Source organism: Paraburkholderia monticola, assembly GCF_001580545.1.
Lineage (GTDB): Bacteria > Pseudomonadota > Gammaproteobacteria > Burkholderiales > Burkholderiaceae > Paraburkholderia > Paraburkholderia monticola.
In genome coordinates, this window is sequence record NZ_LRBG01000004.1 from 515638 (window position 1) to 572005 (window position 56368).

The 56368-nt window shown below is 64.7% G+C and carries 52 protein-coding genes and 1 pseudogene (2 of these 53 running past the window's edge); 12 read left to right on the plus strand and 41 right to left on the minus strand.

Annotated features, from left to right (window positions below):
- The 8 genes from CI15_RS07185 to CI15_RS07220 all read right to left on the minus strand — a co-directional run.
- Positions 1 to 2165: the 5' portion of an indolepyruvate ferredoxin oxidoreductase family protein gene (locus CI15_RS07185; protein WP_062125608.1), read on the minus strand. The gene continues 1423 nt to the left of window position 1, outside the view; only the first 2165 of its 3588 coding nucleotides appear in the window; its start codon is at positions 2163 to 2165; the stop codon falls past the left edge of the window.
- A 244-nt stretch (positions 2166 to 2409) separates the two neighbouring features.
- Positions 2410 to 3393, minus strand: coding sequence for an ion channel (locus tag CI15_RS07190; RefSeq protein WP_062125610.1), 984 nt, complete (start codon positions 3391 to 3393; stop codon positions 2410 to 2412).
- A gap of 106 nt (positions 3394 to 3499) precedes the next feature.
- Entirely contained in the window at positions 3500 to 3745 is a 246-nt protein-coding gene (locus tag CI15_RS07195; protein ID WP_062125612.1) for a hypothetical protein, read from the minus strand.
- A gap of 74 nt (positions 3746 to 3819) precedes the next feature.
- Positions 3820 to 4050 (minus strand): hypothetical protein, encoded by a 231-nt coding sequence (locus CI15_RS07200; protein ID WP_062125614.1) that lies wholly within the window; start codon positions 4048 to 4050, stop codon positions 3820 to 3822.
- 154 nt (positions 4051 to 4204) lie between these two features.
- Positions 4205 to 5113, minus strand: a complete 909-nt coding sequence (locus CI15_RS07205) for a carbohydrate kinase family protein (RefSeq protein WP_062125616.1) — start codon at positions 5111 to 5113, stop codon at positions 4205 to 4207.
- Positions 5110 to 6411 (minus strand): AGE family epimerase/isomerase, encoded by a 1302-nt coding sequence (locus CI15_RS07210; RefSeq protein WP_062125618.1) that lies wholly within the window; start codon positions 6409 to 6411, stop codon positions 5110 to 5112. The genes CI15_RS07205 and CI15_RS07210 overlap by 4 nt, the downstream gene beginning before the upstream one ends.
- Complete coding sequence (locus CI15_RS07215; RefSeq protein WP_062126165.1) at positions 6408 to 7394, minus strand: LacI family DNA-binding transcriptional regulator; 987 nt, start codon at positions 7392 to 7394, stop codon at positions 6408 to 6410. The genes CI15_RS07210 and CI15_RS07215 overlap by 4 nt, the downstream gene beginning before the upstream one ends.
- A gap of 371 nt (positions 7395 to 7765) precedes the next feature.
- The gene (locus tag CI15_RS07220; RefSeq protein ID WP_062125620.1) at positions 7766 to 8791 is read right to left on the minus strand and encodes a bile acid:sodium symporter family protein; all 1026 of its coding nucleotides are present in this window, start codon (positions 8789 to 8791) and stop codon (positions 7766 to 7768) included.
- Positions 8792 to 9341: 550 nt separating this feature from the next.
- Here CI15_RS07220 and CI15_RS07225 point away from each other — a divergent pair.
- From CI15_RS07225 to icmF, 4 genes are all read left to right on the plus strand, one after another.
- Positions 9342 to 9872 carry a hypothetical protein gene (locus CI15_RS07225; protein ID WP_062125622.1) on the plus strand — a complete coding sequence of 177 codons (531 nt, stop codon included), beginning with the start codon at positions 9342 to 9344 and terminating at the stop codon, positions 9870 to 9872.
- A gap of 583 nt (positions 9873 to 10455) precedes the next feature.
- Positions 10456 to 11541, plus strand: coding sequence for a porin (locus tag CI15_RS07230; protein ID WP_062125624.1), 1086 nt, complete (start codon positions 10456 to 10458; stop codon positions 11539 to 11541).
- A 153-nt stretch (positions 11542 to 11694) separates the two neighbouring features.
- Complete coding sequence (locus CI15_RS07235) at positions 11695 to 12627, plus strand: LysR family transcriptional regulator (RefSeq protein WP_062125626.1); 933 nt, start codon at positions 11695 to 11697, stop codon at positions 12625 to 12627.
- A 121-nt stretch (positions 12628 to 12748) separates the two neighbouring features.
- On the plus strand, positions 12749 to 16126 hold the full coding sequence (icmF, locus tag CI15_RS07240; protein ID WP_062125628.1) for a fused isobutyryl-CoA mutase/GTPase IcmF: 3378 nt from the start codon (positions 12749 to 12751) through the stop codon (positions 16124 to 16126).
- 52 nt (positions 16127 to 16178) lie between these two features.
- On the opposite strand, the gene CI15_RS07245 is transcribed toward icmF, so the two are convergent.
- Positions 16179 to 17138, minus strand: coding sequence for an NAD(P)H-dependent flavin oxidoreductase (locus CI15_RS07245; RefSeq protein WP_062125630.1), 960 nt, complete (start codon positions 17136 to 17138; stop codon positions 16179 to 16181).
- Between the two features lie 308 nt (positions 17139 to 17446).
- Between CI15_RS07245 and CI15_RS07250 the strand changes: the two genes are divergently transcribed.
- Positions 17447 to 18337 carry an alpha/beta fold hydrolase gene (locus CI15_RS07250; protein WP_062125632.1) on the plus strand — a complete coding sequence of 297 codons (891 nt, stop codon included), beginning with the start codon at positions 17447 to 17449 and terminating at the stop codon, positions 18335 to 18337.
- Here the strand turns inward: CI15_RS07250 and CI15_RS07255 are convergent.
- On the minus strand, positions 18334 to 18804 hold the full coding sequence (locus CI15_RS07255) for an Lrp/AsnC family transcriptional regulator (RefSeq protein WP_062125633.1): 471 nt from the start codon (positions 18802 to 18804) through the stop codon (positions 18334 to 18336). The two genes, CI15_RS07250 and CI15_RS07255, sit on opposite strands and share 4 nt — an antisense overlap.
- Here CI15_RS07255 and CI15_RS37605 point away from each other — a divergent pair.
- A complete protein-coding gene (locus tag CI15_RS37605) occupies positions 18803 to 19063 on the plus strand; it encodes a hypothetical protein (protein ID WP_241495806.1) in 261 nt (86 codons plus the stop codon). The two genes, CI15_RS07255 and CI15_RS37605, sit on opposite strands and share 2 nt — an antisense overlap.
- On the plus strand, positions 18993 to 19859 hold the full coding sequence (locus CI15_RS07260) for a DMT family transporter (RefSeq protein WP_241495807.1): 867 nt from the start codon (positions 18993 to 18995) through the stop codon (positions 19857 to 19859). Before CI15_RS37605 ends, CI15_RS07260 begins: the two co-directional genes overlap by 71 nt.
- 269 nt (positions 19860 to 20128) lie before the next feature.
- On the opposite strand, the gene CI15_RS07265 is transcribed toward CI15_RS07260, so the two are convergent.
- The 6 genes from CI15_RS07265 to CI15_RS07290 all read right to left on the minus strand — a co-directional run bounded on the left by CI15_RS07265 (position 20129) and on the right by CI15_RS07290 (position 24279).
- The gene (locus tag CI15_RS07265) at positions 20129 to 21046 is read right to left on the minus strand and encodes an MBL fold metallo-hydrolase (RefSeq protein WP_062125637.1); all 918 of its coding nucleotides are present in this window, start codon (positions 21044 to 21046) and stop codon (positions 20129 to 20131) included.
- Positions 21043 to 21516 (minus strand): MaoC family dehydratase, encoded by a 474-nt coding sequence (locus CI15_RS07270; RefSeq protein ID WP_062125639.1) that lies wholly within the window; start codon positions 21514 to 21516, stop codon positions 21043 to 21045. Before CI15_RS07270 ends, CI15_RS07265 begins: the two co-directional genes overlap by 4 nt.
- Positions 21513 to 21758 (minus strand): DUF1289 domain-containing protein, encoded by a 246-nt coding sequence (locus tag CI15_RS07275; RefSeq protein WP_062125641.1) that lies wholly within the window; start codon positions 21756 to 21758, stop codon positions 21513 to 21515. Before CI15_RS07275 ends, CI15_RS07270 begins: the two co-directional genes overlap by 4 nt.
- A gap of 5 nt (positions 21759 to 21763) precedes the next feature.
- Positions 21764 to 22285: a YbaK/EbsC family protein gene (locus tag CI15_RS07280; RefSeq protein ID WP_062125643.1), complete on the minus strand. Its 522-nt coding sequence runs from the start codon at positions 22283 to 22285 to the stop codon at positions 21764 to 21766.
- Between the two features lie 34 nt (positions 22286 to 22319).
- Positions 22320 to 23258, minus strand: a complete 939-nt coding sequence (locus CI15_RS07285; protein ID WP_062125644.1) for a hydroxymethylglutaryl-CoA lyase — start codon at positions 23256 to 23258, stop codon at positions 22320 to 22322.
- 79 nt (positions 23259 to 23337) lie between these two features.
- A complete protein-coding gene (locus CI15_RS07290; protein WP_062125646.1) occupies positions 23338 to 24279 on the minus strand; it encodes a 2-hydroxyacid dehydrogenase in 942 nt (313 codons plus the stop codon).
- Positions 24280 to 24545: 266 nt separating this feature from the next.
- Here CI15_RS07290 and CI15_RS07295 point away from each other — a divergent pair, with 266 nt between their 5' ends.
- Positions 24546 to 25148 (plus strand): RBBP9/YdeN family alpha/beta hydrolase, encoded by a 603-nt coding sequence (locus tag CI15_RS07295; RefSeq protein WP_062125648.1) that lies wholly within the window; start codon positions 24546 to 24548, stop codon positions 25146 to 25148.
- A gap of 130 nt (positions 25149 to 25278) precedes the next feature.
- Here CI15_RS07295 and bioB read toward each other — a convergent pair whose 3' ends face one another.
- The 11 genes from bioB to CI15_RS07350 all read right to left on the minus strand — a co-directional run bounded on the left by bioB (position 25279) and on the right by CI15_RS07350 (position 37944).
- Positions 25279 to 26349 carry a biotin synthase BioB gene (bioB, locus tag CI15_RS07300; RefSeq protein WP_062125650.1) on the minus strand — a complete coding sequence of 357 codons (1071 nt, stop codon included), beginning with the start codon at positions 26347 to 26349 and terminating at the stop codon, positions 25279 to 25281.
- 52 nt (positions 26350 to 26401) lie between these two features.
- Entirely contained in the window at positions 26402 to 27142 is a 741-nt protein-coding gene (bioD, locus tag CI15_RS07305) for a dethiobiotin synthase (protein WP_062125652.1), read from the minus strand.
- A complete protein-coding gene (bioF, locus tag CI15_RS07310; RefSeq protein ID WP_062125654.1) occupies positions 27139 to 28323 on the minus strand; it encodes an 8-amino-7-oxononanoate synthase in 1185 nt (394 codons plus the stop codon). The genes bioD and bioF overlap by 4 nt, the downstream gene beginning before the upstream one ends.
- The gene (gene bioA / locus CI15_RS07315; RefSeq protein ID WP_062125656.1) at positions 28323 to 29684 is read right to left on the minus strand and encodes an adenosylmethionine--8-amino-7-oxononanoate transaminase; all 1362 of its coding nucleotides are present in this window, start codon (positions 29682 to 29684) and stop codon (positions 28323 to 28325) included. Before bioA ends, bioF begins: the two co-directional genes overlap by 1 nt.
- A 457-nt stretch (positions 29685 to 30141) precedes the next feature.
- Entirely contained in the window at positions 30142 to 31449 is a 1308-nt protein-coding gene (locus tag CI15_RS07320) for a dienelactone hydrolase family protein (protein WP_062125658.1), read from the minus strand.
- 623 nt (positions 31450 to 32072) lie between these two features.
- Positions 32073 to 32528, minus strand: coding sequence for a YchJ family protein (locus CI15_RS07325; protein ID WP_062125664.1), 456 nt, complete (start codon positions 32526 to 32528; stop codon positions 32073 to 32075).
- A gap of 7 nt (positions 32529 to 32535) precedes the next feature.
- A complete protein-coding gene (locus CI15_RS07330; protein WP_062125666.1) occupies positions 32536 to 33666 on the minus strand; it encodes an acyl-CoA dehydrogenase family protein in 1131 nt (376 codons plus the stop codon).
- A 29-nt stretch (positions 33667 to 33695) separates the two neighbouring features.
- A complete protein-coding gene (locus CI15_RS07335; RefSeq protein WP_062126168.1) occupies positions 33696 to 34373 on the minus strand; it encodes an SDR family oxidoreductase in 678 nt (225 codons plus the stop codon).
- A gap of 28 nt (positions 34374 to 34401) precedes the next feature.
- Positions 34402 to 35610 carry an acetyl-CoA C-acetyltransferase gene (locus CI15_RS07340; RefSeq protein ID WP_062125668.1) on the minus strand — a complete coding sequence of 403 codons (1209 nt, stop codon included), beginning with the start codon at positions 35608 to 35610 and terminating at the stop codon, positions 34402 to 34404.
- 72 nt (positions 35611 to 35682) lie between these two features.
- Complete coding sequence (aceK, locus tag CI15_RS07345; protein WP_062125670.1) at positions 35683 to 37500, minus strand: bifunctional isocitrate dehydrogenase kinase/phosphatase; 1818 nt, start codon at positions 37498 to 37500, stop codon at positions 35683 to 35685.
- A 39-nt stretch (positions 37501 to 37539) separates the two neighbouring features.
- The gene (locus CI15_RS07350; RefSeq protein ID WP_062125672.1) at positions 37540 to 37944 is read right to left on the minus strand and encodes a MerR family transcriptional regulator; all 405 of its coding nucleotides are present in this window, start codon (positions 37942 to 37944) and stop codon (positions 37540 to 37542) included.
- A 155-nt stretch (positions 37945 to 38099) separates the two neighbouring features.
- Here CI15_RS07350 and CI15_RS07355 point away from each other — a divergent pair, with 155 nt between their 5' ends.
- Positions 38100 to 39173 (plus strand): MBL fold metallo-hydrolase, encoded by a 1074-nt coding sequence (locus CI15_RS07355; RefSeq protein ID WP_062125674.1) that lies wholly within the window; start codon positions 38100 to 38102, stop codon positions 39171 to 39173.
- A 60-nt stretch (positions 39174 to 39233) separates the two neighbouring features.
- Here the strand turns inward: CI15_RS07355 and CI15_RS07360 are convergent, their stop codons facing one another.
- Positions 39234 to 39677, minus strand: coding sequence for a lysozyme inhibitor LprI family protein (locus tag CI15_RS07360; RefSeq protein WP_062125676.1), 444 nt, complete (start codon positions 39675 to 39677; stop codon positions 39234 to 39236).
- Complete coding sequence (locus CI15_RS07365; protein WP_420915849.1) at positions 39665 to 40480, minus strand: LysM peptidoglycan-binding domain-containing protein; 816 nt, start codon at positions 40478 to 40480, stop codon at positions 39665 to 39667. The genes CI15_RS07360 and CI15_RS07365 overlap by 13 nt, the downstream gene beginning before the upstream one ends.
- A 357-nt stretch (positions 40481 to 40837) precedes the next feature.
- On the opposite strand from CI15_RS07365, the gene CI15_RS38175 reads away from it, so the two are divergent.
- Together CI15_RS38175 and CI15_RS38180 are read left to right on the plus strand one after the other, a co-directional pair.
- Positions 40838 to 41098, plus strand: coding sequence for a hypothetical protein (locus tag CI15_RS38175; protein WP_338152537.1), 261 nt, complete (start codon positions 40838 to 40840; stop codon positions 41096 to 41098).
- On the plus strand, positions 41095 to 41316 hold the full coding sequence (locus tag CI15_RS38180; protein ID WP_338152538.1) for a hypothetical protein: 222 nt from the start codon (positions 41095 to 41097) through the stop codon (positions 41314 to 41316). Before CI15_RS38175 ends, CI15_RS38180 begins: the two co-directional genes overlap by 4 nt.
- Before the next feature lie 116 nt (positions 41317 to 41432).
- Here the strand turns inward: CI15_RS38180 and CI15_RS07375 are convergent, their stop codons facing one another.
- The 6 genes from CI15_RS07375 to argS all read right to left on the minus strand — a co-directional run bounded on the left by CI15_RS07375 (position 41433) and on the right by argS (position 48296).
- The gene (locus CI15_RS07375; protein ID WP_062125678.1) at positions 41433 to 43019 is read right to left on the minus strand and encodes an ABC transporter substrate-binding protein; all 1587 of its coding nucleotides are present in this window, start codon (positions 43017 to 43019) and stop codon (positions 41433 to 41435) included.
- Positions 43020 to 43204: 185 nt separating this feature from the next.
- Positions 43205 to 44023 carry a helical backbone metal receptor gene (locus tag CI15_RS07380; protein WP_062125680.1) on the minus strand — a complete coding sequence of 273 codons (819 nt, stop codon included), beginning with the start codon at positions 44021 to 44023 and terminating at the stop codon, positions 43205 to 43207.
- Positions 44024 to 44026: 3 nt separating this feature from the next.
- On the minus strand, positions 44027 to 44800 hold the full coding sequence (locus CI15_RS07385; RefSeq protein ID WP_062125682.1) for an SDR family oxidoreductase: 774 nt from the start codon (positions 44798 to 44800) through the stop codon (positions 44027 to 44029).
- 15 nt (positions 44801 to 44815) lie between these two features.
- On the minus strand, positions 44816 to 45454 hold the full coding sequence (locus tag CI15_RS07390; RefSeq protein WP_062126173.1) for a thiol:disulfide interchange protein DsbA/DsbL: 639 nt from the start codon (positions 45452 to 45454) through the stop codon (positions 44816 to 44818).
- A 177-nt stretch (positions 45455 to 45631) separates the two neighbouring features.
- Complete coding sequence (locus CI15_RS07395) at positions 45632 to 46444, minus strand: SPOR domain-containing protein (RefSeq protein WP_075643669.1); 813 nt, start codon at positions 46442 to 46444, stop codon at positions 45632 to 45634.
- 61 nt (positions 46445 to 46505) lie between these two features.
- Positions 46506 to 48296, minus strand: coding sequence for an arginine--tRNA ligase (gene argS, locus CI15_RS07400; RefSeq protein ID WP_062125686.1), 1791 nt, complete (start codon positions 48294 to 48296; stop codon positions 46506 to 46508).
- Between the two features lie 461 nt (positions 48297 to 48757).
- Here argS and CI15_RS07405 point away from each other — a divergent pair, with 461 nt between their 5' ends.
- Positions 48758 to 49084, plus strand: a complete 327-nt coding sequence (locus CI15_RS07405; RefSeq protein ID WP_062125688.1) for a DUF1840 domain-containing protein — start codon at positions 48758 to 48760, stop codon at positions 49082 to 49084.
- Positions 49085 to 49208: 124 nt separating this feature from the next.
- Here CI15_RS07405 and CI15_RS07410 read toward each other — a convergent pair whose 3' ends face one another.
- From CI15_RS07410 to CI15_RS07435, 6 genes and pseudogenes are all read right to left on the minus strand, one after another.
- Positions 49209 to 49406: a hypothetical protein gene (locus CI15_RS07410; protein ID WP_062125690.1), complete on the minus strand. Its 198-nt coding sequence runs from the start codon at positions 49404 to 49406 to the stop codon at positions 49209 to 49211.
- A gap of 150 nt (positions 49407 to 49556) precedes the next feature.
- Positions 49557 to 52286: pseudogene (gene metH / locus CI15_RS07415) on the minus strand (methionine synthase); the annotation flags it as partial.
- Between the two features lie 77 nt (positions 52287 to 52363).
- Positions 52364 to 53434 (minus strand): homocysteine S-methyltransferase family protein, encoded by a 1071-nt coding sequence (locus CI15_RS07420; protein WP_062125692.1) that lies wholly within the window; start codon positions 53432 to 53434, stop codon positions 52364 to 52366.
- Between the two features lie 314 nt (positions 53435 to 53748).
- Positions 53749 to 54006 (minus strand): BTH_I0359 family protein, encoded by a 258-nt coding sequence (locus tag CI15_RS07425; protein WP_062125693.1) that lies wholly within the window; start codon positions 54004 to 54006, stop codon positions 53749 to 53751.
- Between the two features lie 119 nt (positions 54007 to 54125).
- Positions 54126 to 54914 carry an alpha/beta fold hydrolase gene (locus tag CI15_RS07430; RefSeq protein WP_062125694.1) on the minus strand — a complete coding sequence of 263 codons (789 nt, stop codon included), beginning with the start codon at positions 54912 to 54914 and terminating at the stop codon, positions 54126 to 54128.
- A gap of 151 nt (positions 54915 to 55065) precedes the next feature.
- Positions 55066 to 56368, minus strand: partial view of a DUF3108 domain-containing protein gene (locus CI15_RS07435; RefSeq protein WP_062125695.1) — the 3' portion only. Its footprint extends 53 nt past the window's final position; 1303 of the gene's 1356 nt are visible here — the last part of the coding sequence; the start codon falls outside the window, past its right edge; its stop codon occupies positions 55066 to 55068.

Below are 56368 nucleotides of genomic sequence, written 5' to 3' on the forward strand. Positions count from 1 at the left end.
GGAATCGGCAACGCGTCGACGTGCTTGACGAGCGCTTGCGGATCGAATGCGACGCCCGCGGCTTTCTTCAGCGTGCCGTTTTCGACGGTGACGAAGCTCGGGCAGAAGCCGTTCACGCACGAGTAGTCCTTGTTGCACGACGACTGATCGATACGGCGTTTGCGACCGAGCGCGGTTTCCAGCGGTTCGACCGACAGGCAGTTCGATTGCACGCCGCAATCGCCACAGCCTTCGCAGACTTCCTCGTTGATAAAGAGCCGCTTGTTCGGGTCGGGGAACTCGCCTTTCTTGCGGCGCCGGCGTTTTTCGGCCGCGCAGGTCTGGTCGTAGATCAGCACGGTCACGCCGTCGGTATCGCGCAACTGGCGCTGCACCGCGTCCATTTCGCTGCGATGGTGAAACGTCGTGCCTTGCGGAAACTGGCCGTGGTGGCCGTCGTATTTCTCGGGCTCGTCGCTGACCACGACGAAGCGCGACACGCCCTCGGCTTCGACCTGGCGCGCGATCTGCGGCACCGAGATGCTGCCGTCCACGGGCTGGCCGCCGGTCATCGCGACCGCGTCGTTATAGAGGATCTTGTAGGTGATCGTGGCTTTCGCGGCGACCGCCTGGCGGATCGCGAGAATGCCCGAGTGAAAGTAGGTGCCGTCGCCGAGATTCTGGAACACGTGGCGCGTTTTCGTGAACATCGAGTGGGCGGCCCAGTCGACGCCTTCGCCGCCCATCTGAATGAGCCCGGTCGTATCGCGCTCCATCCACGAAGCCATGAAGTGACAGCCGATGCCGGCCTGCGCGATCGAGCCGTCCGGCACTTTCGTCGACGTGTTGTGCGGGCAGCCCGAGCAGAAGTACGGCGTGCGCTTCACGCTGTCGGCCGCGTTCGAGAGGATCTGCGGCGCGACCAGATCGACGACGCGTTCGCGCCGATCGAGCGCGGGCTTGTGCTTCGCGAGCCAATTTGCGAACACCGGCAGGATGCGCGAGGGCCGCAATTCGCCGAGCGACGACAGCAGCAACGTGCCATCTTCGGCGTGCTTGCCGATCACGACCGGCCGCGTGCCCTGCGTGCGGTTGTACAGGTAGTCCTTGATCTGCTGCTCGATGACGGGGCCCTTCTCCTCGATCACGAGCACTTCGGACAGACCCGACACGAACGCGTCGATGCGCGTCATCTCCAGCGGAAACGACAACCCCACCTTGTAGATGCGCACACCGGCCGCGTCGAGATCGGCGACGGTCAGATCGAGCCGGCGCAACGCTTCCATCAGATCGAGATGCGCCTTGCCGCAGGTGACGATGCCGACGTTCGCGTGCGGGCTCGGCGCGACCCATTTGTCGATACTGTTCATGCGCGCGAACTGGCGCACCGCGTCGAGCTTCGCGTGCAGACGCGCTTCGATCGTCAGGCTCGGCAGATCGGGCCAGCGGTTGTGCAGACCACCCGCCGGTGCTTCGAATTCCTGAGGGAACGTCCATTCGGTTTGCAGCGCGTCGAGATCGACGGTCGAGCCCGATTCGACGGTCTCCGAGATCGCCTTGTAGCCGACCCACGCGCCCGAGAAGCGCGACAACGCCCAGCCGTACAGGCCGAATTCGAGCATGTCCGCAATGTTCGACGGATTCACGACCGGCATGTGCCACGCCATCATCGCGAAGTCGCTCTGATGCGGCATCGACGAGGACACGCAGCCGTGATCGTCGCCCGCGACCACCAGCACGCCGCCGTGCTGCGACGAACCGTACGCATTGCCGTGCTTCAGCGCGTCGCCGGCGCGGTCGACACCGGGGCCTTTGCCGTACCACATCGCGAAGACGCCATCGACGGTGCGCTCCGGATCGGCTTCGACGCGCTGCGTGCCGAGCACGGCGGTGCCGCCGAGTTCTTCGTTGATCGCGGGCAGGAAGCGGATATCGCTCGCGGCGAGCAGTTTTTTCGCCTTCCACAACTGCTGATCGACCATGCCGAGCGGCGAGCCGCGATAGCCGCTGATGAAGCCGGCCGTGTTCATGCCGCGGGTTTTGTCGAGTTCGCGCTGCATCAGCGCGAGGCGCACGAGCGCCTGGGTGCCGGTCAGAAAGATCCGGCCGCGCGTCGCGGTGAGATTGTCGGACAGCTTGTAGTCGGCGAGGGCGGGCGTGCCGTCGATGGGCAGGCGGGCGGTCATGGGCGAGTCTCCAGTGTTCAGGCTTCGCGCGCGATGGTGGGGGCGCGGATGCGGCGCAGCGAAAGAGACTCTATTTTTTAGCGCCTGGGCGAGTGAATTATTGCTTCTTTAATCGGGCGTTCGCGAATGGGCGCGAAGAGTCGCGCGTTTTGACCGGCTTTTGAGCCGGATTTGCCACGTGGCGGCGCGCTTCGGGTATGCCCTGGGGCTGGACGGGTAGGGCGGCGCAGGCGCTTTCGAAAAACTATTGCGCCGTGTTGGCCGCGATGTCCGGGGCGAGCGGCGCGGCATCGAGCGGCACGATCTCGTCGAAGTGCGCGTAGTCGATATGGCTCACGCCGTCGCGCTCGCTCATGATGTCGACGAACCGGTGCTGCCAGAAGATCTGGTCACAGGTCCACATGTGGCGCGCCTGCATGGTTTGCGACGTCGATTCGTCGATCCCTTCGAGCGTGAGCAGCAGCGACGCGTCGCGGCCCTTCATCGATTCGGCGTTTTCGCCGAACAGCGGACTCGCTTCGTCGATGATGTGCATCAGCGTCCAGCCGAGCTTGAACACCGGATGCTGGTCGCGCACCAGCGCGAGGTCGTAGAGCTTGCGCAGCGTATAGCCTTCGACCGACGTCTCCTGACGCAGGATGCGCAGCCGCGCGCGCGCCTCGGCGATCACGTTCTGGCGCGCGTTGGCCGAACGCACCATCAACGTCATGCGGCCGTCGATCGGCCGGATCACCGCGTAGCGCGCGAACATGATCTTCGCGTGCGGCCGCGAAAAGCGCGCAAAGATCAGCCCGGTCGCCAACGCGATGCTCGACATGCCGACGAAGATTTCGAACGTTGCGACCCAGTGGGCGTAGACGGTTTGCGGATGCATGTCGCCGTAGCCGACTGTCGCGAGCGTTTCGACGCTGAAGAAGAACGCGCCGCCGAAGCCCTTCGGAAACTGATTCGCGATCGACGCGCCGCCGAGCATGTAGAGCGTGGCGAACACGGTGTTGAGCAGCAGGAACAGCAGCGCGAGCGACACGAAGAACACCGGCCAGCGCACCTCGAGCGCGCGGTGATACAGGTCCTGCCACAGCGGTGTCGGCATGCCGTGCGCGATCACTACGCGATCGTCCAGGCGCAATTCGCGGCTGCCACGCGCGCGGCGCTTCGATGGGCTCGCGTCGGTATCGGTGTCGGTATCGCCGAGCGTGGAAAAACGGTCTGACGGTTCGCTTGCCATCACGCGCTCGTGGGATGAAAACGGGCACAGCGTAGCATGGCGCGTTGTGCGCGCTGGGGGATTTTCCGCGCGAGTTTTCAGGCTGGGTCGGTTTGCTTCGCGCGCGTCACGGAAACACGTGCGGCTTCGGAATTCCCGCGCCGTGGTCGATATCGTCGACCGCCTGGCGATGCGCGCTATCCACTGCTTCGGCCTGATCGGCATAGCCCGCGTCGCCGCCGACCGTGGTCCACGGCTTGACGGCCTTCTCGCGATGACGGATTTCGTACTCCGCATCCCAGCGCGCACCGCTGAGTTCGAGCGGACGAACGTGAATCGAATACACGCCGTATTGGAACAGCTGTTCAGCCATGATCGCCTCCAGCCGGTCGACCCGGCGGCGCCGCGCCTGCGCCACGGCGCGCGGCGCGTCGCCCCGGGTTCGGCCTACAGTTCGATTTCCCCGAGGATACGATGGGCGAGCGCTTTGGCTTCTTCGAGCGCCTCTAGCGGTGTCGACGATGTCGAGTCGACTTCATAGACCGTGGTTTCCTGTTCGTCGCTGGGTTCGCCTTCGTCGCGCGCGAGGGTGACGGTACCTTGCCAGGCGTCCCGGCCCACTTCTCTTATCGACGCAGTGGCCGTGTAGATGCCCTTGGTGTAGGTGACGTCCTCCATGGCCTCGCTCCTTTTCGCAAAGGTTTCGATGTTTTCATCCTAGCACGGCGTGGCGGGATCGGTTCCCGGCCCTGGGCGGCTTGACCCGGCGCGATGTGCTCGACATCCGTGACGCTATGCGCACCCCAGGGCAGCCAAATTACAGCGACGTGTTCTACAGCAGCGCGACCACCTCGTCGAGCGTCGGCGCATGCGCGCCGGCGTGGCCGCAGGCCGCCGCGCCGGCCGCGAGCGCGAACGCGAGATGCTCCGGCCAGGCGCGTTGCGGCGCGCTCATCAGGCTGAACAACAGGCCGCCGATCGACGCATCGCCCGCGCCGACCGTGTCGACCACGGCGACGCGCGGCGGCTTCGCCTCGATCACCGCGGCGCCATCGAGCAGCATCGCCGAATCGGGCCCGCGCGTGACGAGCACGGTCGCGGCCGGATTCATCGCGCGCAATTGCGCGAGCGCGGCGGCTTCGTCGCTGGTTTTGAAGATCATGCGCAGGTCTTCGTCCGAGACCTTGATCAGATCCGCGAGCGCGGCCATCTTGCGCAGCGTCGGCTCGTAGCCGTGCTCCATCAGGTTGCGATAGTTCGGATCGAAGCTGATCTTCACGCCCTGCGAACGCAGCTGAGCGGCGAGCCCCGCGAGCGTGTTGCCGAGCGGCTGACGCACGAGGCTGATGCAGCCGAAGTGCGCCCACTTCACCCCGCTCATCCAGCCGGCCGGCAGCTTCGCCGGATCGAATGCGAGATCGGCGCCGTTCTCGCCCATGAAGAAGTACGCGGGCGGATGCGTCTGATGCACGATCGCGAGCAGCGGCGGGCGCTCGACGCGCTGCAGAAAGCGCATGTCGAGACCCGCGGCGACGCTCGCGTCCCATAGCTCGTCGGAAAAGTTATCGACGCCGAGCGAGCCCGCGCACGCGGTGGGCAGACCGAGCCGCGCGACGCAGCGCGCGACGTTCCAGCCCGCGCCGCCCGGACGCGACAGCCAGTTCGATGCGCCGGTGCGGACGAGATCGGTGAGGATGTCGCCGGCGGACACGAAAACGGGGAGTTCGGTGCTCGCGCTCATTGTGCTTTCTCCGTGGAAGCCGCTGCGGCGGCCGGGGTCGATGCTGCCGACGCCTCGTCGCCGAGCGCATGGGCGAGCACTTCGTAGCACGCGCCCATCGTGTGATAGTCGGTCTTGCCGGCCGGGCTCTTTTCGTCGCTGTACTTGCGGTTGTCGCACGTGAGGATGCGATACCACGCGCCGTACTGATGGTCGACGAAATGCGCCCAGCTGTAGCGCCAGATCTCGTCGTACCAGTCCCAGAAGCGCTCGTTGCCGGTGCGCTTGCCGAGCAGCGCGGCGGTCGCGAACGTTTCGGCCTGCACCCAGAAGTACTTGTCGTGATCGCACACGGTGCCGTCGGGGCCGAAGCCGTAGTAGAGGCCGCCGTGGTCTTCGTCCCATGCGTGGGTCATCGCGGCGTCGAACAGTTCGATCGCGCGCGGCAGCAGCCACGGCAACGGACGGAAGCGTTCGAGAATCAGCAGCAGCTTCGCCCATTCGGTCTGATGGCCGGGCTGGAAGCCCCACGGACGGAAGATGTTCGAGCTGTCTTCCTCGTTGTAGTGCCAGTCGACCGACCAGTCCGCGTGAAAGTGCTCCCACACGAGCCCTTGCGACAGCTTCGCCTGGCGCAGCGTGATATTCGACGCGACGCGCTCGGCCCGATCGAGGTAGACCAGATGACCGGTCGCCTCGTGCGCGGCGAGCAGCGCCTCGGTGGTGTGCATGTTCGCGTTCTGCCCGCGGTAGGAGCTGACGTGCCAGTCGGGCGAGGCTTCGTCGGCGTAGAGGCCGGCGGCGGCGTCCCAGAAGCGGTGCTCCATCAGATCGAAGGTCGCGCCGATCATCGGCTTCGCCTCCTCGATGCCGGCCATCGCCGCATGCGAATACGCCAGTAGCACGAACGCGAGGCCGTAGCAGTGGCGCGTCGCGTCGAGCGTGCGCTTTCTGCCGTCGCGCCATTCGATTTCCCAGTCGTAGCCCGCGTGCTGCGAGTCCCAGTGCGCGTCGCGCAGAAAGCTCAGGCCGTGGCGCGCGTATTCGAGGTGCTTCGGGTCGCCGAATTGCCGATACGCCATCGCGTAGTTGAACACGTAGCGGCAAGTGCTGACCAGGTGGCGTGTGGTGCGGTCGTAGATCGAACCGTCGTCGCGGAAGAAATGGTAGAAGCCGCCGCTCGGGTCGAGCACGTTCGGCGCGTAGAAGCGCAGCGTGTCCTCGACGTGCGCGAGCAGGAACTCGCGGTTGCGGAAGCTGGCGATGGGCGGCACCTGCGCGGCGTCGGCGGAAGGGCGAAGCGGATTGGTTGGCGTCATGGCGTTTTCACCAAAGTACTGGCACGGGCAACGAGTTGAACGGGCAAGCGGACTTCGAGTTCGGCTGGCGAGTCTTCGAGCAGCAGTTCGACGCCGCGTCGGCCGAGCGCTTCCTTGTCGACTGAGATCGTCGACAGCGGCGGCGTGGCGTGCGCGGCGGCGGGAATGTCGTCGAAACCGATGATCGCGATGTCGTCGGGTACGGTGAGGCCGCGCGCGAGGCACACGCGTAGCGCGGCCAGCGCGGCGGCGTCGTTGAACGCGAACACGGCGTCGGGGCGCGGGCCCGGCGCGTCGAGCAGACGCTGCATCGCGCGCGCGGCGCCGGTGTCGGGATCGAGCCCGGCGTCGATGTTCACTTCGAGCGAGGGGTCGAACAGCAGACCCGCTTCGAAGAACGCGCGCCGGTAGCCGAGCGCGCGTTCGGCGATGCTGAAATGCGCGAGCGAGCCGCCGATGAAAGCGACGCGCTTGCGTTGCTGCGCGAACAGATGGCGCATCGCGAGCGTCGCGCCGGCGGCGTTGTCGAGATTGACCGAGCGCAGGCCCGGCGACCACAGATCGATCAGCACCAGCGGGCGTTGCATCGCGACCAGCGTCGCGAGCGTTTCGGGCTCGACGAAGCCGGCGATCGCGACGGCGTCGGGCGCGTGCAGGCGCATCTGGTGAATCACGTCCTCGGTCGGCCCGGCGGTCAGCACCGACGGCACGATGCCGCGCTCGCGGCAGGCGTCTTCAACGCCGTGCAGCACGTGCGAGAAAAACGGGCTCGCGGCGAAGTTGTTGTGCTGACGATGCAGCAGGAAGGTCAGGCGGCGGATGCGCGGGCGCAGTTGCGCCGCATCGTAGCCGAGCTGGCGCGCCGCTTCGACGACGCGTTCGCGCGTGGCCTCGGACAGGCCCGGCTGATTTTTGAGCGCGCGCGACACGGTGCCGATCGAAACGCTGGCCGCGCGGGCGACGTCGCGGATGGTTGTGGCCATCGAATGAAGCTGCCGCGCGAGGCGTGGCAGCACGGGTTCAGGTCGGGCGATTGTATAGTAAAACGCCGCTAAAACGACTCGTAAAACGATGACTCGGTACCGGTAAATACCCGTATTTTATGGGCTTGCTGGCAATTAAGTTGTTTAGTAAAAACGACTAAACAATAGCTGGACGGCCGTATTCGAGACTTATCCGGAATCTTCCTATGCCTTCCGGCCGAGGCGACAGCGCGAGCATTTGCGCGTGAAATAACGAACACACCAATCGCAAGCCAAAAAGAAAAAGCCGCCCAAAGGCGGCTTTCCTCACACGATCCAAACGACGCTCAGGGAGGGCGCTTATGAATGTCCTGTTTGCATTGCGCGTGTTCTCAACGACGCGCGACGGCGGCGGCGGGTTGCCGCGCCGCGGCTGCGCTCTCGCCGCTGAGGTCGCGGGCGCCCCAGCGCTGCGCGAGCGCGGCGCAGACCATCAGCTGGATCTGGTGGAACAGCATCAGCGGCAGCACCACGGCGCCGACCGCGTGCGAGGCGAAGATCACCTTGGCCATCGGCACGCCGGCGGCGAGGCTCTTCTTCGAGCCGCAGAAGATGATCGTGATCTGGTCCGCGCGGTTGAAGCCGAGCCGCTTGCTCGCGAAGATCGTCACAGCCAGCGCGAGCGCGAGCAACACGGCGCTCACCACGACGAGGCCGCCGAGCGCGGACAGCGGAATCGTGTGCCACAGGCCTTCGGTGACGGCCTCGCTGAACGCGCCGTAGACGACAAGCAGGATCGAGCCCTGGTCGACGAACTTCAGCACACCGCGGTTCTTCTCGATCCACTTGCCGATCAGCGGACGCAGCAACTGGCCGGCGACGAACGGCACGAGCAGTTGCAGCACGATGTTGCCGACCGTATGCCACGGCGAGGCGCCGCCGCTCGCGGCCTGATTCGTGACGATCACGCTGACGAGTGCTGGGGTGACGAAGATGCCGAGCAGGCTCGACGCGGACGCGCTGCATACCGCGGCCGGTACGTTCCCCTTGGCAATGGACGTGAACGCAATCGACGACTGGACCGTCGATGGCAGCGTGCAGAGGAACAGGACGCCGGCATAGAGCGCCGGGGTGACGAGCGGCGCAAGGATCGGTTTAAGCGCGAGGCCGAGCAGCGGAAACAGCGCGAACGTGCTCAGCAGCACCACGATGTGAAGACGCCAGTGCGTCGCGCCCGCAATGATCGCCTCGCGTGAGAGCTTGGCGCCGTGCAGGAAGAACAGCAGGCCGACCGCGATGTTCGTCACCCAGTTGAACCCTGCGGCGGCTTGCCCGTGAACGGGCAGGAGGCTGGCGAGGATCACGGTGCCCACGAGGCACAGGGTGAAGTTATCGGGCAGGAATTTCGGGCGGGCCATGTCGGAATCTCGATTCGATGACGCGAAGTAAGCACGAATGCGCCTGTCTCGGCGCGTCTGTGCCAATGGAAAGCGGCTATTGTTGTCGAAACTGGATTAAAAACGCAAATTCATTTGCCGAATCGATTAATGAGGTTTGTGCATTGGCCCGCCTGTCGCCCCTTCAGGTCACGCGGCACATTTCAGTATTGGCGACCCGCTTGTTCGCGACAAACCGTTTAAACATTGACGGTCCAGGCGCTGCTTATTTGCAACAAACGCAGCTTGCACGGCGTGGCTGAAAACGCCTGCCAGCGAACTCTCCTGCCGCGCTCGCACAGGGGCTCGCCCGCAGAAAAACGCCAGCGTAACAAGGTGTTACATCCACCGACGAGACCTAACACTTTTTGGCTCGACACCCTCTGCCGCCGACCATAAATTACCCGTTCAAAGGCCGTAGGGATGCCTGCGCCGCGACGGAAACGCGGTGCTTATTCTTCCTCCCGCAACAGGTCCATCGCAGCTCGAACGGTGGATTTCAGGCAAGTCTTCGGGCGTGAGAGTCACAAAGGTGGACGGGTTGTCGAGAACGAGGCACTGGGCGTGGGGCGCGGTCATCGCCGCGCTATGTTCGTTCGCCTATGCAAAAGGGCCGGGTGTGCCGCATGGTCCCGCTGCGGGCGCCGCGTATTCGCACGGCGGTGCCGAGCGTGCGCCGCGCATGGAGATGCGCGGCGGCGGCCGTTATGCCGGTGCAGGCAACATGGCTGCTCCTCGTACCTCGCATAACGCGATGGCTTTGCGTGACCCGCGCGCGCAGCGCGGCAACCCGAATATCGCGGACGCCAACTTCAGCTATGGTGCCGGCGCCTACAAGTCCGGCATGCGCCGTGTCGGCGATCCGTCCGGTTATGCCGGTGCGATCACGCCGGTCAGCGCGGAGTCCCGTCCGGTGCCGCATCCGCCGTCCAACATGCCGATGCGCAGCGGCTCGATTCGCGCCGACGTCGCCCGCTACAACGAAGAGCGCGGCGCAACGCGCCCCATGCAACGTCCCACCGACGATCAGCGGCCGCCGGAAGCTTCGCCGTACCGGAATTAGCTCAACGCGATTTACCTCAGCGTTTCGCGTCATGCGGAGCACTTCAGGCGCGACCTGAGAGGGTGAGCGCACCGCCCACTTCACTCCAACGCGAACTACCGCATCGCCGAAATCGCGATCGCGAGACGCGTTCTTCAGTTCCCCTTCCACGCTCGATCGCGCAGCTTCGCGCGTTCTGCTCTCCGTCCGTGTCCCGAATCTGACGTTTCGACGCCACACTTTTTTGAAAACACCCGGCATCGAAGTTTCGGTCGGCGTCAAATCTTGGCATTCTCCCGCGTCGCGTCATCGGCACGTCATTCGAGGCGTTCAAGCGCGCTGTGGCGCGCGATGCGCCGCATGACGCATTGCGTTCGCGCGGCTGGCGGCCGTCCATTCAAAGGACCGTTATCGAGCCGCCGGCCGACCAAACTACTCAGACCGATATACCGGCAATAAGCAGCGATATTTTTGTTCATAAAAATGATCCGCAAAGATGGTCCGGCCCAGATTGACTCGACGGTCGAACGGATAACAACAACGGTTCGCGCGAGCGCCCCCCTTTCGCACAGCCACACCCTTTGACAGAGATTTTGGAGAATCCATGAACACAAGCCTCAGCAGCGTGCTGAAGACGACTCTCAAGGCCACTGCATGCGTCGCCGTGCTGGCGAGCGCATCATCGGCGTTCGCGCAATCGAGCGTGCAGCTCTATGGCCAGGTCGACGAATGGGTCGGCTCGCAGAAGTTTCCGGGTGGCCAGGCCGCAGCGGTCGTGTCGGGCGGCGGCATGTCGACGTCGTACTGGGGCTTCAAGGGGACCGAGGATCTGGGCAACGGCTACAAGGCGATCTTCACGGTCGAAGGCTTCTTCCGTGCGCAGACCGGTGAATCCGGCCGCTTCACCGGCGACACGATGTTCTCGCGCAACGCCTACGTCGGCATCGAGTCGCCGTACGGCACCGTGACCGCCGGCCGTCTGACCACGCCGCTGTTCGTCTCGACGATCCTGTTCAACCCGTTCGTCGATTCGTACGTGTTCTCGCCGATGGTCGCTCACGTGTACCTCGGCCTCGGCACGTTCCCGACCTACACGACCGACCAGGGCGTGACCGGCGACTCGGGCTGGAACAACGCGGTGTCGTACTCGTCGCCGAACTTCAACGGCCTGTCGGCGACGGCGATGTACGCGCTCGGCAATACGACCCAGAACGGCGCGAAGAAGTGGAGCGGCCAGGTCCTGTACTTCCACGGCCCGTTCGCGGCGACCCTCGTGTACCAGTACGTGAACTTCAACAACGTGCCGGGCGATCTCGGCAGCTTCGAAACCTCGGGCGTGCCGGGCCTGCGCAGCCAGAGCGTCGCGCAGGCGGGCGTGACGTACGACCTGAAGTTCGTGAAGCTGTACGGCCAATACATGTACACGTACAACGACCAGCAGGTGACGAGCTGGCACGTGAACACCGGACAGGGCGGCGTCACGGTGCCGTTCGGACCGGGCTCGGTGATGGCGTCGTTTGCGTATTCGCGTAACGGCGGCGGCTTGAACCAGGCGCGCCAGACGGCGGCGATCGGCTACGACTATCCGCTGTCCAAGCGCACCGACCTCTATGCCGCGTACCTGTACGACCATATCAACGGGCAGTCGAGCGGCAACACGTACGGCGCCGGGTTGCGCGCGAAGTTCTGATCGATTCGTCCCAAGTCTCATAGCAAAGCCCGCGTTCCGTCCGGAACGCGGGCTTTGTCGCTTTCGGACACCGTCGAATGCGGGCCTTTGCTGCCATGCTTTTGATAAACCCGGCAAAATGGCGTCGATTGATTCCTGAAGCGAGCGATTGAGATGGACACCCTCGTCAGCATGAAAGTGTTTCGCCACGTGGTCGAAGCCGGTAGCTTCGTCGGCGCGGCGGAGAAGATGGAGATGTCGGCGGCGATGGCGAGCAAGCACGTGATGCACCTGGAGCAGCAGCTCGGCGCGCGCTTGCTGAACCGCACCACGCGCCGCGTCGCGCCGACCGAGGCCGGCCGCGAATACTACGAGCGGCTGAGCCAGGCGCTCACCGAGCTCGACGAGGCCGGTCAGGCGGTCGGCGCGGCGAGCGTCGTGCCGCACGGGCGGCTGCGGGTGTCGTCGCTGTCGGCGTTCGGCCTGAATCACGTGATGGCCGCCGTCGCCGACTACGCCGCGCAGTATCCGCAAGTGACCGTCGATATGACGCTGTCCGACCGCGTCGTCGAGCTGATCGACGAAGGCTTCGACGTCGCGATCCGCGCGTCGCCGGGCGGCCTCAAGTCGTCCTCGCTGATCGCGCGGCAGATCGCGACCGCGCATCTGGTGCTGTGCGCGTCGCCCGCCTATCTGCGCAAGCACGGCACGCCGAAAAGCGTCGCCGATCTCGCGCGGCACAACTATCTGCAGTACGCGGGCGTCTCGGCGCTCGAAGTCGCGACCGGCGACGCGGGCTCGCGCGTGCGTCTGTCGGGCAACCTGATCGTCAATCAGCTCGAGGCGCAGCGCGTGGTCGTGCTGCATGGCGCGGGTATCGCGATGCTGGGCACCGAGGTGATCGGCAGCGATCTCGCCGAGGGGCGGCTCGTGCCGCTGCTCGTCGACGAAGTGCCGCCGCGCGAGTTGCCGATCCACGTCGTCTACACGAGCCGGCGGCATCTGTCGGCCAAGGTGCGCTCGTTCGTCGATTTTCTGGCGGCGCGGTTCGCGAACGAGTCGCTGTGGCCGTCGCTCGACGAGATCAGGGCGTTGGCGGTGCGGTAACCAGCCACCGCCAAACCGCACCAAACCGCTCCAAACTGCCCGCCCCGCGCAGTCCTGCCGCGTTACCCCGTTTCTATATACTGACTGTCAACACCCGTCAGTTAAATGATCTGGGGGAGACATGACCGATTTGTCCACGCCGCAGCGTGCCGGCAGCCATGCGCTGCCCACGGGCCGGCGCCTGCGCTTCGTCACCGCCGCCGCACTGTTCGATGGCCACGACGCGTCGATCAACATCATGCGGCGCATCCTGCAGGCGAGCGGCGTCGAGGTGATCCACCTCGGCCACAATCGCTCCGTCGCCGAAGTCGCGGCCGCCGCGCTCGACGAGGACGCCGACGGCGTCGCCGTGTCGAGCTACCAGGGCGGCCACAACGAATACTTCCGCTATCTGGTCGAGTTGCTGCGTGCGCGCGGCGGCGAGCGCATCAAGGTGTTCGGCGGCGGCGGCGGGGTGATCGTCCCCGAGGAGATCGCCGCGCTCGAACGCGATGGCGTCGAGAAGATCTACTCGCCGCACGAGGGGCAGCGGCTCGGTCTGCAAGGCATGATCGACGACATGATCGCGCGCTGCGTCGAAGGCGCGCGCGCGGCCGACGCGACGCGCGCCACGCCGGTGCGTGAATGGCTCACCGAGCTGGCCGCGCGGCCTTTATCGCATTGCAGCGAGGCCGACCCCAGGCGCGACTCACCCTCCGCCGATCCCGCCGCGCCCATCTTCCGCCGTCTCGCGCAACTGATCAGCGCGTTCGAAACGAATACCGTCGACGCCGCCGCGCGCGAGCAGCTATCGACACTCGCGCAGGCGACGCGAATCCCGGTGCTCGGCATCACCGGCACCGGCGGCGCGGGCAAGTCATCGCTGACCGACGAGCTGGTCCGCCGCTTCCGGCTCGACTACGGCGACACGCTGAGCATCGCCGTGCTCGCGATCGATCCGTCGCGCCGCAAATCCGGCGGCGCGCTGCTCGGCGACCGCATCCGCATGAACGCGATCGGCGATTGGGGCGGCGGCGCCCGTGTCTATATGCGCTCGATGGCCACGCGCGAGGCTGCGAGCGAAATCTCCGATTCGCTGCCCGCCGCGCTGATGCTGTGCAAGGCCGCCGGCTTCGATCTGATCGTCGTCGAGACTTCGGGGATCGGTCAGGGCGATGCGGCGATCGTGCCGTTCGTCGACGAATCGCTGTACGTGATGACACCGGAGTTCGGCGCCGCGAGCCAGCTCGAGAAGATCGACATGCTCGACTTCGCGAGCTTCGTCGCGATCAACAAGTTCGATCGCAAGGGCGCGCAGGATGCGTTGCGCGACGTCGCGAAGCAGGTGCAGCGCAACCGCGCGGAGTTCGCGGCATCGCCCGACGCGATGCCGGTGTTCGGCACGATCGCGTCGCGTTTCAACGATGACGGCGTGACCGCGCTGTACCGGCGCATCGCCGCTGCGCTGCGCGCGCACGGCTTGCGCGAGGGCGGCGCACGGCTCGGCGCACCCGACGGCCTGCGCTTCTCGAGCAACCTGCATGCGATCGTGCCGCCCGCGCGCGTGCGCTACCTGGCCGACATCGCGCTGACGGTGCGCGGCTATCGCGAGCGGGCCGACGCGCAGGCGCAAATCGCGCGCCAGCGCTGGCAGCTCGTCGAAACCCGCCGCATGCTCGGCGAGGCGGGCGGCGAGGCAGGAGGCGACCCGGCGTCGCTCGACGCGCTGATCGAACAACGCAGCGCCGCGCTCGGCGAACGCGAACGCAAGCTGCTCGACGCGTGGCCGCAAACGGTGGCCGCTTATGCCGGCGACGAACACGTGGTACGCATCCGCGAACGCGAAATCCGCACCGCGCTGACGGTGACGACGTTATCCGGCTCCGAGGTCCGCAAAGTGTCGCTGCCGAAATTCGTCGATCACGGCGAGATCCTGCGCTGGCTGATGCTCGACAATCTGCCCGGCTATTTTCCGTTCACGGCCGGCGTGTTTCCGTTTCGCCGCGAGAACGAGGACCCGACGCGCATGTTCGCGGGCGAGGGCGATCCGCAGCGCACCAATCGCCGCTTCAAGCTGCTGTCGGAAGGCATGCCGGCCAAGCGCCTATCCACCGCGTTCGACTCGGTGACGCTGTACGGCGAGGAGCCGCACGAGCGCCCGGACATCTACGGCAAGGTCGGCAATTCGGGCGTGTCGGTCGCGACGCTCGACGACATGAAGACGCTGTACGACGGCTTCGACCTGTGCTCGCCGGAAACCTCGGTGTCGATGACGATCAACGGCCCCGCGCCGACGATCCTCGCGATGTTCTTCAACGTCGCGATCGACCAGCAGATCGCGCGCAAGGAAACGGAGCAGGGCCGCCCGCTGACCGACCACGAACTCGCCGCGACGCGCCGCAGCGCGCTCGAAAACGTGCGCGGCACCGTGCAGGCCGACATCCTGAAGGAAGACCAGGGGCAGAACACCTGCATCTTCTCGACCGAATTCAGCCTGAAGGTGATGGGCGATATTCAGGCGTATTTCGTCGAAAACGGCGTGCGGAATTTCTATTCGGTGTCGATCTCCGGCTATCACATCGCCGAGGCTGGCGCGAACCCGATCTCGCAGCTCGCCTACACGCTCGCGAACGGCTTTACGTACGTCGAGGCGTATCTCGCCCGCGGCATGTCGATCGACGACTTCGCGCCGAATCTGTCGTTCTTCTTCTCGAATGGCATGGACCCGGAGTACACGGTGCTCGGTCGCGTCGCGCGACGTATCTGGGCGATCGCGATGCGCGAGCGCTATGGCGCGAACGAGCGCAGCCAGAAGCTCAAGTATCACGTGCAGACGTCGGGCCGCAGCCTGCACGCGCAGGAGATCGATTTCAACGATATCCGCACGACGCTGCAGGCGCTGATCGCGATCTACGACAACTGCAACTCGCTGCACACCAATGCGTTCGATGAAGCGATCACGACGCCGACCGAGGAATCGGTGCGCCGCGCGGTCGCGATCCAGCTGATCATCAATCGCGAATGGGGGTTAGCGAAGAACCAGAACCCGAATCAGGGCAGCTTCGTGATCGAGGAGTTGACCGATCTGGTCGAGGAAGCGGTGCTCGCCGAGTTCGAGCGGCTGACCGAGCGCGGCGGCGTGCTCGGCGCGATGGAAACGGGCTATCAGCGCGGACGGATCCAGGACGAGTCGATGCTGTACGAGCATCGCAAGCATGACGGCTCATATCCGATCGTCGGCGTGAACACGTTCCTGAGCGCGCATCCGCATGAAGCGCCGCGGCCGCTCGTGCTGGCGCGTTCCACCGACGCGGAAAAGCAGAGTCAGCTGCGGCGGCTGCGCGAGTTCCAGACGCGCCACCGCGAGGCCGCGCCTCACGCGCTCGAACGCCTGAAGCGCGCAGTGATCGACGACGACAACGTCTTCGCGGTGCTGATGGACGTGGTGCGCGTGTGTTCGCTCGGGCAAATCACTCACGCGCTCTTTGAAGTGGGCGGGCAGTATCGGCGCAATATGTAGCACGCCGGCGGGGCGGATAGGCGGGGCGGGTCGGCCCGCCCCGTTCGATGCCTCAGCGCGCGATGCCGAGGCGCGCCTTCGCGTCGTCGTATTCCTTCTTCAGACGCTGCACGAGTTCGGCGACGTCCGGCACGTCGTCCATCAGGCCGACGCCCTGGCCGGCGCCCCAGATGTCCTTCCACGCCTTCGCCTTGTCGCTGCCGAAGTTCATCTTGGTCTTGTCCGATTCGGGCAGCGCGTCCGGGTCGAGCCCCGCGTTCTGAATGCTCTCGCGGATGTAGTTGCCGTGCACGCCGGTGAACAGGTTCGTGTAGATGATGTCGGCGGACTTCGAGTTGATGATCGCCTGCTTGTAGGCCTCGACCGCGTGGGCTTCCTTCGTCGCGATGAAGCGCGTGCCCATGTAGGCGAGATCCGCGCCCATCGCCTGCGCGGCGAGAATCGAGCCGCCGTTCGCGATCGAGCCCGACAGCACGATCGGGCCGTCGAAAATGCGCCGCACCTCGCCGACCAGCGCGAACGGCGAAGTGGTGCCCGCATGGCCGCCCGCGCCTGACGCGACCAGAATCAGCCCGTCGACGCCCGCGTCCAGCGCCTTTTGCGCATGACGCAGATTGATCACGTCGTGCAGCACGATGCCGCCATAGCTATGCACCGCGTCGACGATTTCACGCGCCGGCGCGCGCAAGCTCGTGATGAAGATCGGCACCTTGTGTTCGACGCACACGCGCACGTCGTGCTCGAGCCGCGCATTCGACTGATGGACGATCTGATTGACCGCGATCGGCCCGATGACCGCATCCGGGTTCGCGGCCTTGTGCTCGGCGAGCTGAGCCTGGATCTGCGTCAGCCATTCGTCGAGCAGCTCGGCCGGGCGTGCGTTGAGGGCCGGGAATGAGCCGACGATCCCGGCCTTGCACTGCGCCAGCACGAGGTCGGGATAGCTGACGATGAACATCGGCGAAGCGACGACGGGCAGCGCGAGGTTTTGCAGAACGGCGGGCAGTGCCATGGTGCGAGTCTCCAGATTGAGCCAACCGGAGCGATTCGCCCGGCGTTTGATGAGTTTAGCGGCACGGCGGATGCCAGGTCGATCGGCGGATCCATCCGACCATCACACGAAACCGGCATGCCGCAGCCGCCCCCAAATTTTAGAACGGTCGTTCGATTATAAGCGAAGCGTGTGATCCGCGCTCGGCGGGTGGGTTTGAAACAGTTCGAAGGAGTATTCAGGTTCCATGTTTCGTGGGCTATCCCACCCCGCGCGGCGCTGGCGGCCTTCTACAATGCACAGACCCTCAAAACAACCAACGGGACGTCATGGCCTTCGAAAATTTTTCGCCTTTTCGCGTCGCCGTGGGCGATGTCGATATTTTCGGAGTGAAGGGCGGCGCCGGGCCGCCTCTGCTGCTGCTGCACGGCCATCCGCAATCCCATCGGATCTGGGAGCGCTGCGCCGCGCCGCTCGCGCAGCACTTCACGGTGATCGCGACCGATCTGCGCGGCTACGGCGCATCAGGCAAACCGCCGAGCGATGCCGCGCACACGCCGTATTCGAAACGCGCAATGGCCGCCGACCAGGTCGCGGTCATGCGGCACTTCGGCTTCGAGCGCTTCCTCGTCTGCGCGCACGATCGCGGCGCGCGCGTCGCGCACCGGATGGCGCTCGATCACGCCGACGCGGTCGAACGTCTGATGCTGCTCGATATCGCACCGACGCTCGCGATGTACGAAGCCACCGACCGCGCGTTCGCGACGCATTACTTCCACTGGTTCTTCCTGATCCAGCCGGAGCCGCTGCCCGAAACGCTGATCGGCGCGAATCCGGCCGCCTATGTCGATGCGGTGATGGGCGGGCGTCACGCGGGCCTCGCACCGTTCGACCCCGCCGCACTCGATGCCTATCGCGCCGCACTCACGCAACCGGGGGCGGTGCACGCCATGTGCGAGGACTATCGCGCGTCGGCGAGCATCGATCTCGAGCACGATCGTGCCGATATCGAGCGCGGCAACAAGATCGGCTGTCCGCTGCGCGTGCTGTGGGGCGACAAGGGCGTGATCGAGAAATGCTTCGATGCGCTCGCCGAATGGCGCCACGTCGCGCGCGACGTGAGCGGCCGCGCGCTGTCGTGCGGGCACTATCTGCCCGAGGAAGCGCCGGACGAGCTGGTCGCCGAGATGCTGTCGTTCTTCGAAGCGGTCGAACCCTAGCCGAGCGGCGGCAGCCGCCGCGCGACCGGCGTCGATTTGATGATCGCGGTGCTGGTCTCCGCGCGCTCGGTCACTTTCGACAGGATCTCGTCGAGTTGCTCGATCGAATGCAGGTACAGCCGGCAGATGAAGCAATCGTCGCCGGTCACCTTGTCGCATTCGACGAACTCCGGGATGCGCCGGATCACGTCTTCCACCAGATGCAACTGGCCGGGTAGCGGCTTCACGCGCACGATCGCCTGCAACGTGAAGCCGAGCGCGCGGGGTTCGATCTGCACCGTGAAGCGCTCGATCACGCCTTGCGCTTCGAGCCGTCGCACGCGTTCGGCCGTGCTCGGCGCCGATAAACCGACCACGCGCGCGAGTTCGCTGACCGGCTGGCGCGCGTCCTGCGCGAGCGCGGCGAGCAGCGCGCGGTCGGTGTCGTCGAGTGCGACCGGTGCTATCGAAGCAAGGCGTTTGCTCATGATGGCCTTCGTTTATGAGGTGAAAATCCGGCAACGCTTAAGTTTAGTCATGTATTCGTGCGGGCGGATTAATTACACTGCCAGTCATGCAGGCATCAATCCGGGATCGAATCATGGCTTCAACGAACAAGGCTTCAGCGACAACCGCAACGGGCGCGTCGAGCGACATTCGGCGCGGCGCGGCGGAGATGAGCATCGCGATGCTGATGTCGGGCACGATCGGCTGGCTCGTCGTGTCGTCGCAGCAAAGCCCGTTTAACGTGGTGTTCTTTCGCTGCATCTTCGGCGGCGCGACGCTTGCACTCGTCTGCGCCGTGCTCGGCCTGTTTCGCCGCGAGCTGTTCTCGTGGAAGATGCTCGGCCTCGCGCTGCTCGGCGGCGCGGCGATCGTCGCGAACTGGGTGCTGCTGTTCGCCGCGTATTCGCGCGCATCGATTTCGATGGCGACGGCCGTCTACAACACCCAGCCGTTCATGCTGGTTGCGCTCGGCGCGCTGGTGTTTCGCGAGCGCATCAGCGCGTCGACGCTCGCGTGGCTCGTGGTCGCGTTCGTCGGCCTCGTATTCGTCGTGAAGGTCGAACCTGCGGTGCTCGCGGTGCCTGGGCAGTACCTGGTCGGCGTCGCTTACGCGGTCGGCGCGGCGGCCATGTACGCGGTGTCGTCGATCATCACGAAGCGGCTGAAGGGCACGCCACCGCATCTGCTCGCGCTGATCCAGGTGTCGCTCGGCGTGCTGCTGCTCGCGCCGTTCGTGCGCTTCGACGCGCTGCCGGCAAGCGCCACGCAATGGCTCGACCTGATCGTGCTCGGCGTCGTCCATACCGGCCTCATGTACGTGCTGCTGTATGGCGCGATCCAGAAGCTGCCGACGACGATGACAGGCGCGCTGTCCTTCATCTATCCGGTGGTCGCAATCATCGTCGATCGGGTTGCGTTCGGTCAGACGCTTGCGTGGATTCAGGTGATCGGTGCCGCGCTGATTTTGCTGGCGGCGGCGGGCGTCAATCTCGGATGGCGGATCGTGCCGCAGAAGAAGCGCTTATCGTCCACGTGATGCCAACGGAACGTTTAATCGGGCATTGCTACGGATTGCAGAATAAAGCGCGCGCATTCATACCGATAACACGGCTTCATGACACAACATGTATGCATTTGTAAAACGTGCTGTCAATTTTCTGTAGGGAAATCACCGATGCGTTGCGAAAACCCGCACGCGTATCATTGATAGCGACGCTGATCACGTCCACACAGATGTTCCGCCGCTCGCTTCGTCGAGCGGTTTTCTTTTTGTGGCGACGGTTTTGCGTTCCGGTTCACTTTTATTCAACGCCGCGCGAGAATCCGCGTGCCGTCCACCTCGAGCGGTCCATCCTTCGCCGCTAGTTCCCCGATCATTCCTTTCAACAACGCAGGCCATTCGCCGCGCGGCTTGAGCATCGACGCGGCGGCACGCATCACGGCCGCGTCGTCGAGCATGCACAGCAGCGTGTCGAGTGTCATCTCGCGGACTTCGAGCAGCTTGAACACGATCAGCACTTTCAGCGCGTTCCTCGCGTTGCGCGTGGGATCGGCGCGCAACCAGGCGACACGCGACATCGCGCGTTCGAGCGCCGCTTCGACCTGCGTGAACGGCGCGCCGTGGCCCGGAATGACGACCCGCACGTCGAGTGTCGCGATCAGGTCGAGCACGGCCTGCTGCTCGGCGAAGCCGCTCTCGCCTTCGAGTTCGGGAAAGATCACGCCGAAGCCGTTTTCCCATAGCGCGTCCGCGCTGATCAGCAAACGTTCGTCGGCGCAATAGAGCATCAGCGAATGCGGATCGTGGCCGGGCGCGCCGAGCACCTGCCAGTCGAGCGCGCCGAGCCGCAGGCGCGCGCCGGGCGCGAGCGTGCCGGTGAAGCCGAAGCGCTCGCAGGTCTGGCCGGTCGCGCGAAAGGTGAGCCGCGCTTCATCCCAGTCGCGGACGGCATCGGCTTCGGAAGAGGGAATCAGCGTGCGACACGGCCACGTGGCTTGCAACAGCGCATTGCCGCCGCAGTGATCCGAATGCAGATGGGTGTTGACGATCAGATCGAGCGGCCGCGTGCCCAACGCGTTGCGTACCAGCGCGACCGTTTGCGATGCGTGCGTCGCATAGCCGGTGTCGACGAGCGCGGCCCCTGTTTCGTCGACGAGCAGCACGTTGTTCGACGACAGCCAGCCGCGTTCGAACACCTGGATCGATGCGGGCAGCGCAATCATGGCGTGGCGGCTCCCGCTTGTGCATGCGCGAGCGCGTCGGGCTTTGGCATCACCAGAATGGTCGACGTGCCCGTCAACATCAGCTCGCCGCGCTGATTGACCACCGAACCTTCGAGATACGTCAGATCGCCGTTCAGGCTCGGCTTCCAGTGAGCGTCGCGCACGCGCCAAGTGATCGTCAGTGTGTCGTGCGCCTGCACCGCCTGCTTGAGCTTGATGTCGAATTCGAGGCCGAGCGGCTGCGCGTAAGTCGAGAAATGCGTGGCCAGCAGCGCCATGAAATACGCGGCGGGTTGCGTGCCCGATGCGATCAACCCGCCAAAGCGGCTTTGCGCGGCATACGCTTCGTCGTGATGCAGCGGGTTCAAATCGTTGACGAGCGTCGCGAACGATTTGATCGAATCCGCCGACAACTCGAGCGTCGACTGAAACGTCTCACCGGGCGTCACGATGCGCGGCGCCGCGTTCATTGCTTCTCCTTGCTCTTCAATGTAGCGCGGCTTGCCATGAACTGCGCGTGGCGCACTTCGATCGCGTCCCACACCGCGCGTTTCGCGTCGTCGTCGAACGTCGACCAGCCGGCGATTTCGTCGATCGTGCGCAGGCATCCCTCGCACCAGCCCGTCGACGCATCCATCCTGCACACGCTGATGCACGGCGACGGCACGGAACCGTCGTCGTGCCTGGCGTCGTAAGGGGTGCCGCTCGCCATCGTGTTCAGGCGGGCTCGCGCAAGGCGACATCGACGACCGGTGCCCCCGTCAGCGCGATCAGCTCTTGTGCGGTCAGATTGAACACCGCGTGCGGATGACCGGCGGCGGCCCACAGACTTTCCAGCTCGAGCAGATCGGCGTCGATCAGCGTAACCGGCTCGGTCGCATGACCGACCGGGCACACGCCGCCGATCGCATAGCCGGTTTTTTCGCGCACGAACTTCGCGTCCGCGCGGCCGATCGCGCCGACTTGCGCGGCCACTTTCTTCTCGTCGACGCGATTCGCGCCGCTCGCGATCACGAGCACGGGCGCGTCGTCTTCGCGGCGCCGGAACAGAATCGACTTGGCGATCTGCGCAACCGAGCAGCCGAGTCCGGCGGCCGCCTCGGCGGAAGTCTTGCCGGTTTCCGGCAGCATGACGATTCGCCCCGCGTGACCGCGCTCGCGCAGCAGCAGCGCGACGCGGCGTGCCGAGTCGGGCAGCGCGGCGAGATCGTCGGAGTCGAAGGACGCGAGGTCGTTCATCGTGTGTGATCCTGAATGAAAATGGAGGGGGCGCTCATGCGCAGGTATTCGGTTCACTGCGCGCTTCGCTGCGCGCCTTCGCGAGCAGCGCCTTGCCGGCGCGCGAGACGTTGGGCCGGCCAATCGCGTTGGAAATGAAATCACCGATTTCGACCACTTGCGCGAGGTCGATACCGGTCTCGATGCCGAGGCCGTTCATCAGATACAGCACATCTTCGGTCGCGACGTTGCCGGTTGCGCCCTTCGCATACGGGCAGCCGCCGAGCCCCGCGACCGACGCATGAAAAATCTCCACGCCTTCGAGCAGCGCCGCGTAGATGTTCGCGAGTGCCTGACCATAGGTGTCGTGGAAGTGTCCCGACAGATGCTCGCGCGGAAACACCTCGGTCACCGCCTCGAACACTTCGCGGGTGCGTTTCGGGGTGCCGACGCCGATCGTGTCGGCGATATCGATCTCGTCGCAGCCGAGCGCCGCGAAACGCTTCACGACATCGACGACCGATGCGACCGGCACCTCGCCCTGATACGGGCAGCCGAGCGCGCACGACACGCTGCCGCGAATCCGCAGGCCATGTTCTTTCGCCGCCGCGGCGACCGGCGCGAAGCGCTCGATGCTCTCCGCGATGCTGCAGTTGATGTTCTTCTGCGAGAACGCCTCGCTCGCGGCGCCGAAGATCACGATCTCGTCGGCACGCGCGGCGAGCGCGCCTTCGAAGCCGCGCAGATTCGGCGTCAGCACCGAGTAGATCGTGCCGGCACGGCGCTCGATGCCGGCCATCACGTCGGCGCCGTCGGCCATCTGCGGCACCCACTTCGGCGAGACGAACGACGCCGCCTCGACGTTGCGCAATCCCGCCGCCGACAGACGGTTGATCAGCTCGATCTTGGTCGCGCTCGGCACGAAATCCTTCTCGTTCTGCAGTCCGTCGCGCGGACCGACCTCGACGATTTTCACTTGCTTTGGTAAGGCCATGATGTGTCTCCGATCCCATCCATTCATTTCAGCGCGGGCGCCAGCGCGCGCCAGCGACGTCCGCCTGCGCGAGTCTCACTCAGTAGCCGCGCTCCAGTTGCACCGCGCCGCTCACTGGCTCACCGCGCATCAGCGCTTCGATCTTGCTCGCGACCTGCGCGACGCTATCCTCGCGCAACGTCAGTGCCGACGTGTGCGGCGTGATCGTAATACGCGGCTCGCGCCAGAACGGATGATCGGCGGGCAGCGGTTCCTTGCGGAACACGTCGAGCGTCGCGGCGGTGAGCTGGCCGCTCGCGAGCGCCGCGAGCAGATCCGCTTCGACCAGATGCGCGCCGCGCGCGACGTTGATCAGATACGCGCCGCGCGCGAGCTTCGCGAACACTCGCGCATTCAGCACGCCTTCCGTGTCGGGCGTATGCGGCAACAGATTGACGAGCACCTTCACGCCGTCGAGAAACGTGTCGAACTGCGCGTCGCCCGCGAATGTCGCGATGCCGTCGATCTGCTTCGCGCTGCGGCTATAGCCGCGCACCGGCAGGCCGAACGAAGCGAGCGATTGCGCGACCTGCGCGCCGAGCACGCCGAGTCCGAGCACGCCGACCGTGAACGTCGCGCGTGGATGCGGCTCGAGCACTTGCCAGCGGCGCTCGCCTTGCAGCGTTTGATATTCGTCGAAGCGGCGCAGATAGCGCAGCACCGCGTGCGTCACGTACTCGACCATCTGCACGCCCATGCCCGTATCTTCGAGGCGAATCAGCGGCACCTCGCGCGGCAACGTGCCGGGCTGCTCGCGTTCGAGCGCGAGAATCGCATCGACGCCCGCACCAAGATTGAAGATCGCGCGCAGCGAATGGCGGCCGGCCAGCATCTCGCGCGGCGGACGCCAGACCACCGCGAAATCGGCGGGGGCGGTGTCGCCGGGCTGCCATTGGCGTAGCTCGGCCGCGGGCAGTGCGCGCGCGAAGTCGTGAAGCCACGCTGCGGCTTCGGTATGCGGTGCGTAGAAAAGGATTTTCATGCGATCCGGAATGCGTCGGCGTCGATGTGAGCACGAGCGGAGCGGACCCGGACGGCGCCGTGACATTCGAACGACGCGTGCGGCATCGGGTCTCCTCCCGCTATGAATAGGCCTCATTCTACGTTTTCGACGCCAATCGCGCGCGTTTGCGCACGCTCGCGCATTTTTTCGTTTGACCCATAACGAAAGCACAAAAACTTGGTTCATCGACGCACGACACAGCGGGACAATGATTGCCCGGATTCTCTGCGCAGCGAGGCACGCACATGCTTTCATGCACCCGATCGAGCTGGCCGCCACGGCTCGTCACCGTTCCCGGCCTGCACGGCAGCGAAGGCGCGCATTGGCAGACATGGTTGGAGCGGCAGTTCGCGCGCTCGCTGCGCGTCGAGCAGGCCAACTGGGATGCGCCCGATCTCGCGAGCTGGGCGCAGTCGTTGCGCGATCTGCTCGCGCGTGAACGCGGCCCGTTCGTGCTGGCCGCGCATAGCTTCGGTTGTCTCGCGAGCGCGTATGCGTTGCAACAGGGCGGGCTGACGGGCGACGTGATCGGCGTGCTGTTCGTCGCGCCCGCGAGTCCGCGCAAGTTCGCGTTCGCGGGACCGTTCGACGCGCGCCGCATCGGCGTGCCGTCGATCCTGATCGGCAGCGAGACCGATCCGTGGATGACGCTTGGCGACGCGCGCGAACTCGCGCAGCGCTTCGGCAGCGCCTTCGTCAATCTTGGCGACGCGGGGCATATCAACACGGCGGCGGGCTTCGGTCCGTGGCCGCGCGCGAAGTACTTCGTCGATACGCTCATCCATTGCGCGGCGCCGCTGCGCTTTCGCGAAGACGCGATCGAAACCGCGCAGCATGCGCTCGTGTGATCGTCTTGCGGGGGTAAGCGCGAGGTAGACCTCGCGTCGAAAGAAAAAAGGCTGCTTCGCAAAACGAAGCAGCCTTTTTTATTCACGCACGCTTAACGCATGCGATTTAGCGATGCAGCGGCTCAACCACTCAATTCGCAGCCCCATGCTCGCCATGCCCACACCCATGCTCGCAGCCACTCTGCTCAACGGGCATCTGCTGCGCGGCTTCAGCGCGAATGCCCAGACGCGCGAGCAGCTTGCGGTCCGCCTCCGCCTGCGGATTGCTCGTGGTCAGCAACTGGTCGCCGTAGAAAATCGAATTCGCGCCAGCGAGGAAGCACATCGCCTGCAAGGCCTCGTCCATCTGCTCGCGGCCCGCCGATAGACGCACCATCGCGCGCGGCATCGTGATGCGCGCAATCGCGATCGTGCGCACGAATTCGAACGGATCGATCGCTTCAGTGCCGGTCAGCGGCGTGCCTTGCACCTGCACGAGATTGTTGATCGGCACCGATTCCGGATACGGCTCCATGTTCGCCAGTTGCGCGATCAGCCCCGCGCGTTCGCGGCGCGATTCGCCCATTCCGACGATGCCGCCGCAGCACACGTTGATGCCCGCATCGCGCACACGCTCGAGCGTATCGAGACGGTCCTGATACGTGCGCGTCGAAATGATCTGTCCGTAGAACTCCGGCGACGTATCGAGGTTGTGGTTGTAGTAATCGAGACCCGCATCGGCGAGCGCCTTCGCCTGGTGATTTTCGAGCATGCCGAGCGTCACGCAGGTTTCGAGGCCCATCGCCTTCACGCCGCGGATCATGTCCTTGATCGGCTCGAGATGGCGGTCCTTCGGATTGCGCCATGCGGCGCCCATGCAGAAACGCGTCGCGCCGTTCTGCTTGGCGACTTGCGCGGCGGCGAGCACGTCGTCGACGGCCATCAGCTTGTCGGCGGCAAGACCGGTGTCGTGATGCACCGACTGCGGACAGTACGCGCAATCCTCTTCGCAGCCGCCGGTCTTGATCGACAGCAGCGTCGACAGTTGCACCGCGTTTGCGTCGAAATGCTCGCGATGCGTTTGCTGCGCGCGAAACAGCAGGTCGTTGAACGGCAGGTCATACAGCGCGACGATATCGGCGACGCGCCAGCGCGCGAGCGGTTTGGCTTCGGCGGTGGTGCTCGTGTCGGCGGTACCCGCTGCGATGTTCAGTTGAGTCATGTGATCGATCCTCGTGTTCGGAAGAAATAGGGTTCGGCGCTGCGGGGCAGCGCTATGCCGCGCACGCCAGGCGCAGCGTTTGCAGAAGCCGTCGAATGTCGAGCTGGTCCGCCGCGCGCTCCGGCGACAGCGGGCTGATGTGCGGCACGATGCCGAGCAACGGCGCGTCGTACGCTTGCGCGAGATGCGCGCGAATCGACGCGATGTTTTCGTCGGGGAAGGTCATGTCCGGGTCGATGCGATTCGCGACCCAGCCCGCGAGCGTGAGACCGCGCGCGGCGATCGCTTCGGCGGTCAGCAGCGCATGGCTGATGCAGCCCAGGCGCATGCCAACCACCAGCACGACCGGCAGCTTCAGCGCGACGGCGAGATCGGCGGTGTCCTGCGTCGCGGTCAAGGGCACGCGAAATCCGCCGACACCTTCGACCACGACGACATCGGCGAGCTTCAGCGCCTGGCGGTGGCACGCAACGATGTGCTCGAGATCGAACGAGACGTTCTCCAGCGCGGCCGCGATGTGCGGCGCGGCGGGTTCCTTCAGCAGATACGGCGTGCGCATGGCGGGCGGCAGCAGCACGCTCGACGCGGCATCGAGCTGATCCGCGTCCTCGTTGTGCAGCACGCCGTTGACTTCGAACGCGCCCGCCGCGATCGGCTTCATCGCGGCTGCCTGCAGGCCTTCGCGCACGAAGCCGCGCAATAGCGCCGAGGACACGAAGGTCTTGCCGATTTCCGTATCGGTGCCGGTGACGAACAGCGACAGCGCGCCGTCATCGTTAGTCATGTTGCTCATGCGGCGCGCGCTCCGACTTGTTGGAGGCCGGCTTCGAGCCGGTCGAGATCCGCCTGCGAGTGGGCGGCCGATAGCGAAATACGCAGGCGCGACGTGCCGGTCGGCACGGTCGGCGGACGGATCGCGGGCACCCACAACCCGGCGCGATCGAGCGACGCGGCGATCTCGAGCGTGGCATCGTTCGCGCCGATGATGAGCGGCTGCACGGCAGTGTGCGAATCGACGGGCAGCCACGGGGTTGCCTTCAGCATCGCGCGCGTGCGCTCGATCAGTTGCCGAAGATGCGCGCGGCGCGCATCGCCTTCCTCGCCACCGATGATGCGCAGGCTCGCCGACACCGCATGCGCGGCGGCCGGCACCGAAGCCGTCGTGAAGATATACGGACGCGCGCGCTGCACGAGCCATTCGATCACGGTCGCATGCGCGACGACGAAGGCGCCCGACACGCCGGCCGCCTTACCGAGCGTGCCGATCGAGATCAGATGCGGCGAGCGCAACGCGGCTTGCGCGATCGCGCCGCGGCCTTGCGGGCCGAGCACGCCGAAGCCGTGCGCATCGTCGACGATCAGCCAAGCGCCGTGCCGCTCCGCAAGCTCGAGAAGACGCGGCAGCGGTGCGATGTCGCCGTCCATACTGAACACCGTATCGGAGACGATCACCTTGACGTCCGCCTCCGACGCGTCGAGCATCGCGCTCAACGCATCCACGTCGCAGTGCGGATAGATCTGCACGTCGGCACGTGAGAGGCGCGCGCCGTCGATCAGCGACGCGTGATTGAGCGCGTCGGAGAACAGCGTCGTGCCGCGGCCCGCGAGCGCGGTCAGCGTCGCGAGATTCGCCATATAGCCGGTGCTGAAATACAAGGCGCGCGCATCGTCGACGAAGCCGCCGGCAAATTCAGCGAGATCGTCTTCGAGTTGCGCATGCGCGCGTGAATGGCCGCCAAGCAGATGCGAGCCACCGCTGCCCGCGCCATACAGGCGCGCGCCCTCGGCGATCGCGTCGATCAGTTGCGGATGCGCGGCGAGGCCCAGATAGTCGTTGCTCGCAAAGCCGATGATGTCACGGCCGTCCACCGTCATGTGCGCGGCGCACGGCGTGTCCGCGGTGCGGCGGCGGCGCTTCAGGCCGCGCGCGTCGAGTTCCTTGAGCCCTTCGGCGAGCGTGTCGAGCAGATGCATCAGCGGGCCTCCGCGAGCGTGGCGTCGAAGGTGTCGCGGGTGCGCTCGGCGAGCAGCGCGAGTTCTTCGTCAGCGAGGATGTAAGGCGGCATCAGGTACACCGTGGTGCCGATCGGGCGCAGCAAGAGTTCGCGCTGCAGCGCGTTTTCGAAGAAGCGGCGCGAGAATGTCCGGGCATGCTGAGGATCGTCGATCGCCGCGTCGAACGCGAAGATCGTGCCGCGCTGACGCAGATTGCGCACCTGCGCGTGTTCGGCGAGCGGTGCGAGCGCAGCTTCGAGCGTCGCCGATTTGCGTGCGTTGGCGGCGAGCACGTTCTCGCTCGCGAACAGATCGAGCGTCGCGAGCGCCGCGCGGCACGCGAGCGGATTGCCGGTGTACGAGTGCGAATGCAGGAAGCCGCGCGCGATGTCGTCGTGATAGAAGGCCGCGTAGATCTCGTCGCGCGACAGCACGATCGACAGCGGTAGATAGCCGCCGCTGATGCCTTTCGACAGACACAGGAAATCCGGCCACACGCCTGCCTGTTCGCACGCGAAGAACGTGCCGGTGCGGCCGCAGCCGACCGCGATTTCATCGGCGATCAGATGCACGCCGTACTGGTCGCACAATGCGCGCAATCCCGCGACGTACGACGTGTCGTGCATGGCCATGCCGGCCGCGCATTGCACGAGCGGCTCGACGATCAGCGCGGCGATGCGGTTTGCGCGCGCATCGAACAGCGCGCGCACATTGTCGAGCGCGCGGCGGGCGACGTCGGCGGCGGTTTCGCCCGCTTGCGCGAGCCGCGCATCGGGCGAGGCAACGACGTGCGCATGACGGATCAGCGGATCGTACGCGTCCTTGAACAACGCGACGTCGGTCACCCCGAGTGCGCCGATCGTCTCGCCGTGGTAGCTGTTGGCAATGCAGACGAACTCCTGCTTGTCGGCGTAGCCGCGATTGCGCCAGCTGTGGAAGCTCATCTTCAGCGCGATCTCGACCGCGGACGCGCCATCGGAGGCGAAGAACGCATGGCCGAGCGTGTTGCCGGTCAATGCGGAGAGACGTTCCGCGAGTTCGACGGCGGGCTCGTGGGTGCAGCCGGCGAGCATCGCGTGTTCGAGCGTATCGAGCTGATCTTTGAGCGCCGCGTTGATGCGCGGGTTCGCGTGGCCGAACAGATTGACCCACCACGAGCTGATCGCGTCGAGATAGCGATGACCCGCGCGATCGTACAGCCACGCGCCTTGACCGCGCGCGACAGGGATCAGGGGCAGACGCTCGTGGTGCTTCATCTGCGTGCACGGATGCCACACCGCGCGCAGACTGCGGGCGACCCAATCTTCAGGGGAGACTGGGGGAGCTGCTGACTTTTCCAAAGAGGTACTCCAAGGTGCTTTTTTGCCACGCATCGGTGAGGGCGTTTTTGATCCCTGCTTGGGAGGGCTTTCGCGATGTTCCGCAGACTTTTCCGGTCGCGGAAAACGCGCCTCGGCGAGTGCGCGGGGTCGAGATTAGCGGTTTATTTCGTCGCGCGCATCAGCGGCAAAATGGGCGTTTTTCGTGGCGGCGTCGAGGTTTGGCGCTGTTCGATGCAGCTCGTTCGACTTCGGGATGGAAGATCGCCAATCGACGGAGATAACGACGTCAAAGTAATGGGCTATTACTGGCGAGAATTTGCGGCGAAGGGGCGGGTTCGCGGGGGCGCGGGCGAATGGGTCGTTCGCGCGCTGGTTCGGCGCGAACGAATAAACGCTCAACGCCAAAGAAAAAGCCCGCCGATTCGGCGGGCTTGCGGCACATCAGAGCCAGGCGCGATTCGCGCTTATGCGTACTTCACTCCCGGCTCGCAATCGCGCGTCGGCCGTTGGCATCGGCATCGGCCGCATCGGCCGTCTGCGAGTTCTGGTTGCCCCACACGACCGCGTTATCGACCGCATACAGTCGGCACGGATCGGAGCTCTGCTTCTGGCAATTCGCCACCGCCACCGACATCGGATCGTCGCCGCCCTCGGCCCACGACCACGCGCCCGAATTCGATACCGCGAACGCGCGGCTCGGATACTGATGCAGGAAGTTGCGATAGCCATTGCGGCCTTCGCTGTCGAGGAACGGCACGGAATCGACGGCGTCGAGCGCGGCGAAGTCGGTCGCCTTCGGCGCGGCCGGGTCGGCGACGCGATACTGGACGGCCGTCGGCATGCCGGCGCGCGCGAGGAACGCTTCGACGGCCGGCCACCACACGTGCACGCCGTCGCGGTCGCCGACCAGCCGATGCGCGTCGTTCTTGTAGTTGCCGAAGTCGACCATCTTTTCGCTCGCGCCGTGCGCGCCATACGCTGCATACATGCTCGCGACGAGCGGCGCGTTCCACACCGAATCGTTATCGCCATACAGCCACAGCGATGGCACCGTCGTCTTCTCGCCATACGCGCCGAATGCGCGCGTCAGGTTGCCTTGCCAGTCCTCGCAGGCGTCCTGGCGCAGGCCGCCCGAGAAATTGATCAGCGCGCGCACGCCGGGCGCCGCTTCGGTGCCGTACGCGATCGTCGCGAGACCGCCGTGCGAGGTGCCGGCTACTGCGATGTGCGTCGCGTCGACATAAGGTTGCCTGGACATGTAATCGATCGTCGCGGCGACGTCGCCGGCCTGGCCGAGGCCATTGCGCTCGACGTCGCAGCCGTCCTGCTCGTACACGCCGTCGGAGTGGCCGAAGCCCTGGCGGTTCGGCGCGACGACCACGTAGCCGCGGCGCACGAATTCGCGCGCGAACGGCAGCGGGTCGCTACGTTCCTGGGTGCGCGGGTCGCCCGGGATCTTGCCATGGTTGAACACGATCATCGGGAACGGGCCTGGGCCGTCCGGTTTGTAGATCGTGGTTTCGAGCGTGACCGTGCCGGCGGCATCGACCGGCACGCGGATGATCTTTTCGTTCAGGTGCGCGGTGGGCAGGTAGGTGTCGTCGTCGAGCGCGAGGCGCGGGACGCGAGCGCGCGACAGCGGTCCCTGGGCGTCGCCGGGCGGCGTCGCGTTCTGTGCCGAATGCGACGAGTAGGCGAGCGGATCGGCGTGCGCAATCGCGACAGCACACGTGGCCGCGGCGCAGATCGCCGCACACTTTGTCAGAACCTTGCTCAACACCATTAACGCACCTGCCTGAAAGACCTGTCCTGAACTCCGTGCTGTCCGGTTGCGAGAAACGCGGCTGACATTCAGCTTTCGTTCGCGTTTTCGACACAAACAAACTCACTCGCGTAGGTGGCGCCGGAAGCGCACGCACGCAAATCGAGATCGCACGGGATGAACCCAACGGCCGACGCGACCCCACGCGTCGAGGATGAGCGTCACTCGATGCTGGCGGAGTCCGCGCGGCTCGCATTGATTCAGCGGCCGCTCAGGCTTCCTGAGCATGTTGCGGAGCGGGTATGACCTGCCCTCGCAATGTGACGTCATGAAACTACGGACTCATCCTGGCACGACAATTTTGTTTTGTGCAATCAAGGAGAACCCGCGACGAAAAAATTGCTGCATGTGCGAACGAGGCCTCAAAGCCTTGCGGGGAAAGAGCGGAAGACGTCTGGCGGGTAGTGACGAGTAAAGGTCGTGTAAGTGCTGTGGTGCGAGGCCAACAAAAAGAGCTGGCGTGAGAAGACGCAAAAAAGGCCCTGTACAAGGGCCTTTTATGAATCTGCTGGTGAGTTGATGAAAGTCGCGCGAAAGTTTCGAAGGGCAATGCAACGATTGCTTGACTATCGCTGGCCCTTCATTTACTCGCTGACGTCGCCATCGACATAACGCCAGCGACCATCCTCGCCGCGCTGAAAGCGACTCAACTCATGCAAACGATGCGCACGTCCCCCCACTTTGTAGCGGGCGATGAATTCGACGCTCGCGTGATCGGCATCGCTTTCGGCAAACGCTTTGATCTGGAGTCCGAGCCATCGCGGCGCGTCCGGCGCGGTAGGGTCGGCGTCGAGATCGGCGGGGCAGGTGCGGGCGTCCCACGTCGCGCGCAGATAGTCGGTTGCGCCGAGCACGTAGGCGCTATAACGCGAGCGCATCAGTTCCAGCGCACGCGGCGCCGCTTCGTTGCCGTCGATATAGCGTCCGCAGCATTGCGCGAAACGCGGCGCCTTGATCGCGGTGCCGCCGCGTGCGTCGGGCGTGGCGCCGCCGCACGGACAATCAACAGGTCTTTGCAGTGACAACAATGGCTTGATCATGGAAATTTCAGTTGAGCCCGCGAGCGATCAGAATCTTCTGGATGTCGCTCGTACCTTCGTAGATCTGGCACACGCGCACGTCGCGGTAAATCCGCTCGACCGGGAAGTCGCTCAGATAACCGTAGCCACCGTGAATCTGCAAGGCGGCCGAGCAGATCCGCTCAGCCGCTTCGGAGGCGAACAGCTTCGCCATCGCGGCTTCGGTCAGACACGGCTGGCCCGCGTCCTTCAGCGACGCCGCGTGCCAGATCAATTGCCGCGCGGCTTCGAGTTGCGTCGCCATGTCGGCGAGACGGAACTGTATCGCCTGGTGCGAGAACAGCGGCGCGCCGAAGCTCTCGCGCTCCTTTGCGTAAGTTAGCGCGGCTTCGAACGCGGCGCGCGCCATCCCAACGCTTTGCGCGGCAATACCGATGCGCCCGCCTTCCAGCCCCGACAGCGCGATCCGGTAGCCTTCGCCTTCTGCGCCGATCAGGTTGGCCGTCGGTACGCGGCAATCCTCGAACACGATCTGCGCGGTATCCGACGAATGCTGGCCGAGCTTGTCTTCGACGCGCGCGACCACGTAGCCCGGCGAGTTGGTGGGCACGATGAACGCGCTGATGCCGCGCTTGCCCGCGGCCTTGTCGGTGACGGCCATTACGATCGCGACGTCGCCGTTCTTGCCGCTCGTGATGAACTGCTTGACGCCGTTCAGCACGTAGGCGTCGCCGTCGCGCGTCGCGGTGGTGCGCAGCGCCGACGCATCCGAGCCCGCTTGCGGCTCGGTCAGGCAGAACGCGCCGAGCATCTCGCCGCGCGCGAGCGGCGTGAGCCAGTCGCGCTTCTGCGCGTCGTTGCCGTAAGTCAGCAGGATGCTGCACACCGGGCAGTTGTTCACCGAAATTGCGGTCGACGTGCCGCCGTCGCCGGCCGCGATTTCTTCGAGGATCAGCGCGAGCGCGAGCGCGTCCATGCCGGCGCCGCCATGCGCTTCGGGCACCAGCACGCCATAAGCGCCGAGCTCGGCGAGCTGCCGATGCACGTCGCGCGGAAAGGTGCGCTCGCGGTCCCATTGCGCCGCGTACGGCGTGATCGCTTCGCGCACGAAGGTGCGCAGCGCGTCGCGCACCATCAGGTGGTCCTGATCAAGCACCATGAATGTGTCTCCTTTGTCGACCTGGATGTCTACCAGTCGAGCTGCGTGCCGTCGTGCTGGAAGAAGCGGCCATGGAACGCATCGCGCGATGCCGCCGCCTGTGCCAGCACCTCGCGCATGCCGGCGACGCTGCGCGCCGGATCGAGTGCGGCCTGCGCGCCGCCCATGTCGGTGCGCACCCAGCCCGGATGCAACGACACGCAGGTCGCGCGCTGTGCGTCGAGCGCCGCGAGCTTCAGCACGCAGTTCAGCGCCGCCTTGCTCGCGCGATACAGCCAGCCGGTCGTGCCGCTCGCCTCGGCGATGCTGCCCATGCGACTCGAAATCACCGCGAGCACCCCGTCCGTTTCCTCGACGAGCGGCAGCAGGATCGGCAGCAACTGCATCGGGCCGCGCACGTTCGTGTGCATCACGTGATCGAAATCCTCGGCGGTGATCGTCTCGATGCCTTCGGTGCGCGGGCCGTACACGCCCGACACCAGGATGGCCGCATCGAGCCGTTCGCCGTCGAGCTTCCAGCCGAGCGCCGCGATCTCTTCGGGTGCGGTGACGTCGAGTGCGAACGTTTCGGCGCCGAGTTCGTTGAGCGCATCGAGCGCGGCGCCGTCGCGCGCGGTCGCGAGCACGCGCCAGCCGCTCTTCCTGTATTGCCGTACGAATTCCTGGCCGATGCCGCGCGACGCACCGACGATCAACACTGTTTTCATCGTCATCCTCGAAGTTTTTGCCGACGTGTCAGATCAGTTCGACACCCATTGCGGTCGCCTCGCCGCCGCCGATACACAGCGACGCGACGCCGCGCTTCAGACCGCGCTTTCTGAGCGCGCCGATCAGCGTGACGAGAATGCGCGCGCCCGAGGCGCCGATCGGATGGCCGAGCGCGCAGGCGCCGCCGTTCACGTTGACCTTGCCGTGCGGTAAATCGTGCTCTTTCATCGCCGCCATCGTGACGACCGCGAACGCTTCGTTGATCTCGTACAGATCGACGTCGCCGGCGCGCCAGCCGTTTTTCTCGAACAGCTTGCGGATCGCGCCGACCGGCGCGGTGGTGAACTTCGCGGGCTCCTGCGCGAACGTCGAATGACCGACGACGCGCGCGAGCGGCGTCACGCCCAGGCGCTTCGCGGTGGATTCGCGCATCATCACGAGCGCGGCCGCGCCGTCCGAGATCGACGACGAGTTCGCCGCCGTCACGGTGCCGGTCTTGCTGAACGCGGGCTTAAGCGTCGGGATCTTGTCGAGGTTGGCCTTGAACGGCTGCTCGTCGCGCGCGATCGTGACGTCGCCCTTACGGGCCGCCACGGTGACCGGCGCGATTTCCCAGTCGAACGAGCCGTCCTCGTTCGCGCGCTTCGCGCGGTTCAGCGATTCGATCGCGAATGCATCCTGCGCCTCGCGCGTGAAGTCGAACGAGGCTGCGCACTCTTCTGCGAAGGTGCCCATCAGACGGCCCTTCTCGTACGCTTCTTCGAGGCCGTCGTAGAACATGTGGTCGATCACCTGGCCGTGACCCATGCGCATGCCGCCGCGCGCTTTCGGCAGCAGATACGGCGCGTTCGTCATGCTCTCCATGCCGCCGGCGACGATCACGTCGAGCGAGCCCGCGGCCAGCATGTCGTGCGCGAACATCGCCGCGCGCATGCCGGAGCCGCACATCTTGTTGACCGTGGTGCAGCCGGTGGCGAGCGGCAGACCCGCCCCGAGCGCGGCCTGGCGCGCGGGCGCCTGGCCGAGCCCGGCGGGCAGCACGCAGCCCATCACCGCTTCGTCGATCTGCTCGGGCTTCAGACCCGCGCGCTCGACGGCCGCCTTGATCGCGACAGCGCCGAGCTGTGGTGCGGTCAGCGACGCGAAGTCGCCTTGAAAGGCCGCCATCGGCGTACGTGCCGCGCTGACGATCACGATCGGATCGGCTTGGATACCACTGTGGTTTGCGTCACTCATGTTCGAGCTCCTTGGTCATAGCTTGGGTGGCTACCGCAGCGCGCTGCCTGCTGCGAACCCTCGTGGGATTCATCAGGCCACGCGCACATCAGGTTCGTTCGTCTGCGCATCGGGTGCGTCGGCGAACCGCTCCGGATAACGCACGCAAAAGCGCACGCTCAGGTCGTACGGAAAAAAATCGGGCAACTCGCCCTGCAACAGATGATCCTTGTACCGCTGCCACAACGCAGGCTCGAAAAAGTCCGCGTGATGCCGCATGAACGAGCGGCGCACGCGCGGATCGCCGAGCAGGAACGTGCCATACGTCTCCGGAAAAATATCGTGCGGACCGACCGCGTACCACGGCTCGTCCGACATTTCGTCCTCCTCGTGGCGCGCCGGCGGCACCGCGCGCACGTTGCAGTCGGTCAGGTATTCGATCTCGTCGTAGTCGTAGAACACGACGCGGCCATGGCGCGTCACGCCGAAGTTCTTGTACAGCATGTCACCGGGGAAGATGTTCGCCTGGATCAGTTCCTTCACCGCGTTGCCGTATTCCTTGATGCCGTGCTCGACGTCGTCGTCGTTGCCGTTCTGCAGGAACAGGTTGAGCGGCACCATGCGTCGCTCGATGTACATATGGCGAATCACGAGGTTCTCGCCCTCGGATTCGATCAGCGACGGCACTTCCTTTTCGAGTTCGCGCAGCAGTGTTTCGTCGAGCCGCGCGAGCGGCAGCGCGACGCTCGAATATTCGAGCGTGTCGGCCATGCGGCCAAGCCGGTCGTGACGTTTGACCAGCTGATACTTCTGCTGGATCTGCGCGCGCGTGGTTTCCTTCGGCGGCGGGAAATTGTCTTTGATCAGCTTGAACACGTAGGGAAACGACGGCAACGTGAACACCAGCATCACGAGCCCCTTGATGCCGGGCGCGACGATGAAGCGGTCGCTCGAATGCTTCAGGTGATGCAGCAGATCGCGATAGAACAGATTCTTGCCCTGCTTCTGCAGACCCACCGACGTATAGATTTCCGCCTTCGGCTTGCCCGGCATGACCGTGCGCAGAAACTCGACATACGCGGACGGCACTTCCATGTCGACCAGAAAATACGAGTGCGCGAAGCTGAAGATGATCAGCAACTGCTCGCGCGTGAGGAGCACCGTGTCGAGCGCGAGCAGGCCAGGCTTGACGTGACGCAGCGCCACCGCGAACGGCAGCAGCGCGTCGCCGTTGATGATGCGGCCGACGATATACGCGGCCTTGTTGCGATAGAACAGCGAAGACAAGACGTGAATCTGGAAGTTAGGCGCTTCGTCGAACGTGCCGAACGCTTCGTGAATCGACTGCATCACGCAAGCGACGTCGCGCTGCAGATCCTCGAACGGCGGATCGAGTTGAAAGTTCGTGACGATCCGCTCGAGCGTCGCGGCGAATCCGTCCGTACCCGGGTAATACGCGCGATACGTCGGCTTCGCGGCCGGCTCGTCGTTCTCGAGGTATTCGGTCGAGATCGCCGGACGCACGAAAATGAAATCGTTGTTGAAGTACGAGCGGTGCAGAATCTTGCAGGAGACCGAATTGAAGAACGTCTCCGCGCATTCCGGCTGACGGTGCGTGGTCAAAAGGCCGATGTAGTGCAGCTTGATCTGTTGCCACACTTCGCTGTCGATGTTCTCCGCGTCGTACTCGTCTTCGAGCAGTTGCACGCATTCCTGCACGCGATCGTCGTACGACGTGATGCGCTCGCGCGCGAGCTTTTGCAGGCCGTGCCAGTCGCCGGCTTCGAACAGCGTCTTGGCATGGATCGCAGCGTCGCGAAAGATCCGGTAGTGACGGTCGAACCCTTCGAGCATCGTTTGCGCGACGTCGAAACCGATTTGCGACGATAACAGCTTGGGGAAGTGATTCATCACGCGCGCTCCGCGACCGCCGGTCAGAGTCAGGCCACTTCAGGCAGGCTTTGCGTCTTGCCTCGCGCCGTCGAGCAGCGCGCGCGCCTGCGCTTCATACTGTGCAAGATCTTCGAGCGTTGCGTTGAGATCCTCGCGCTGACGTTCGAGCACTTCACGATGACGCGCGACTGTTGCGAGAAACGCATGCAACTGCGACACGGTGTCGGTCGGCGATTCGTAGACATCGAGCAGGTCGCGGATCTCCGAGAGCGTGAAGCCAAGCCGTTTGCCGCGCAGCGTGAGCTTCAGACGCGTGCGGTCGCGGCCCGAATAGACGCGTCGCAAACCGCTCGAACCTTCGCGGCTCGGCGAGAGTAAACCCTGGTCTTCGTAAAAGCGGATCGCGCGTGGCGTGACGTCGAATTCGCGCGCGAGCTCGGTGATCGTGTATTGCGTATTCATCGGGACATCTCGTGGCCGCGTGGCCGGCACAAAACCGGATTGGACGATAGAATCGACGTTTACGTTATCGTCAACCTGAGCGGAAAGCAACCACAACCAGGCCGACCGGCATCGCACACCTCGCCATGCCGGAGAGTCGGAGGAAGACAGTCCCCATGAACGCACTCGAACATCAACTCCAATACCCCTTCAACGACACGATGCCCGAGTCGGGCCGCACGATGGAAGTCGCGCCCGGCGTGCTGTGGCTGCGCATGCCGCTGCCGTTCGCGCTCGACCATATCAACCTGTGGCTGCTGCGCGATGAAATCGACGGACAGCAAGGCTGGACCGTGGTCGATTGCGGCATCACGTCGGACGTGATCAAGGCGAATTGGGAGAGCGTGTTCGACTCGGCGCTCGACGGCCTGCCGGTGCTGCGCGTGATCGTCACGCATTGCCATCCCGATCACATCGGCCTTGCGCACTGGGTGTGCGGTGGCGGCGATAAAAAGCGCTGGGACGTGCGCCTGTGGATGACGCTCGGCGAATACATGCAGGCGCGCGTGATGGCGACCGGCGACGGCTCGAACGCCGGCGGCGAGGCCGCGGCACGGCACTTCGCGCGGCACGGTCTGAACGACGCCGACTCGCTCGACAAGCTGCGCAATCGCAAGAGCTACTACTCGAGCCTCGTGCCGGCGATCCCGGGGCAATACCGCCGTTTGCGCGAAGCCGAGGACGTGAGGATCGGCGGCAGGACGTGGCGCGTGGTGACGGGCTTCGGCCATTCGCCGGAACACTGTGCGCTGTATTGCACGGAAACCGGCACGCTGATTTCCGGCGACATGGTGTTGCCGCGCATTTCAACCAACGTGTCGGTGTTCGATATCGAGCCTGAGGGCTCGCCGCTCGAGCTGTATCTGGAATCGCTCGGCCGTTACGAGACGATGCCTGAAGATACGTTGGTGCTGCCGTCGCATGGCAAGCCGTTTCGTGGCGTGCGCACGCGCGTTCGTCAGCTGCGCGAGCATCACGACGCGCGGCTCGCCGAAGTGCGCGAAGCGTGCGCGCTGAAGCCGCACAGTGCCGCCGATATCGTGCCGCTGATGTTCAAGCGCCAGCTCGATATCCATCAGATGACGTTTGCGATGGGTGAGGCGCTCGCGCATTTGCATTTGCTGTGGCGGGCAGGGGACTTGAAGCGGACGCAAGATGCGGATGGGGTGATTCGGTTTGCGGCGGTGTGATCCTTTCGATTCGATCCGCTATGTGAGCGCACTCAGCGGCGCTGGGTGTGTTCATACGGACTACTTTAACGGCAAGTCAGAAGCAGCGTCGCGCAGTTGCTGGGCACGCCGGTTGTTGAGTTCCGCTACGCAAGCCAAACTGCGCACTTCGCGTGCACTGCCGGCTCCACCGCCACTTAGCGAAGCTGCGAATTCGCATTGAGTCTCGCGGTACTTGGCAAATTTCTTGTTTGATGCGACGAGTCTTGCCTTGGCCTGGTTCACGTATTTGTCGTCTTCATCCCATTTGGAGAGGGTGCCAGCCATCTTCTCCTCGGCCCGTCTGAGGGCCTTCTGACTGGCCTCTGCTTTTTCTGCCAGACAGTCCCGCATTCCCGCTTGCGAGAACGCGCTGCATTCCTCGCGCAAAGCCCGTTCGCTTGCCACCGGAGCAGTTGAGGCCGCAAGGGCCATCGTTGGCAGGCAGGCGGCCAGGCCGAAACAGATCCGCTTTATTGCTCGCATAGGGCCACCATTCCTTGACGCACCATTGACAATGCGTAATCAAGCTTCCTGGCGTAGTTGAGGTCACCGCCTCCGTTGTAACGCTGCGCTATCAATGTCGCGGAGAAGGGGCGCCAGCTTGCAATAGCGTTTTGAACTGAAGCTTTCCGGTACTTCAGCACTTGTCCGGGGCGTAGAACGGCGGCGGTGGGATTCAGATTTTTTAACGTGTCGATCGTGGTGCCCTGAGCCTTCGCCATCTTGTCGAGGCTGTCTCCTGGCCTGACGGCGATTTCGTAAACCTTGGGGTCAGCACCAAGTACGCTTCGGTACTTAAAATGTGCCATGCGCATGAGCAAATAACCAATACCAGCACGGATGTTATACGCCGGTATCGTTCTGACTGCGGATATTGTCAGCTGTCCTTTCCAGCCTGGTGGCAGAATCAGATCGCCGCCTTCTTTGCCCGAAAGTAGCGATGCTAATCCGGGATCGCCTGCAACCCCAATTCGCATCGGCTTGGCGTTCCACTGAGGATCATGGGGACCTGTTTCGACCCACAACATCGCCTTGATAAGCTGCCAGTCCAGGGGCACGTACCTGGAGGTGCCGCGAAGATGGCGGTTGTACTCATTGACTGTCATCCGGATCTCGCAGTCCCAAGAATTCCATTTGGCATCGCTTACAGCCTTGCTAACACCATCCTGCCACCGTTCAAAACCTGTCCTCGTTGGAGCTTGCATTGCCATAACCATTCCTTCTGTCAAAGTGTGGGCGGCTACTTTGCAAGCAATTATCAGCTCCTTGCCTGAGAAAAATTGCATTAGGAATCGGTCTCGCGGCCAAAGGCCCGAGATCACGTCGGAAAGAGGTTACGCAGTGTTATAGCGGTGTGCCAGGTTCTGAACTACCGCCTCAGTGCGTGTCGTGAGTTCATAGAATTCGCAAAGACAAGTGAAGAAAGATATTGAGACGATATATCGTCATGCATGAGCTGCTACGATCTTAACCTCGTCTTTAGCAATGAAAATTTCGGGGTACCGATGTTTTTCAGTCGGAGCAATATGCGCATAACTGAGGCGCGGAGATTCTCGCTGGCCTCTTGGTGGAGAGTGCTTGGCCTGCCAGTTTGGCTTGCCGGATGCAGCCTCGCGGCTGGACAACAGGGAAAGGATTCACAGATGACTCAACCGGACATGACTATGTGGCGGACCATCGACACGTTGGTGCAGCAAATTCCGTTCACTAAGGCGAAGGTCGAAAGCGTGCTTGCGACTCACCTTGTCGAGAGAGATAGCAACAAAGATCCAATTCAAAACACGGCATTCCAGTTTTATGTCGGCGGTCCTGCCAGGCTGGCAGACGGCGTATTGGTCGGTAAGGTCGATCTACGCATCCGCCACGATGGCGGGCATCCTGCTTTTCTCGCGCTTAGGAATTGAGCGGCGAATGCGTCACGCTGGCAATGGTCCGTGCGCATTACAGCAACCTCAAGATTACAGATACTCCGCGCGGGCGTTCACCGGACGAAACCACGGCATTCTCGGCCTTTCTACCGTGGGGAACCTTGTCCTTCGGTTTCGCCGAACGTAATCGTGATTGTCTCGAAGGCGTATCTCTCGATCCAAAGATCGCCGATGCAGACAGCGCGGTGAAGTAACGATAGATTGCCCTGGATTCGCAAGAGCTCTATTAATCTGAAACGCTGGAAATAAAAAAGCCGACCTGTGTGTCAAGGTCGGCTTCTCTTTTCCCGTTTTCAGCCGCAGCGCACGATCACTGCACCACCACCGCCCCAAAATTCTGCCGACCAAACGGACTCACGTGATACCCGCTCACGTTCGTCCGCGTGATCGCGGCAGCAGTCGGATAGCCGAGCGGAATCCACAGCGCTTCGTCGTGAATGATCTGCTGTGCGGCTTCATACGCTTTCGTGCGCTTGGCGATATCGGCCGTCGCCTTGCCGTCGGCGATCAGCTTGTCGAGGTCCTGATTGCAGAAGCGCGCGAAGTTGATGCCCGACTTCACCGCGTTGCAACTAAAGAGCGGCGACAGATAGTTATCCGGATCGCCGTTGTCGCCGGCCCAGCCCATGAACAGGGTGTCATGCTGGCCTTGCTTCGCCTGCTTGATCAGCTCGCCCCATTCGATCACCTTCACATCCGCCTTCACGCCGATCTTCGCGAAGTCGGCCTGCAGCATTTCGGCGCCGGCCTTCGGATTCGGATTCAGCACGCTGCCATTCGGACGCACCCAGATCGTCGTTTCGAAGCCGTTCGGATAGCCCGCGTCGGCGAGCAGCTTCTTCGCCTTCGCCGGGTCGTACGGCCAGCCCTTGATCGAGTGGTTGTAGCTCCATGTGTTAGGCGGATAGGGGTTCACGGCCGGTGTCGCGGTGTTGTCGAACACGGCCTTGAGATACGACGTGCGGTCGAACGCCATGTTCAGCGCGGCGCGCACCTTCTGGTTCTCGAGCGGCTTCTGTTGCGTGTTCAGCGCGACGAAGGCCGTCATGAACGCGGGTGTCTGCACGATCGCGAGCGACTTGTCGTTCTTCGCGTCGGCGAGATCCTGCGGCTTCGGCGACAGCGCGATCTGGCATTCGCCGGCCTTCACCTTCTGCGCGCGCACCGTCGCATCGGGCGTGATCGCGTAGATCAGTCGGTCGATCTTCGGCTTCGGCCCCCAGTAGCTCGGGTTCACGTCGTAGCGGATCACCGCGTCTTTCGTATAACTCTTCAGCACGAACGGGCCGGTGCCGATCGGCTTCGCGTTCAGGTCGACCTGCTGGCCGGCCTTCAGCAACTGGTCAGCGTACTCGGCCGAATAGATCGACGCGAAGCCCATCGTCAGGATCGACACGAACGTCGCGTTCGGCTCGTTCAGCTCGAACTTGACCGTGTTGTCGTCGACCTTGGTAATCGACTTGATCAGCTTCGGCAGGCCCATCGACTGCGCGTGCGGGAAGCCGCTCGCACCCGCCACCTTGTGCCACGGATTGCTGTCGTTGAGCATGCGGTCGAACGTGAAGATCACGTCGTCGGCGTTCAGCGCGCGGGTGGGCTTGAAGTAGTCGGTGGTCTGGAACTGCACGTTCGGGCGCAGGTGGAACGTGTAGGTCAGGCCGTCGGGGCTCACTTCCCACTTGTCGGCGAGCGCGGGGACGACCTTCTTCGCGGTTTCGTCGAACGACACCAGCGAGTTGAAGATCACGTCGGCCGATGCATTGGTCGTGACGAGCGAATTGAACTGCACGACGTCGAAACCGTCGGGGCTCGATTCGGTACAGACGGTCAACGGTTTGGCGAGCACGAGCGCGGGCGCCGTGAGCAGGATGGCGGCTGCGAGCAGTTTGAAGCGCATAGGATCTCCGGTAACGAGCGCAGTCAGGCAGTGCGTCTGGTTGTGATTATGGCGGCGCGGGGTCTCTGGCGTTTGTCTGTGAGGTCAAGCCGGCGGCGCGCCTTCGCGAAAGCTTATCGAAGGGCCATTATGGCGACAACAATTTAATCGACATATCAATATGGAGGCGCGGCCACGTGGCAGCTTCAGGCCGCCGCGGCCTGGCGCAGCAGATAGCCGATGCCGTCGATTGCCCGCACGCCGTACCACGACGTCATTTCCCCATCGATCAGCTCGATGCGCTTGCCGGCGAGACGCGGATCGCGCGCGAGCGCATCGCGGTGCGCGGCCGTGAAGCGGTACGGCTCGCTCGACAGCAGCACGCGGTCGACTTGCGCAAGCCAGGGCGCGTCGGCGAAATCGAGCGTGGGGTAGCGGGCGGCGCCCGCGCTGCCGCCGTGCACGTCCGGCAGCGTGTGCCAGTTCACGAGGCGCAGCATCGCGGCGATGTAGGTGTCGCGCGCGACGCTCATCCACGGTTCGCGCCAGATCAGGTACAGCACGTTTTGCGCGGGGAATGCGTGAGCGGCGGCTTCGCGCAGACGCGCATCGAGCATGCTGCTCAAGTGCCGCGCTTCGTCTTCGCGTCCGAAGATTGCGCCGAGCAGCGCGTACAGCGCGAGGTTGTCGCGCGGCGTTTGCGGATGGGTGACGACGATGTGCGGCACGAACGCGCGCAGTTGCTCCACGGTGTCGCGTTCGTTCTCGTCGACATTGACGATCAGGTGAGTGGGGTGCAGCGCGCGGATCGCCTCGAGCTTGACGGCCTTGGTGCCACCAACCTTCGGCACCGCGAGAACCTTGTCGCGCGGATGCACGCAAAAGCCGGTGCGCCCGACGATCTGCGGCTCGAGGCCGAGCGCGAACAGCGTTTCGGTCAGGCTCGGCACCAGCGACACGATGCGCGCACCAGCGCCCGCGAAATCGTGCGCGACGCCGGCTGCATCGACCGCACGGGGTGACATGGGCTACTCGGTGGCGGCGCGCGGCTTGCGCGGCGCGCGTTCGAACACGCGATCGTAGAGCCAGCGCGGCAGCACATGCAGCAGCATCGCGGCCACGCGCATCTGCCACGGAAACACCGAGAACGCCGTTTGCCGCTCGACGGCACCCGCGACCTTCGCCGCGAAGCGGTCGGCGTCCATCAGGAACGGCATGTTGTACGGATTGTGCTCGGTCATCGGCGTGCGGATATAGCCGGGCGCGATCGTGACGACGCCGACGCCGAACGGCCGCATTTCGACGCGCAACGCTTCGAGATACTTGAACGCCGCCGATTTCGACGCGCTGTAGGCGCCCGAGCCCGGCAAGCCGCGCACGCCGGCGACACTCGCGATGCCGACCAGCGTGCCGCGCTTCTGATCGGCCATGGCGGCCGCGAACGGCTCGAACGTCGCGACCATGCCGAAGTAATTGATGTCCATCACCTCGCGAAACGTAGGCAGATCGCCATGACCGGTCAGCACGCCGCGGCTGATGCCGGCGTTGGCGATCACGACGTCGGGCAGGCCGTGCTCGGCGATGAAGCGCGCGGCCGCATCGGCGAGCGCATCCGCGTCGCGCACGTCGAGCGCGTAGATCGAGACGGTGTTCTGGGGATGGGACTGCTGGAACGCGGCGAGCGCGTCGCCGCGACGGGCGACGAGGCCGAGAATCGCGCCGCGCCGTGCGTATTCGCCGGCGAGCGCGAGGCCGATGCCGCTCGAAGCGCCGGTAATGAAAACCTTCAGCGGTGAGGTCATACCGGCGCCCCGTGATTACATCTTCTTGGCGCGGACTTGCGAGACGAGGTAGTCGAGCACCTGGATCGTGCCCGGCAGGGTGCCGGTCGCGGCCGGGCCGGTTTCATACTTGCCTTGCACGGCGAGCGTCGGCACGCCGTCGATCTTGTAGTCGTCGAGCAGTTTCTTGTCCTTCTGCAGCGCGCTTTGCGTCGAGAACGAGTTGTACGCTTCCATGTACTTCTTCGGATCGACGCCGAGCTTCGCGAGGAATTTGGCCTGGTCTTCCGGCGTCAGCAGATAGTTCTTGTTGACGTGGATTTCGTTGAAGACCTTCGGCGTCAGTTCGTTCGCGACGCCGAGCGCGTCGAGCGCGTGGTACATCTTCGAGTGCGGGATGAAGTCGTCGCGGAACGCGACCGGCACGCGGCGGAACACGACGTCCGGGCCCTGCTTCTTGACCCACGCCTCGAGGAACGGGTTGAATTCATTGCAGTGCGGGCAGCCGTACCAGAAGAACTCGGTGACTTCGATCTTGCCGGCCGGCACGTCGGTCGGTTGCGGCGTGGCCAGCACGGTGTAGTCCTTGCCTGAGACCGGCGCGGTGGGCGACGCATGCGCGCTGGCCGCGATCAGGCCCAGCGAGAGAAACAGGATGCTCAGCAGTTTTTTCATGTTGTGTAGACCCAGATAAGGGCGGTAGCGCGGTGACGCCTCGCGAAAGGCCCGCCACCGCTGGTCGGATTCGGCGTGGCCGCCCGACACAATACAGGTCGAAGCGGCCATCGTGCTTGTGACCCGCACGCCGCGCCGATAGTTCGACGCGCCGCGCGAGCCGGCATTACCGTTTATTTATTGTTTGGTGAAGCGGATCACCGCGGTATCGACACCCGCGTCCGACAGACGCTGGCGGCTCGAATTCATGTCCTCGAACTTCGAGAACGGCCCGATGCGCACTCGGTAGTACGTGACGCCGCCGGCATCGCGCTGCGTGACCTTCGATTCAAAACCCTGGAACGCGAGACGCGCGCGCTGCTGTTCGGCGTCGGCGGCGGTCTTGTACGCGCCGACCTGCAGGAAGTAGCCGGTGTTCGCGTCGCCCGCTGTCGGCGCGGCGGCCGAGCCCGGTTTGACGTTGGCCACGGTGGCCGAGCTCGTGCTCTTCGGCGCGGAGCCTGCCGCGGTGGCGGCCGGCGCGTTCGACATTTGCGGCTTCTTCGCCGGCGCCGGAGCGACGCCGCCATTTTCCTGCGCGGGATTCGGCGCGACCGCCGTGCCGTTGTTGTTCGCATTGCCAGCCGACGGCGGCACTTCGACGATCTGCGGCTCTTCGAGCATGCCCGTCTGTGTCTGCGCGTTGGTCTGTCCCGGCGCGGTGTTCGGCGGCGCGGGTTGCGCGGCCTGCGGCACCGGCTGGCCCGGCGTCTTGCCTTGCAGCGGACGGTTCGGATCGTATTGCGCCTGGCTCGCGCCGTTGTCCGTCGCCGCCGGTGGCGCGACCTTCGACACGAACGGCGTAGGTGCTCGGGTGATATACAGCGCCACCACTACCGCGATTGCCAGGCCGACGATCAGGCCCAGCACGATACCGAGAAAAGTGCCCCCGGTTTGCTTCGATTGCTTTGTTGTGCGGCGTGGTTTTGCCATCGTTCGAATCACCTGCAAAAAGAATCCAGGAACGGCCGCCGATTATAACGACGGCCGCGTGCATATTACGCTGGAGGAGTTACATCTTGACGGGAGCGGAGACGCCGATCGTCGCGAGTCCGTTGGCCAGCACCTGGCGCGTGGCCGCGAGCAGCGCGACGCGAGCGTTGCGTTCGGCCGCATCGTCGACCAGCACGCGCTCGGCACGGTCATTGTAGAACGAGTGAAATTCCCCGGCGAGTTCGCGCAGATAGAACGCGACCGCGTGCGGCGCGAGCTCATCGGCGGCGTGCTGCAGCATGTCCGGGAACTCGGCGAGCTTGTTGAGCAGCGCCATCGAGCGTTCGCTCGTGAGCGGCGCGAGATCGACGCTCGGGAGCGTGCTTTCGTCGAGGCCGTAGCGCGCGTTGCACTCGGCGATCACCGAGCAGATGCGCGCGTGCGCGTACTGCACGTAGTGCACTGGATTCTCGTCGTTCTGCTTCAGCGCGAGGTCGATGTCGAACACGAATTCGGTGTCCGCCTTGCGCGAGATCAGGAAGAAGCGCACCGCGTCGCGGCCGCGGCGAATGGTTTCCTCGTCGATCAGGTCGACGGCCGCTTCCGAGCCCGGCGTCGCGCCGCCCGACCATTCGATCAGATCGCGCACCGTCACATAGCTGCCCGCGCGCTTCGAGATCTTCACCTCTTCGCCGTTGCGCATGACCGTGACCATCTTGTGCAGGATGTAGTCGGGGTAGCCCTTCGGAATGCCGATGCCCAGACCCTGCAGGCCGGCGCGCACGCGCGCGATCGTGCCGTGATGGTCCGAGCCCTGCACGTTGATGACCTTCGTGAAGCCGCGTTCCCACTTCGCGACGTGATAGGCGACGTCCGGCACGAAGTACGTGTAGGTGCCGTCGGTCTTGCGCATCACGCGGTCTTTGTCGTCGCCGTCGTCGGTGGTGCGCAGCCACAGCGCGCCTTCCTGCTCGTAGGTCTTGCCTGCGGCGATCAGCGCGTCGACCGTTTTCTCGACGCGGCCTTCCGTGTACAGCGACGATTCCAGGTAGTACTGGTCGAACTTCACGCCGAACGCCTGCAGATCCATGTCCTGCTCGCGGCGCAGATACGTCACGGCGAAGCGGCGGATCGCCTCGAGGTTCTCGACGTCGCCCGCGCCGGTGACGGGCTCGCCGTCGCTGGCCTCGACCGTGACGCCGCTCAGGTAGTCTTTCGCGATGTCGGCGATGTACTCGCCGTTGTAGGCCGACGCGGGCCAGCTTTCGTCGCCGGGGGCGAGGCCGCGCGCGCGTGCCTGGGTGGACTGCGCGAGCGTGTGGATCTGCACGCCGGCGTCGTTGTAGTAGAACTCGCGGTGCACGTCGTAGCCCTGCGAGGCGAGCACGTTCGCGAGCGCGTCGCCGAGCGCGGCCTGGCGGCCGTGACCGACGTGCAGCGGACCGGTCGGGTTGGCCGACACGAACTCGATCAGCACGTGCTTGCCGGCGTCGCGCTGCGAGCGGCCGTACGCGTCCTGCTCGGCGAACACGGCGGCGATCACGCCCTGCTTGGCCGCGGCCGTGAGGCGCAGGTTGATGAAGCCGGGGCCCGCCACTTCGGCGGTGTCGATCAGGCCCTTGGCCTGCGGATTGACGAGCAGCGCATCGACGATCTGTTGCGCGAGCTGGCGCGGATTGGCGCGCAGCGGCTTGGCGAGCTGCATCGCGACGTTGCACGCGACGTCGCCGTGCGCGGCGACTTTCGGGCGCTCCAGCGCGATGGCGGGCGAGACGAAAGCGGCTTCGGTCGCGCCTTGCGTGGCAGTCGCGACCTGCTTCACCGTGTCGGCGAGCAGGGATTCGAGTGTGTGTTTATGTGCGGGCAGCATGCTTGTTGCGAGTCCAGTGAGGCAATCCGGTAAGGCGGAAGAGGCGCCGGCCGCGGCCGGTGTCGCAAGCGTGGCACGCGGCCACGTACGTGGCGGCGCTGATGGCGGCGCCGCCGGAAGAGTGTCCCCGAGGCGCTGCGACGAGACGCAACGCAAGCGCTACGCGGCGGGCGCCGCACGGCGTCTCGCCGTCATCGAGGCTGACGCGGCATGCGGGTTGCGACCGATGCTTCGACGCCCCGGTCGGCACCCGTGCGCGGTGCTCGTCGAGCCTCGCCGTACGTGGCGCTGGGCGGCGCGCTTTTCCGTTCAGACGGATTTTAGCAGGTGCTAATATGTTCAATGAGATGCCCGCGAGGGGCTGTGGCCGCCGCGCCGTGTCGGCGCCACGTCAGGCGCGCGCTGTTGCCGCCCGCGGGACGCTCGCGCGTCAACCCGCCATAACGAAAAAGGGAACAGTCATGCTGATTACTTTCAAGTGCCACGCCTGCCCGGACGTGATGATGCTGGAGAATCTGGCGCAGTATCTGGTCGGCATCGTCGGCAAACGCCTTGGACAGCGGGGCGTCATCACTCACGACGAACTGGGCCCGGCCATCGAGAAGCTCGAAGCGGCGATCGTCTCCGACAAGCAGGAGCGCGCCGAGCATGAGGGCCATTTCCACGAGGGCGAGGACGGCCACGACCGTCACGAGATTCCGCCTGGCCTCGCGCAACGCGCGTATCCGTTCCTCGACATGCTGCGCGCGGCACAGAAGGAAAACGCGGATATTGTCTGGGGGATCTGATTTCTGCTGGGTCCCGGGCGCTGCGTCCCCGTTGGAACGGGTTGTCAGCGTGTTGGCGCAGTAAGGAAAAGAGCCCGCTCGCCGCGGGCTCTTTGTCATTCGGAAGGCTGGTGCGCGGTGCCGCTCATTGACTCGCGGGCTCCGCCGACGCTGCTTCGCCTTTCTTCTTTTTCTGCTTCTTCGCCTTTTTCACGTGCGCCTCGGTGGGCGGTGAATAGGAGCTGACCGCGCTCGAGCCGCCCGGCGCGGCGGGTTGCGCGAGCGCCACGGAAGCGCCCGCGGCCAGAGAAACAGCGGTCAGTAACAGCGTCAGCTTCTTCATACGATTTTCTCCGTTGACGGTTGCAATCTCGATGAGCCGGCACGTTGTGGTCGCGCCTGACGGGATGAAAGCCGACTCAGTCTACAAAGCCGAAATTGCCGTGGCCGCAAATATTCAGTCTTTCGGACTCGATATAGTGGCGCCTCACGCTCACAGCAACGGCGCCAGCGCGCGCTCGGCGTCCGCCTTGCTGAGCGACATCCGCTGTGCGTAGTCGTCGAGCTGATCCGCGCCGATCTTGCCGACCGAGAAATAGGTGCTGTCCGGATGCGCGAGGTAGAAGCCCGACACGCTCGCCGCCGGCAGCATGGCCAGCGATTCGGTCACGCTCATGCCGATTTCGTTCGCCTGCAACACGTCGAACATGCCGCTCTTGACGAGATGGTCGGGGCAGGCCGGGTAGCCGGGTGCCGGACGGATGCCGCGGTATTTTTCGGCGATCAGTTCGTCGTTGGAGAGGCTCTCGGCGTTCGCGTAGCCCCACAGGTCGCGCCGCACGCGCGCGTGCATCGCTTCGGCGAATGCTTCGGCGAGCCGGTCCGCGAGCGCCTTCAGCATGATCGCGCTGTAGTCGTCGTGGTCCTTCTCGAACTGCTTCTCCTTCACGTCGACGCCCAGACCCGCCGTCACCGCGAACATGCCGATGTAGTCGGCGACGCCCGAGTCCTTCGGTGCGATGAAGTCGGCCAGCGAGCGGTTCGGCCGCATCACCCCGTCGACCACCGGCCGCACGCTCTGTTGACGCAGATTGCGCCACGTCAGCGCGACTTCGGTGCGCGATTCGTCCGTGTAGACTTCGATGTCGTCGTCGTTCACCGTGTTGGCCGGCAACAGCGCGATCACGCCGTTGGCCTGCAGCCAGCGGCCCTGAATCAGGCGCGCGAGCATCGACTTGCCGTCGGAGAACACGCGCCGCGCCGATTCGCCGACGATCTCATCGTTGAGAATCGCCGGATACGGGCCAGCGAGATCCCAGGTCTGGAAGAACGGACCCCAGTCGATATAGTTCGCGAGCTCGTTCAGATCGAAATTCTTGAACACGCGCCGGCCGATGAACTTCGGCTTGACCGGCTGATAGCCCGCCCAGTCGATCTTCGTTTTATTGGCGCGCGCTTCGGCGAGCGTGACCATCGGCTGCGCTTTCTTGTTCGCGTGCTGAGTGCGGATGCGGTCGTAATCGGCGTTCAGTTCGTCGATGTACTTCGTGGCGCCCTCGTCGGACAGCAGGCTCGAGGCGACCGACACCGAGCGCGATGCGTCCGGCACGTAGACCACGGGCCCTTCGTAGTGCGGGTCGATCTTCACCGCGGTGTGCACGCGCGAGGTCGTCGCGCCGCCGATCAGCAGCGGAATCTTCTTCACGCGGAAGTAGTCGTCGCGCTGCATCTCCGACGCGACGTAGGCCATCTCTTCGAGGCTCGGCGTGATGAGGCCCGACAGCCCGATGATGTCCGCGCCCTCGACCTTCGCCTTCGCGAGGATCTCGCTGCACGGGACCATCACGCCCATGTTGACGACTTCGAAGTTGTTGCACTGGAGCACCACCGACACGATGTTCTTGCCGATGTCGTGCACGTCGCCCTTCACGGTCGCGATGACGATCTTGCCCTTCGCGCGCACGTCGCCGCCGGCCGCCGCGAGCTGCTTCTTTTCTTCTTCGATGAACGGGATCAGATGCGCGACCGCCTGCTTCATCACGCGCGCCGACTTCACGACCTGCGGCAGGAACATCTTGCCCTGGCCGAACAGGTCGCCGACGATATTCATGCCGTCCATCAGCGGCCCTTCGATCACGCTGATCGGACGGCCGCCGGCGGCGGCGATCTTCGCGCGCACTTCCTCGGTGTCTTCGACGATGAAGGTGTTGATGCCGCTCACGAGCGCATGCGCGAGACGCTTTTCCACCGGCTGGTTGCGCCACTCGAGGTTCTCTTCCTTCTTGGCGGCGCCGCTCTTGAACTTGTCGGCGATTTCGAGCAGGCGGTCGGTGCCGTCGTCGCGGCGATTCAGCACGACGTCTTCGACGCGTTCGCGCAGTTCCGGATCGAGTTCGGCATACACGCCGAGCTGACCCGCGTTGACGATGCCCATGTCCATCCCCGCCTGGATCGCGTGATAGAGGAACACGGTGTGGATCGCCTCGCGCACCGGGTCGTTGCCGCGAAACGAGAACGACACGTTCGACACACCGCCGCTCACCTTCGCGTACGGCAGGTTTTGCTTGATCCAGCGGGTCGCCTCGATAAAGTCGACCGCGTAGTTGTTGTGCTCCTCGATGCCGGTCGCGACCGCGAAGATGTTCGGATCGAAGATGATGTCTTCGGGCGGAAAGCCGACTTCGTTGACGAGAATCTCGTACGAGCGCCGGCAGATTTCCTTCTTGCGCGCGAACGTGTCGGCCTGACCCTGTTCGTCGAACGCCATCACGACGCTGGCCGCGCCGTAGCGGCGAATCAGCTTCGCGTGATGAACGAACTGCTCCTTGCCTTCCTTCAGCGAGATCGAGTTGACGATCGCTTTACCCTGCACGCACTTCAGGCCTGCCTCGATCACGTCCCACTTCGACGAGTCGATCATGATCGGCACGCGCGCGATATCCGGCTCCGACGCGATCAGATTCATGAAGCGCACCATCGCCGCTTTGGAATCGAGCATTGCCTCGTCCATGTTCACGTCGATCACCTGCGCGCCGTTTTCGACCTGCTGGCGCGCGACGGCCAGCGCTTCGTCGAACTGATTGTTCAGGATCATTCGTGCGAACGCTTTCGAGCCGGTCACGTTGGTGCGTTCGCCAACGTTGATGAAAAGCGTCCCGGTCGTGACGTTGAACGGCTCGAGGCCGGCAAGGCGCATGGTGTGATCGGTCATGGCGTGAGTGCGAGTCGGGTGCGTGCGTTAAAGGACGTGCAGGACGTGCAGGACGTGCAGGTCGTCGGGGTGAAGGGCGTCAGCGTGGTTCAGGCCGCGTCGCGATACTGTGTCGGCCACTTGCGCGGCTTCAGTTCGGCCAGCGCCTTCGCGATCGCCGCGATATGCTCGGGCGTCGTGCCGCAGCAGCCGCCCGCGATGTTCACGAGACCCGCTTCGGCGAATTCCTTCAGCAGGCCCGAGGTGTCCGCGGGCAGTTCGTCGAAGCCGGTGTCGCTCATCGGATTCGGCAGGCCGGCGTTCGGATAGCACGACACATAAGTGTCACAGAGCTTCGAGAGTTCGGCGACGTACGGGCGCATCAGCGCCGCGCCGAGTGCGCAGTTCAGGCCGAAGGTGAGCGGCTTGGCGTGACGCAGCGAATTCCAGAACGCCTCGACGGTCTGGCCCGACAGAATGCGGCCCGACGCATCGGTGACGGTGCCCGAGATCATGATCGGCAGGCGCTCGCCGGTGTCCTCGAACAGTTCGTCGAGCGCGAACAGCGCGGCCTTCGCGTTCAGCGTGTCGAAGATCGTTTCGACGAGGAACAGGTCCGCGCCGCCGTCGAGCAGCGCCTTTGCCTGCTCGTAGTAGGCCGTGCGCAGTTCGTCGAAGGTCACGTTGCGCGCGCCCGGATCGTTGACGTCAGGCGAAATGCTCGCGGTCTTCGGCGTCGGTCCGATCGCGCCGGCGACGAAGCGTGGCTTGTCCGGCGTCGAATATTTCTGACACGCGGCGCGCGCGAGCTTCGCCGATTCGACGTTCATCTCGATGGCGAGCGACTCCATGCCGTAGTCGGCCTGCGCGACCGTGGTCGCGCCGAACGTGTTGGTCTCGATGATGTCCGCGCCCGCCGCCAGATACTGCTCGTGAATCTCGGAGATGATCTGCGGCTGCGTGATGGACAGCAGTTCGTTGTTGCCCTTGATGTCGCGCCCGTAGTCCTTGAAGCGTTCGCCGCGATAGCGGGCTTCGTCGAGCTTGTAGCGTTGGATCATCGTGCCCATTGCGCCGTCCAGGATCAGGATGCGCGAGTTCAGCAGCGCGGGCAGCGCTGCGCCGCGCGTGTAGGCGGGCTCGGAACGGACTGGCGTGGCGGATTGAGCAGGCTGGGTCATGGCGGACGAGGGCTTGCGCCGGCGTTGGCAGAAAACCAATCATTGTAGCCGCTGCCGGGCGGATGCGCCGGGCGGGCAGGGCGGCGCAAAGCGCTGCCGGCAAAATCGACCGATCAAACCGCGCCGCGCGGAGCAATCGGCGGCGCGCTAACAAACGGAGCTACGAGGAAGCAACGAGGACCAAAAAAAACGGTCCGGCAAGCCAAAGCCTGCCGGACCGTTTCGATGCCGCCGACCGCCTGGTGGAACCCGCCGGCAAAGCCGCGCGGTACGGTCGATCGATGTCGCCAAAGTGCTAGTTCAAACCCCTCCGGTCAATGAAGCACCACCGGTTGATGCATCAGACTGTCGAACTGGCCGAGGAATTCGTCGACCTCGTCCAGCGTCGGTTCGCCTTCGATCAGCTTCTGCACATGCTCGCGAAACCGCGCCGCCATTGCACCGTCAATGTAGATTTCGCGCTGCATGTTTTTGTCCACAATCTCGTAGCCGCCCGACTTCATGGCCAATAGACCTTCCTGCGGCGGAAACTCGACGACACAATAGTTAGGGCTGTTATAGATCATTTGCATGGCGACACTCCTTATTTCCGTTGGGCTCCTGGCCCTTTCTGCACCATAAGTGGAGCATGTGAGATGGAATTCAAGGGGTGGGTCCGGACGACGCAGGTAAAAAGCTCCGGACCTGATGGTTAGACTCGCCGCTCCAGAAACAATTCAAGCAACGCGGCGAAACGGTGAGATTGCTCGATCGGCGCAAGATGAGCGGCGTCCAGCAACTCGAAGCGGGCACCCTCGATCGCCTCCGCTATTGCCTGTGTAGCAGCAGGTGGCGTGCCTGTATCGTGACGTCCAGCAACTGTTAGTGTAGGACACCGGATCGCGCCGTGCCGGCCGCGCAGATCGAAATCACGTAGTGCCTCGCAGGCCATCGCAAAGCCTTCCGGCGGCGTGCGCGCAAAGGCCTCGCGAATCGGCTCGACCGCTTCGGGATGGCGGGCCTGAAAGTCAGGCGTAAGCCAGCGCGCGAGCGTCGACGGCAACAGCGCCGCCATGCCGTCGCTGCGCGCCGTGTGCGCGCGCTGATCCCATAACGCACGGTTTTCGGGCGGGGTGCCGCCGGTGCTGTCGGCGATCGTCAGCGTGTCGATGCGCGATGGGTGGTCGAGCGCGAATTGCTGCGCGACCATGCCGCCGAGCGACAGGCCAACCAGGTGCGTCGTCGGCGCGCCGAGCGCATCGAGCAGTTTGGCGAGGTCGTCGGCCAGATCGCGCATCGCGAAGGGCTTGGGTGCGACCGCACTGTGGCCGTGGCCGCGCACGTCGTAGCGCAGCACCGTGTAATCGTCGCGGAAATAGCCGGCCATCTGATCCCAGATGGAAAGATCGCCGCCCAGCTGATGGATGAACGTGAGCCACGGGCCGCCGCCTTCGTTGCTCAGCACGTAGCGTGTTTCGATACCGTTGATGTTCACTTGCATGCGGACTCCTTCGAAGGAAACGCAGTGAAAAAACGCGGTGGATCGCCTCGTTCGCGGGAACGGGGGCGCCAGTGACGTGCGAGTCAGCGTTGCGAAGGAAGTTTCGCCGATATCGTGAGGATCCGCTCGTGACAGTCTGTCACGAGCCGTGTCACGGTTTGATGATTGTTGGAGCAGTCGAATCGACCGGTGCGGCGGGGGCGGTGTCGGGCGTGACTGCCGAGGCGGCAGCGGGCGCAGGCATTGCAGGGCCAGTAGTGGTCGGCGCCGCAGGCGTGGCAGGCGTGGCAGGTGCGGCAGGTGCGGCAGGTGCGGCAGGTGCGGCAGGTGCGGCGGCCGCGCCGCCATTGTCACCGTCATCCGACGGCACCCCATCGACATTGAGCTTGCCGCGCCACACCAGTTCGAACTGCGTGCCGTTCGGCTCCGTCTGCAGAATCCGCGCGGGCAGCCAGCCGAGCGACGGCGCGAGCCACACGTCGATGCGGCGCTGATCGCCGTCGCGGCGCGGCAGACGTTTGAAATGACGCGTCTGCAGGTAGCCCTGCGCCGCGCGGATCGTTTCGTCGCCGATCGTCTCGATCGGCCAGTTTTCGCCGCTATCGGTATCGACGACGAAGAACTGTCGCGTCACGCCAGGCTTATAGGCATCCGGATCGCCGCGCACGAGGCTCGCGAGTTGCATGACGACGCTGAAGCGGTCCTGCGCGCCGTCGGGCAACGGCAACGTGGCCGGTGTGCGCGTGAAGGCGATCTTTCTGTCATTGCGATTGAAGATCGCGATGTCTTCCGCGCGACGGCCGCGTTTTTCGCCGTACTGCGCCGGCGCGAGGCCGAACGCATCGATGCCGCCGTGGCTCGAAAACACGAACGGACCGACGAACGGCAGCGGCACCGACACGATCATTTCGTAGCCCTGCGCATTGCTCGCCCAATGGATCGTGCCAGGCGCATTGCGCACGCCGTTGTAGAACGTGTCGTAGTCGAGTTCGGCCGACGGGGGCACCGAAAACTTCACACCTGTCGACGCTGCCGGCGCGCTGGCCGCCGCGGGCGCGCTCGCGGCGGTACCGCGCGCATTCGCATCGGCCGATGCATTCGCGCTCGCAGCGGCCGGCGGCGCGCTCGCCGCCACCTCCGATGCCGGCGTGGCCGCGGGCTCATCCGGCTTGGCCGGCTGCAACGCAGTCAACACATGCTGCTCGCGCGGCGGACGTGGCGCAGGCTTGTGGGCGGGCGCGCTCGGATGCGGCGTCGGCGCGGGCTGTGGCGCCGGTTGACGCTCGACCCGCTCGGGCGTCAGCAGCGCGACCTGTACCGGCACATGCTCGTGATCCGCCGGATTCAGATTCACGCGCGTGCGCTCGAACCATTGCGCCGCGATCCAGTGCACGACCGCCACGGCCACGAGCACCGCGATCCAGCGCCATGCGCGCGCGCCGCGTCGGGGCCCG

Excerpts from the sequence above, each read along its gene's own strand:
- CI15_RS07190 (WP_062125610.1), bottom strand. The coding sequence starts at position 3,393 with ATGGCAAGCGAACCGTCAGACCGTTTTTCCACGCTCGGCGATACCGAC.
- CI15_RS07195 (WP_062125612.1), bottom strand. The coding sequence starts at position 3,745 with ATGGCTGAACAGCTGTTCCAATACGGCGTGTATTCGATTCACGTTCGT.
- CI15_RS07200 (WP_062125614.1), bottom strand. The coding sequence starts at position 4,050 with ATGGAGGACGTCACCTACACCAAGGGCATCTACACGGCCACTGCGTCG.
- CI15_RS07205 (WP_062125616.1), bottom strand. The coding sequence starts at position 5,113 with ATGAGCGCGAGCACCGAACTCCCCGTTTTCGTGTCCGCCGGCGACATC.
- CI15_RS07210 (WP_062125618.1), bottom strand. The coding sequence starts at position 6,411 with ATGACGCCAACCAATCCGCTTCGCCCTTCCGCCGACGCCGCGCAGGTG.
- CI15_RS07215 (WP_062126165.1), bottom strand. The coding sequence starts at position 7,394 with ATGGCCACAACCATCCGCGACGTCGCCCGCGCGGCCAGCGTTTCGATC.
- CI15_RS07220 (WP_062125620.1), bottom strand. The coding sequence starts at position 8,791 with ATGGCCCGCCCGAAATTCCTGCCCGATAACTTCACCCTGTGCCTCGTG.
- CI15_RS07230 (WP_062125624.1), top strand. The coding sequence starts at position 10,456 with ATGAACACAAGCCTCAGCAGCGTGCTGAAGACGACTCTCAAGGCCACT.
- CI15_RS07235 (WP_062125626.1), top strand. The coding sequence starts at position 11,695 with ATGGACACCCTCGTCAGCATGAAAGTGTTTCGCCACGTGGTCGAAGCC.
- icmF (WP_062125628.1), top strand. The coding sequence starts at position 12,749 with ATGACCGATTTGTCCACGCCGCAGCGTGCCGGCAGCCATGCGCTGCCC.
- CI15_RS07245 (WP_062125630.1), bottom strand. The coding sequence starts at position 17,138 with ATGGCACTGCCCGCCGTTCTGCAAAACCTCGCGCTGCCCGTCGTCGCT.
- CI15_RS07250 (WP_062125632.1), top strand. The coding sequence starts at position 17,447 with ATGGCCTTCGAAAATTTTTCGCCTTTTCGCGTCGCCGTGGGCGATGTC.
- CI15_RS37605 (WP_241495806.1), top strand. The coding sequence starts at position 18,803 with ATGATGGCCTTCGTTTATGAGGTGAAAATCCGGCAACGCTTAAGTTTA.
- CI15_RS07255 (WP_062125633.1), bottom strand. The coding sequence starts at position 18,804 with ATGAGCAAACGCCTTGCTTCGATAGCACCGGTCGCACTCGACGACACC.
- CI15_RS07260 (WP_241495807.1), top strand. The coding sequence starts at position 18,993 with ATGAGCATCGCGATGCTGATGTCGGGCACGATCGGCTGGCTCGTCGTG.
- CI15_RS07265 (WP_062125637.1), bottom strand. The coding sequence starts at position 21,046 with ATGATTGCGCTGCCCGCATCGATCCAGGTGTTCGAACGCGGCTGGCTG.
- CI15_RS07270 (WP_062125639.1), bottom strand. The coding sequence starts at position 21,516 with ATGAACGCGGCGCCGCGCATCGTGACGCCCGGTGAGACGTTTCAGTCG.
- CI15_RS07275 (WP_062125641.1), bottom strand. The coding sequence starts at position 21,758 with ATGGCGAGCGGCACCCCTTACGACGCCAGGCACGACGACGGTTCCGTG.
- CI15_RS07280 (WP_062125643.1), bottom strand. The coding sequence starts at position 22,285 with ATGAACGACCTCGCGTCCTTCGACTCCGACGATCTCGCCGCGCTGCCC.
- CI15_RS07285 (WP_062125644.1), bottom strand. The coding sequence starts at position 23,258 with ATGGCCTTACCAAAGCAAGTGAAAATCGTCGAGGTCGGTCCGCGCGAC.
- CI15_RS07290 (WP_062125646.1), bottom strand. The coding sequence starts at position 24,279 with ATGAAAATCCTTTTCTACGCACCGCATACCGAAGCCGCAGCGTGGCTT.
- CI15_RS07295 (WP_062125648.1), top strand. The coding sequence starts at position 24,546 with ATGCTTTCATGCACCCGATCGAGCTGGCCGCCACGGCTCGTCACCGTT.
- bioB (WP_062125650.1), bottom strand. The coding sequence starts at position 26,349 with ATGACTCAACTGAACATCGCAGCGGGTACCGCCGACACGAGCACCACC.
- bioD (WP_062125652.1), bottom strand. The coding sequence starts at position 27,142 with ATGAGCAACATGACTAACGATGACGGCGCGCTGTCGCTGTTCGTCACC.
- bioF (WP_062125654.1), bottom strand. The coding sequence starts at position 28,323 with ATGCATCTGCTCGACACGCTCGCCGAAGGGCTCAAGGAACTCGACGCG.
- CI15_RS07320 (WP_062125658.1), bottom strand. The coding sequence starts at position 31,449 with ATGGTGTTGAGCAAGGTTCTGACAAAGTGTGCGGCGATCTGCGCCGCG.
- CI15_RS07325 (WP_062125664.1), bottom strand. The coding sequence starts at position 32,528 with ATGATCAAGCCATTGTTGTCACTGCAAAGACCTGTTGATTGTCCGTGC.
- CI15_RS07330 (WP_062125666.1), bottom strand. The coding sequence starts at position 33,666 with ATGGTGCTTGATCAGGACCACCTGATGGTGCGCGACGCGCTGCGCACC.
- CI15_RS07335 (WP_062126168.1), bottom strand. The coding sequence starts at position 34,373 with ATGAAAACAGTGTTGATCGTCGGTGCGTCGCGCGGCATCGGCCAGGAA.
- CI15_RS07340 (WP_062125668.1), bottom strand. The coding sequence starts at position 35,610 with ATGAGTGACGCAAACCACAGTGGTATCCAAGCCGATCCGATCGTGATC.
- aceK (WP_062125670.1), bottom strand. The coding sequence starts at position 37,500 with ATGAATCACTTCCCCAAGCTGTTATCGTCGCAAATCGGTTTCGACGTC.
- CI15_RS07350 (WP_062125672.1), bottom strand. The coding sequence starts at position 37,944 with ATGAATACGCAATACACGATCACCGAGCTCGCGCGCGAATTCGACGTC.
- CI15_RS07355 (WP_062125674.1), top strand. The coding sequence starts at position 38,100 with ATGAACGCACTCGAACATCAACTCCAATACCCCTTCAACGACACGATG.
- CI15_RS07360 (WP_062125676.1), bottom strand. The coding sequence starts at position 39,677 with ATGCGAGCAATAAAGCGGATCTGTTTCGGCCTGGCCGCCTGCCTGCCA.
- CI15_RS07365 (WP_420915849.1), bottom strand. The coding sequence starts at position 40,480 with ATGCAATTTTTCTCAGGCAAGGAGCTGATAATTGCTTGCAAAGTAGCC.
- CI15_RS38175 (WP_338152537.1), top strand. The coding sequence starts at position 40,838 with ATGACTCAACCGGACATGACTATGTGGCGGACCATCGACACGTTGGTG.
- CI15_RS07375 (WP_062125678.1), bottom strand. The coding sequence starts at position 43,019 with ATGCGCTTCAAACTGCTCGCAGCCGCCATCCTGCTCACGGCGCCCGCG.
- CI15_RS07380 (WP_062125680.1), bottom strand. The coding sequence starts at position 44,023 with ATGTCACCCCGTGCGGTCGATGCAGCCGGCGTCGCGCACGATTTCGCG.
- CI15_RS07385 (WP_062125682.1), bottom strand. The coding sequence starts at position 44,800 with ATGACCTCACCGCTGAAGGTTTTCATTACCGGCGCTTCGAGCGGCATC.
- CI15_RS07390 (WP_062126173.1), bottom strand. The coding sequence starts at position 45,454 with ATGAAAAAACTGCTGAGCATCCTGTTTCTCTCGCTGGGCCTGATCGCG.
- argS (WP_062125686.1), bottom strand. The coding sequence starts at position 48,296 with ATGCTGCCCGCACATAAACACACACTCGAATCCCTGCTCGCCGACACG.
- CI15_RS07405 (WP_062125688.1), top strand. The coding sequence starts at position 48,758 with ATGCTGATTACTTTCAAGTGCCACGCCTGCCCGGACGTGATGATGCTG.
- CI15_RS07410 (WP_062125690.1), bottom strand. The coding sequence starts at position 49,406 with ATGAAGAAGCTGACGCTGTTACTGACCGCTGTTTCTCTGGCCGCGGGC.
- CI15_RS07420 (WP_062125692.1), bottom strand. The coding sequence starts at position 53,434 with ATGACCCAGCCTGCTCAATCCGCCACGCCAGTCCGTTCCGAGCCCGCC.
- CI15_RS07425 (WP_062125693.1), bottom strand. The coding sequence starts at position 54,006 with ATGCAAATGATCTATAACAGCCCTAACTATTGTGTCGTCGAGTTTCCG.
- CI15_RS07430 (WP_062125694.1), bottom strand. The coding sequence starts at position 54,914 with ATGCAAGTGAACATCAACGGTATCGAAACACGCTACGTGCTGAGCAAC.